This is a genomic window from Mesobacillus sp. (assembly GCF_057785455.1).
Window position 1 is genome coordinate 1 of record NZ_JBYNSB010000024.1, and the last position, 57,671, is coordinate 57,671.

General features: G+C 44.4%; 57 protein-coding genes, 2 tRNA genes and 1 rRNA gene (1 of these 60 running past the window's edge). 57 read left to right on the forward strand and 3 right to left on the reverse strand.

Annotated features, from left to right (window positions below; all coding sequences use genetic code 11):
* Positions 1–23: 23 nt before the first annotated feature.
* The 12 genes from rrf to rsmI all read left to right on the forward strand — a co-directional run bounded on the left by rrf (position 24) and on the right by rsmI (position 8,485).
* Positions 24–139, forward strand: a 5S ribosomal RNA gene (gene rrf / locus AC3EBE_RS09165).
* A gap of 582 nt (positions 140–721) precedes the next feature.
* On the forward strand, positions 722–925 hold the full coding sequence (locus tag AC3EBE_RS09170; RefSeq protein ID WP_488594724.1) for a sigma factor G inhibitor Gin: 204 nt from the start codon (positions 722–724) through the stop codon (positions 923–925).
* An 87-nt stretch (positions 926–1,012) separates the two neighbouring features.
* Positions 1,013–2,446, forward strand: coding sequence for an aminotransferase class I/II-fold pyridoxal phosphate-dependent enzyme (locus AC3EBE_RS09175; RefSeq protein WP_488594725.1), 1,434 nt, complete (start codon positions 1,013–1,015; stop codon positions 2,444–2,446).
* A 1-nt stretch (position 2,447) separates the two neighbouring features.
* Positions 2,448–3,080 (forward strand): dTMP kinase, encoded by a 633-nt coding sequence (gene tmk / locus AC3EBE_RS09180; protein WP_488594726.1) that lies wholly within the window; start codon positions 2,448–2,450, stop codon positions 3,078–3,080.
* A gap of 244 nt (positions 3,081–3,324) precedes the next feature.
* A complete protein-coding gene (locus AC3EBE_RS09185; RefSeq protein ID WP_488594727.1) occupies positions 3,325–3,654 on the forward strand; it encodes a cyclic-di-AMP receptor in 330 nt (109 codons plus the stop codon).
* 27 nt (positions 3,655–3,681) lie between these two features.
* Positions 3,682–4,122 carry a YaaR family protein gene (locus AC3EBE_RS09190; protein WP_488594728.1) on the forward strand — a complete coding sequence of 147 codons (441 nt, stop codon included), beginning with the start codon at positions 3,682–3,684 and terminating at the stop codon, positions 4,120–4,122.
* A gap of 13 nt (positions 4,123–4,135) precedes the next feature.
* Positions 4,136–5,143, forward strand: a complete 1,008-nt coding sequence (holB, locus tag AC3EBE_RS09195; protein WP_488594729.1) for a DNA polymerase III subunit delta' — start codon at positions 4,136–4,138, stop codon at positions 5,141–5,143.
* Positions 5,136–5,948 (forward strand): PSP1 domain-containing protein, encoded by an 813-nt coding sequence (locus AC3EBE_RS09200; protein ID WP_488594730.1) that lies wholly within the window; start codon positions 5,136–5,138, stop codon positions 5,946–5,948. The genes holB and AC3EBE_RS09200 overlap by 8 nt, the downstream gene beginning before the upstream one ends.
* 31 nt (positions 5,949–5,979) lie before the next feature.
* Positions 5,980–6,351, forward strand: a complete 372-nt coding sequence (gene yabA, locus AC3EBE_RS09205) for a DNA replication initiation control protein YabA (RefSeq protein WP_488594771.1) — start codon at positions 5,980–5,982, stop codon at positions 6,349–6,351.
* A 257-nt stretch (positions 6,352–6,608) separates the two neighbouring features.
* Positions 6,609–7,352, forward strand: a complete 744-nt coding sequence (locus AC3EBE_RS09210; protein WP_488594731.1) for a tRNA1(Val) (adenine(37)-N6)-methyltransferase — start codon at positions 6,609–6,611, stop codon at positions 7,350–7,352.
* Positions 7,339–7,626 carry a GIY-YIG nuclease family protein gene (locus AC3EBE_RS09215; RefSeq protein ID WP_488594732.1) on the forward strand — a complete coding sequence of 96 codons (288 nt, stop codon included), beginning with the start codon at positions 7,339–7,341 and terminating at the stop codon, positions 7,624–7,626. Before AC3EBE_RS09210 ends, AC3EBE_RS09215 begins: the two co-directional genes overlap by 14 nt.
* Complete coding sequence (rsmI, locus tag AC3EBE_RS09220; protein WP_488594733.1) at positions 7,604–8,485, forward strand: 16S rRNA (cytidine(1402)-2'-O)-methyltransferase; 882 nt, start codon at positions 7,604–7,606, stop codon at positions 8,483–8,485. Before AC3EBE_RS09215 ends, rsmI begins: the two co-directional genes overlap by 23 nt.
* A gap of 51 nt (positions 8,486–8,536) precedes the next feature.
* Here the strand turns inward: rsmI and abrB are convergent, their stop codons facing one another.
* Entirely contained in the window at positions 8,537–8,824 is a 288-nt protein-coding gene (abrB, locus tag AC3EBE_RS09225; protein WP_079504177.1) for a transition state genes transcriptional regulator AbrB, read from the reverse strand.
* A gap of 902 nt (positions 8,825–9,726) precedes the next feature.
* Here abrB and metG point away from each other — a divergent pair.
* The 26 genes from metG to AC3EBE_RS09355 all read left to right on the forward strand — a co-directional run bounded on the left by metG (position 9,727) and on the right by AC3EBE_RS09355 (position 36,432).
* Positions 9,727–11,685 carry a methionine--tRNA ligase gene (gene metG / locus AC3EBE_RS09230; RefSeq protein ID WP_488594734.1) on the forward strand — a complete coding sequence of 653 codons (1,959 nt, stop codon included), beginning with the start codon at positions 9,727–9,729 and terminating at the stop codon, positions 11,683–11,685.
* Positions 11,686–11,975: 290 nt separating this feature from the next.
* The gene (locus AC3EBE_RS09235) at positions 11,976–12,743 is read left to right on the forward strand and encodes a TatD family hydrolase (protein ID WP_488594735.1); all 768 of its coding nucleotides are present in this window, start codon (positions 11,976–11,978) and stop codon (positions 12,741–12,743) included.
* 237 nt (positions 12,744–12,980) lie between these two features.
* Positions 12,981–14,165, forward strand: a complete 1,185-nt coding sequence (locus AC3EBE_RS09240; protein WP_488594772.1) for a resuscitation-promoting factor — start codon at positions 12,981–12,983, stop codon at positions 14,163–14,165.
* A gap of 250 nt (positions 14,166–14,415) precedes the next feature.
* Positions 14,416–14,976 carry a ribonuclease M5 gene (rnmV, locus tag AC3EBE_RS09245; RefSeq protein WP_488594736.1) on the forward strand — a complete coding sequence of 187 codons (561 nt, stop codon included), beginning with the start codon at positions 14,416–14,418 and terminating at the stop codon, positions 14,974–14,976.
* Positions 14,969–15,847, forward strand: a complete 879-nt coding sequence (gene rsmA, locus AC3EBE_RS09250; RefSeq protein ID WP_488594737.1) for a 16S rRNA (adenine(1518)-N(6)/adenine(1519)-N(6))-dimethyltransferase RsmA — start codon at positions 14,969–14,971, stop codon at positions 15,845–15,847. Before rnmV ends, rsmA begins: the two co-directional genes overlap by 8 nt.
* Positions 15,848–16,040: 193 nt before the next feature.
* On the forward strand, positions 16,041–16,907 hold the full coding sequence (gene yabG / locus AC3EBE_RS09255; RefSeq protein ID WP_488594773.1) for a sporulation peptidase YabG: 867 nt from the start codon (positions 16,041–16,043) through the stop codon (positions 16,905–16,907).
* 208 nt (positions 16,908–17,115) lie between these two features.
* On the forward strand, positions 17,116–17,379 hold the full coding sequence (gene veg, locus AC3EBE_RS09260; protein ID WP_125481632.1) for a biofilm formation stimulator Veg: 264 nt from the start codon (positions 17,116–17,118) through the stop codon (positions 17,377–17,379).
* Positions 17,380–17,527: 148 nt separating this feature from the next.
* Positions 17,528–17,707, forward strand: a complete 180-nt coding sequence (locus AC3EBE_RS09265) for a small, acid-soluble spore protein, alpha/beta type (RefSeq protein ID WP_488594738.1) — start codon at positions 17,528–17,530, stop codon at positions 17,705–17,707.
* A gap of 1,078 nt (positions 17,708–18,785) precedes the next feature.
* Complete coding sequence (ispE, locus tag AC3EBE_RS09270) at positions 18,786–19,655, forward strand: 4-(cytidine 5'-diphospho)-2-C-methyl-D-erythritol kinase (protein ID WP_488594739.1); 870 nt, start codon at positions 18,786–18,788, stop codon at positions 19,653–19,655.
* A 55-nt stretch (positions 19,656–19,710) separates the two neighbouring features.
* On the forward strand, positions 19,711–20,535 hold the full coding sequence (gene purR / locus AC3EBE_RS09275) for a pur operon repressor (protein WP_488594740.1): 825 nt from the start codon (positions 19,711–19,713) through the stop codon (positions 20,533–20,535).
* A 43-nt stretch (positions 20,536–20,578) separates the two neighbouring features.
* Positions 20,579–20,953, forward strand: coding sequence for a RidA family protein (locus tag AC3EBE_RS09280; protein WP_488594741.1), 375 nt, complete (start codon positions 20,579–20,581; stop codon positions 20,951–20,953).
* Positions 20,954–21,316: 363 nt separating this feature from the next.
* Positions 21,317–21,607, forward strand: a complete 291-nt coding sequence (spoVG, locus tag AC3EBE_RS09285; protein ID WP_003347151.1) for a septation regulator SpoVG — start codon at positions 21,317–21,319, stop codon at positions 21,605–21,607.
* Positions 21,608–21,832: 225 nt separating this feature from the next.
* The gene (gene glmU, locus AC3EBE_RS09290) at positions 21,833–23,206 is read left to right on the forward strand and encodes a bifunctional UDP-N-acetylglucosamine diphosphorylase/glucosamine-1-phosphate N-acetyltransferase GlmU (protein ID WP_488594742.1); all 1,374 of its coding nucleotides are present in this window, start codon (positions 21,833–21,835) and stop codon (positions 23,204–23,206) included.
* A 16-nt stretch (positions 23,207–23,222) separates the two neighbouring features.
* Entirely contained in the window at positions 23,223–24,179 is a 957-nt protein-coding gene (locus tag AC3EBE_RS09295) for a ribose-phosphate diphosphokinase (protein ID WP_488594743.1), read from the forward strand.
* Between the two features lie 153 nt (positions 24,180–24,332).
* Positions 24,333–24,971 (forward strand): 50S ribosomal protein L25/general stress protein Ctc, encoded by a 639-nt coding sequence (locus AC3EBE_RS09300; protein WP_488594744.1) that lies wholly within the window; start codon positions 24,333–24,335, stop codon positions 24,969–24,971.
* A 273-nt stretch (positions 24,972–25,244) separates the two neighbouring features.
* Entirely contained in the window at positions 25,245–25,805 is a 561-nt protein-coding gene (gene pth / locus AC3EBE_RS09305) for an aminoacyl-tRNA hydrolase (RefSeq protein ID WP_488594745.1), read from the forward strand.
* Between the two features lie 156 nt (positions 25,806–25,961).
* Positions 25,962–26,192, forward strand: a complete 231-nt coding sequence (gene fin, locus AC3EBE_RS09310) for an anti-sigma-F factor Fin (protein WP_488594746.1) — start codon at positions 25,962–25,964, stop codon at positions 26,190–26,192.
* 108 nt (positions 26,193–26,300) lie between these two features.
* Positions 26,301–29,837 carry a transcription-repair coupling factor gene (mfd, locus tag AC3EBE_RS09315; protein ID WP_488594747.1) on the forward strand — a complete coding sequence of 1,179 codons (3,537 nt, stop codon included), beginning with the start codon at positions 26,301–26,303 and terminating at the stop codon, positions 29,835–29,837.
* Between the two features lie 296 nt (positions 29,838–30,133).
* Entirely contained in the window at positions 30,134–30,670 is a 537-nt protein-coding gene (gene spoVT, locus AC3EBE_RS09320) for a stage V sporulation protein T (protein ID WP_488594748.1), read from the forward strand.
* Between the two features lie 370 nt (positions 30,671–31,040).
* The gene (locus tag AC3EBE_RS09325; RefSeq protein WP_488594749.1) at positions 31,041–32,666 is read left to right on the forward strand and encodes a putative polysaccharide biosynthesis protein; all 1,626 of its coding nucleotides are present in this window, start codon (positions 31,041–31,043) and stop codon (positions 32,664–32,666) included.
* Positions 32,663–34,126: a bifunctional methyltransferase/pyrophosphohydrolase YabN gene (gene yabN, locus AC3EBE_RS09330; RefSeq protein ID WP_488594750.1), complete on the forward strand. Its 1,464-nt coding sequence runs from the start codon at positions 32,663–32,665 to the stop codon at positions 34,124–34,126. Before AC3EBE_RS09325 ends, yabN begins: the two co-directional genes overlap by 4 nt.
* Before the next feature lie 66 nt (positions 34,127–34,192).
* Complete coding sequence (locus AC3EBE_RS09335; protein ID WP_488594751.1) at positions 34,193–34,465, forward strand: RNA-binding S4 domain-containing protein; 273 nt, start codon at positions 34,193–34,195, stop codon at positions 34,463–34,465.
* 89 nt (positions 34,466–34,554) lie between these two features.
* Entirely contained in the window at positions 34,555–34,857 is a 303-nt protein-coding gene (yabP, locus tag AC3EBE_RS09340) for a sporulation protein YabP (RefSeq protein ID WP_488594774.1), read from the forward strand.
* Positions 34,854–35,486 carry a spore cortex biosynthesis protein YabQ gene (yabQ, locus tag AC3EBE_RS09345; RefSeq protein ID WP_488594752.1) on the forward strand — a complete coding sequence of 211 codons (633 nt, stop codon included), beginning with the start codon at positions 34,854–34,856 and terminating at the stop codon, positions 35,484–35,486. Before yabP ends, yabQ begins: the two co-directional genes overlap by 4 nt.
* Before the next feature lie 20 nt (positions 35,487–35,506).
* A complete protein-coding gene (locus tag AC3EBE_RS09350; protein WP_488594753.1) occupies positions 35,507–35,905 on the forward strand; it encodes an FtsB family cell division protein in 399 nt (132 codons plus the stop codon).
* A gap of 74 nt (positions 35,906–35,979) precedes the next feature.
* The gene (locus AC3EBE_RS09355; protein ID WP_488594754.1) at positions 35,980–36,432 is read left to right on the forward strand and encodes a S1 domain-containing RNA-binding protein; all 453 of its coding nucleotides are present in this window, start codon (positions 35,980–35,982) and stop codon (positions 36,430–36,432) included.
* A gap of 1,119 nt (positions 36,433–37,551) precedes the next feature.
* Here AC3EBE_RS09355 and AC3EBE_RS09360 read toward each other — a convergent pair.
* Positions 37,552–37,623, reverse strand: a tRNA-Glu gene (locus AC3EBE_RS09360).
* 257 nt (positions 37,624–37,880) lie between these two features.
* Positions 37,881–37,954 (reverse strand) — tRNA-Met (locus AC3EBE_RS09365).
* 293 nt (positions 37,955–38,247) lie between these two features.
* On the opposite strand from AC3EBE_RS09365, the gene spoIIE reads away from it, so the two are divergent.
* The 19 genes from spoIIE to lysS all read left to right on the forward strand — a co-directional run.
* Positions 38,248–40,722, forward strand: a complete 2,475-nt coding sequence (gene spoIIE / locus AC3EBE_RS09370) for a stage II sporulation protein E (RefSeq protein WP_488594755.1) — start codon at positions 38,248–38,250, stop codon at positions 40,720–40,722.
* Positions 40,723–40,835: 113 nt separating this feature from the next.
* Positions 40,836–41,573 carry a VWA domain-containing protein gene (locus AC3EBE_RS09375; RefSeq protein WP_488594756.1) on the forward strand — a complete coding sequence of 246 codons (738 nt, stop codon included), beginning with the start codon at positions 40,836–40,838 and terminating at the stop codon, positions 41,571–41,573.
* Positions 41,542–42,594, forward strand: coding sequence for a serine/threonine protein kinase (locus AC3EBE_RS09380; RefSeq protein ID WP_488594757.1), 1,053 nt, complete (start codon positions 41,542–41,544; stop codon positions 42,592–42,594). The genes AC3EBE_RS09375 and AC3EBE_RS09380 overlap by 32 nt, the downstream gene beginning before the upstream one ends.
* A gap of 169 nt (positions 42,595–42,763) precedes the next feature.
* Positions 42,764–44,146, forward strand: a complete 1,383-nt coding sequence (tilS, locus tag AC3EBE_RS09385) for a tRNA lysidine(34) synthetase TilS (protein WP_488594758.1) — start codon at positions 42,764–42,766, stop codon at positions 44,144–44,146.
* A gap of 27 nt (positions 44,147–44,173) precedes the next feature.
* A complete protein-coding gene (hpt, locus tag AC3EBE_RS09390; protein WP_488594775.1) occupies positions 44,174–44,713 on the forward strand; it encodes a hypoxanthine phosphoribosyltransferase in 540 nt (179 codons plus the stop codon).
* A 123-nt stretch (positions 44,714–44,836) separates the two neighbouring features.
* On the forward strand, positions 44,837–46,807 hold the full coding sequence (gene ftsH / locus AC3EBE_RS09395; RefSeq protein WP_488594759.1) for an ATP-dependent zinc metalloprotease FtsH: 1,971 nt from the start codon (positions 44,837–44,839) through the stop codon (positions 46,805–46,807).
* Between the two features lie 243 nt (positions 46,808–47,050).
* Complete coding sequence (locus AC3EBE_RS09400) at positions 47,051–47,827, forward strand: type III pantothenate kinase (RefSeq protein ID WP_488594776.1); 777 nt, start codon at positions 47,051–47,053, stop codon at positions 47,825–47,827.
* Positions 47,828–47,857: 30 nt separating this feature from the next.
* The gene (gene hslO, locus AC3EBE_RS09405) at positions 47,858–48,736 is read left to right on the forward strand and encodes an Hsp33 family molecular chaperone HslO (RefSeq protein WP_488594760.1); all 879 of its coding nucleotides are present in this window, start codon (positions 47,858–47,860) and stop codon (positions 48,734–48,736) included.
* Positions 48,737–48,757: 21 nt separating this feature from the next.
* Positions 48,758–49,639, forward strand: coding sequence for a peptidyl-prolyl cis-trans isomerase (locus AC3EBE_RS09410; protein WP_488594761.1), 882 nt, complete (start codon positions 48,758–48,760; stop codon positions 49,637–49,639).
* Positions 49,640–49,968: 329 nt separating this feature from the next.
* Positions 49,969–50,895, forward strand: coding sequence for a cysteine synthase A (gene cysK / locus AC3EBE_RS09415; RefSeq protein ID WP_488594762.1), 927 nt, complete (start codon positions 49,969–49,971; stop codon positions 50,893–50,895).
* A 195-nt stretch (positions 50,896–51,090) separates the two neighbouring features.
* The gene (locus tag AC3EBE_RS09420) at positions 51,091–52,527 is read left to right on the forward strand and encodes an anthranilate synthase component I family protein (protein WP_488594777.1); all 1,437 of its coding nucleotides are present in this window, start codon (positions 51,091–51,093) and stop codon (positions 52,525–52,527) included.
* Complete coding sequence (gene pabA, locus AC3EBE_RS09425; RefSeq protein WP_488594763.1) at positions 52,524–53,117, forward strand: aminodeoxychorismate/anthranilate synthase component II; 594 nt, start codon at positions 52,524–52,526, stop codon at positions 53,115–53,117. Before AC3EBE_RS09420 ends, pabA begins: the two co-directional genes overlap by 4 nt.
* Positions 53,117–53,989 carry an aminodeoxychorismate lyase gene (pabC, locus tag AC3EBE_RS09430; protein WP_488594764.1) on the forward strand — a complete coding sequence of 291 codons (873 nt, stop codon included), beginning with the start codon at positions 53,117–53,119 and terminating at the stop codon, positions 53,987–53,989. The genes pabA and pabC overlap by 1 nt, the downstream gene beginning before the upstream one ends.
* Positions 53,989–54,834: a dihydropteroate synthase gene (folP, locus tag AC3EBE_RS09435; RefSeq protein ID WP_488594765.1), complete on the forward strand. Its 846-nt coding sequence runs from the start codon at positions 53,989–53,991 to the stop codon at positions 54,832–54,834. The genes pabC and folP overlap by 1 nt, the downstream gene beginning before the upstream one ends.
* A complete protein-coding gene (folB, locus tag AC3EBE_RS09440) occupies positions 54,827–55,186 on the forward strand; it encodes a dihydroneopterin aldolase (protein ID WP_488594766.1) in 360 nt (119 codons plus the stop codon). Before folP ends, folB begins: the two co-directional genes overlap by 8 nt.
* Positions 55,187–55,188: 2 nt before the next feature.
* On the forward strand, positions 55,189–55,716 hold the full coding sequence (gene folK / locus AC3EBE_RS09445; protein WP_488594767.1) for a 2-amino-4-hydroxy-6-hydroxymethyldihydropteridine diphosphokinase: 528 nt from the start codon (positions 55,189–55,191) through the stop codon (positions 55,714–55,716).
* Positions 55,668–55,871 (forward strand): helix-turn-helix domain-containing protein, encoded by a 204-nt coding sequence (locus AC3EBE_RS09450; protein ID WP_488594768.1) that lies wholly within the window; start codon positions 55,668–55,670, stop codon positions 55,869–55,871. Before folK ends, AC3EBE_RS09450 begins: the two co-directional genes overlap by 49 nt.
* A 40-nt stretch (positions 55,872–55,911) precedes the next feature.
* Positions 55,912–56,928: a tRNA dihydrouridine synthase DusB gene (gene dusB / locus AC3EBE_RS09455; RefSeq protein WP_488594769.1), complete on the forward strand. Its 1,017-nt coding sequence runs from the start codon at positions 55,912–55,914 to the stop codon at positions 56,926–56,928.
* A gap of 223 nt (positions 56,929–57,151) precedes the next feature.
* Positions 57,152–57,671, forward strand: partial view of a lysine--tRNA ligase gene (gene lysS / locus AC3EBE_RS09460; RefSeq protein WP_488594770.1) — the start only. Its footprint extends 965 nt past the window's final position; only the first 520 of its 1,485 coding nucleotides appear in the window; its start codon is at positions 57,152–57,154; its stop codon lies off the right edge, out of view.

Genomic DNA, 57,671 nt, shown 5'->3' on the forward strand with positions numbered 1-57,671 from the left:
GGTACAAAACCTCAAACAAATAGTCTGGTGGCGATGGCGAGAAGGTCACACCCGTTCCCATACCGAACACGGAAGTTAAGCTTCTCAGCGCCGATGGTAGTTGGGGGTTTCCCCCTGTGAGAGTAGGACGCCGCCGGGCACGCGAAGGAACAGCTGATATGGCTGTTCTTTTTTTGTGTATAGGAAATTATAAAATGTTATTGATATGGATAACTATATGGGTTGTCTTAATCCATCTCCAGCGCCTAGCCTCTCGAGACACTTGTCTAGCTGCGGCTCCTAACTCCTCGAGAGCTTCGGTCCTGACAATGAAGTCAAAGAACGACTTCACTGGCAGACCCTCCGACGGACACGATGTTCTAGTGCCGACGTTGCCACAGGACGTTGCGTTCTTAGTCGGCCAGTGCTTTTCGGAGCTGAATATTATTTTGATTGGAAATTGGATCAGTGCACTAATTTTACCGAATCATTCAATCAGCTTTGTTATTGCATAAGGGCTGTCCCGACTAAAATTACTATTTAAAATCAACCTAAATCACGCATAGTACACTGAATTTGTTGATGAATTGATAATAAACCAACCCTAAATTGTCATAAGACATACAAGGAAATGGAAAGTCAATCATAAAATATAAAACAATTAAACTTTCTAAAATATTATTCGGAAAATTGTATACAAATAGGGGCTCCTGGCAACAATAGGTGTACGGAGGTGGAGAATTTGGGTTCGCTTTTAGCAAGAAAACAAGTTGGGGAAACATGTGTCGTTTGCGAACAGACGAAAGTGGCTGGAATACACCTATATACTTCATTTATTTGCACAGAGTGCGAAAGCATCATGATCAAGACTGATACGAGTGATCCTAAATATAAATATTACGTGGAAAAGCTAAGGAAAGTTACCAATCCTGAGATCTATAGTTAAAAGCTCTTAATTAGAGCTTTTATTTTTTTTGCTGAAAATCAATGTTAGAATAGATAGGTATGAATTTGAATGTAAAAAGGTGAACGTATGGATCAATCTCAAACACCTTTGTTTGATCAATTAGTAAAGCATATAAAAGGAAAGCCAGTCTCTTTTCATGTTCCTGGCCATAAATTTGGGGATGTTTTTTTGAAAAAGGGACAGTCCTTTTTCAGTGATATCTTAAAACTGGATGCGACTGAAATCTCTGGGCTCGATGATTTGCACTCACCGGAGGGCGTTATATTAGAGGCGGAAACGCTGCTGTCGGATTTATTCAGGACAGAAAAAAGTTATTTTTTAATTAATGGGTCGACTGTTGGGAACCTGTCGATGATTATGGCAGCCCTTAAAGAAGATGATGTAGTGCTTGTACAGCGCAATTCACATAAGTCGATCATGAATGCCATTAGAATGGCCAAGGCAAGACCGGTATTTATCAGTCCGGATTATAACAGGGAATATGGTGTGGCAGGTGGATTGGGCCTTTCTGCTGTGAGAGAAGGAATTAAACTATTTCCTGATGCAAAGGCACTTATTTTAACTTATCCCAATTATTATGGATTAACATATGACCTTAAGAGCATTATTGATGAAGCGCATAGGCATGGCATCCCTGTATTGGTGGATGAGGCACATGGGGTTCATTTTACTGCAGGAGATTATTTTCCGGAGTCTGCCGTTTCGCTGGGAGCCGATATTGTAGTGCAATCTGCGCATAAAACCCTGCCGGCGATGACAATGGCGGCCTTCCTTCATTTTCAAACCAATTTGATATCGAAAAGCCGGCTGGAGTTCTACCTGCAGGCACTGCAATCGAGCAGTCCTTCTTATCCGCTGATGGCATCACTGGATATAGCGCGCAGCTATCTGGGAACATACAGCTTTGAGGATCTTCACTATCTTCAAGAGGAGATTGAGAGCTTCAGGAATGTGGTAAATACTTTAGAAAATGTAAAATTGCTACAGTCTAATGACCCTCTAAAAATGACTATTTCTGTTCGAGGCACCATGTCTGGTTTTGAGCTTCAAAGCATTTTAGAATCAAAGGGAATCTTTACTGAATTAGCTGACCCTTACAATGTGCTATTTGTTCTGCCCTTGCTGAAAAAAGGGATGGGCTTCAAGTGGAAGGAGACAGCAGCTAAACTTAAGGAGGCTGTAAGTGATAATCCTATTGGAGATGCCAATAGTGAGCAGCAAGCAACCCACAAAAAAATTGTATCCACACTAGCGGTTAGCTACAAAGAAATGGAAGGCCAGGCAATCGAGGCAGTTGAGCTTGAAACAGCCATCGGGAGAATCTGTGCGGAATCAATTATTCCTTATCCTCCCGGAGTTCCTTATTGTCTGCCGGGAGAAGCTTTAACGGATGAGGATATTCAATATATTACATATCTAAAAAAGGCCGGGGCTAAAATCCAGGGCGGAGAGCAGCTGGAGGCTGGAAAAATAAAAGTGTTTAAGAGTTGGAGGAAATAAAGTGGCAAACGGAATTTTTATTACAATAGAAGGCCCGGATGGTTCAGGAAAAACAACAATTATCAATATGCTCTCTGAAAATCTGGCAGAGCAGGGTTTTGATGTTATGGCAACAAGGGAGCCTGGAGGAATTGAAATCGCTGAGCAGATCCGGAAGGTGATTTTGGATACTAATAACACTGCGATGGACTCACGAACAGAAGCATTACTGTATGCAGCTGCAAGAAGGCAGCATCTAGCTGAGAAGGTGAAGCCGGCACTGGAAGCGGGTAAGATTGTTCTTTGTGACAGATTTGTTGATAGTTCACTTGCTTATCAAGGCCATGCGCGCGGACTGGGAATTGACGAGGTATATTCCATTAATAAATTTGCAATCGAAGATATGATGCCGCAGCTGACTTTATACTTTGATCTTTCACCAGAATTGGGACTTGAACGAATCAATAAAAATAAGGGCCGGGAAGTTAACAGGCTGGATTTGGAGAATCTTGATTTCCATAAAAAAGTGCAGGAAGGCTATATGATTCTTGCAGACAGATTCTCGGACCGGATTGTAAAGATTGATGCATCAAGAAAGCTTGAAGAAGTGTATGAGGAAGCTGAATCGAAAATTAAGGCTCAATTGAATAGATAAAGCATTGCCAGACAAGCCTTAGGTTCTTTTGAGGCTTGTTTTTTACAATTCTTTTTAAATAGATTATTGATTCACTTAGGTTAGCTGTGTTCGGGGATTAAGGCGCTTCCGCTTTACCTATTGGAAGCCTCTGGTATTTTTAGTTTAATTCATGTCTTGTCACGTTAATCCTGTTATAATGAGAATACAAATGTTACGGAATAAAATGTTGAAGGTTTACAAATAGAGCCTAGGAGGAACATGGATGAAATTAATTTTAGCAGTGGTCCAGGACCAGGACAGCAATCGTCTGTCGAATGCATTGGTTGACCATAATTTTCGTGCAACTAAGATGGCAAGTACGGGTGGATTCTTAAAATCGGGAAATACCACGTTTATCATAGGAACAGAAGACATCAGAGTGGAAAAGGCACTGGATGTCATCAGGGATAATTGTAAATCAAGAGACCAGCTGGTGGCACCGGTTTCGCCGATGGGAGGAAATGCTGATTCCTACGTCCCATATCCTGTGGAAGTTGAAGTTGGCGGAGCAACAGTATTCGTATTGCCTGTAGAGCAGTTTCATCAATTTTAATAGGCAGGCGCGGAGGTTTAGCAGCAGATGAAAATTAATCAGGATTTGCGTGTAAATGTTGATAAAGTACGCCAGGAACAGAAGCAGCAGCCAGGTACTGGGGTCAATTTTAATCAGCTTGTACAGAAGCAGGAGCACAAAATGCAGCTTGGACAGCTTCAGCAGCTAATGAAAGAAGTTGATTCAGCTGGTGAGCGGCTTTCAAGATCCCGGACATTTAAGGATTTGGCCAAGTTTAAAACACTTGTAAAACAATTTGTGAAGGAAGCTGTTAACTTTGGGATGGAGCTTAAGCATTCGCATAGCTGGAATCAGTTTGGAGAAGGCCGGGCGTTGAAGCTGGTGGAGACGATTGATGATAAGCTGGTTGACCTGACCGAAGAGCTGATGAATAAGAAAGATGAACAGATTGATATTCTCGGAAGAGTAGGAGAAATCAAAGGTTTATTGATTAATTTATATACGTAAGAGAGTGATCGCATTGGCAAAAACGTGGGACGAGCTGGAGGAATTGCAGCCAAATGTTTTAAAAATGATAAAAAACAGCATCCTGAAAAATCGAATAGCCCATGCGTATTTATTTGAAGGTATGAGAGGGACCGGTAAAAAGGATATCAGCATGCTGCTTGCAAAAAGTATCAATTGCCTGGCTCCAATCGACGGTTATAAGCCTTGTGAGAGCTGTTTGAACTGTAAAAGGATCAATAATGGCAACCACCCCGATATCCATCTTGTTGAGCCTGATGGACTGTCGATCAAGAAGGGGCAGATCCAGCAGCTGCAGGAGGAGTTCTCCAAAACAGGGGTGGAATCCAAAAATAAACTGTACACGATTGTCCATGCCGATCGCATGACGACGAATGCTGCGAACAGCTTGCTGAAATTTCTTGAAGAGCCCCATGCAGGGACAGTCGCAGTGCTGATTACCGAGCAGGCGCAGCAGATGCTTCCGACAATTTTATCCAGATGCCAGCTCATCAATTTCACGCCTTTATCTCCTAAAAATATGGCAGAACAGCTGGTTGCGAATGGGGTTAACCCGAATATGGCTCCCCTGGTGGCGCAGCTGACGAATAATTTGGAAGAAGCTTTGGAAATAAGTCACAATGATTGGTTTGCACAAGCACAAAAAATAGTGTTAAAATTATATGAAGTGCTAAAAAAGAATTCCCTGGAAGCTATGGTCACGCTGCAGGAAAACTGGTTTATGCACTTCAAAGAGAAAGAACAAATCGATCGAGGTTTGGATTTATTACTTCTTATTTTTAAGGATTTACTATACATTCAGCTTGGCAAGAAAGACCAGGCTGTGTATCTAAACGAAAGCTCACGTTTAGAACAGTTTGCATTACAGACATCCGGACGGCGTCTTACCGAACAAATGGCAGCCATTCTGGAGGCGAAGAGGAAGCTGCATGCCAATATGAATCCCCAGCTGCTCATGGAGGAGCTGGTGTTAAAATTGCAGGAGGGATCTACACTTGTATGATGTAGTAGGTGTCCGTTTTAAAAAAGCGGGAAAAATTTATTATTTTGATCCCGGTGATCTCTCAATTCAAAAGGACGAATTCGTTATTGTTGAAACTGTCAGGGGTGTAGAGTTCGGAAGAGTGGTTACTCCCCGTAAACAGGTTGGCGAGAAGGATGTAGTCCTGCCTCTGAAAAAGGTAGTCAGAATTGCGGATCAGAAGGATCGCCTTATTGTCGAAGAAAACAAAACAGCTGCAAAGGAAGCATATGATGTTTGCAGTGATAAAGTGAATGAACATCAGCTGGATATGAAGCTGGTTGATGTTGAATATACATTTGACCGCAATAAAGTCATTTTTTACTTCACGGCTGACGGGCGTGTCGACTTCCGGGAATTGGTCAAGGATTTGGCCTCCATATTCCGGACAAGGATCGAGCTTCGCCAGATTGGCGTCCGCGATGAAGCAAAAATGCTTGGCGGCATTGGCCCTTGCGGCAGAATGCTTTGCTGTTCAACTTTCCTGGGGGACTTTGATCCAGTTTCAATCAAGATGGCCAAGGATCAAAACCTTTCACTGAATCCTACGAAGATTTCCGGGCTATGCGGAAGGCTCATGTGCTGTTTGAAATATGAGAATGATGAGTATGAAACAGCGAAGGAGCAGCTTCCTGACCTGGGTGCTATGATTGTGACACCTAATGGTCCTGGAAAAGTAGTAGGACTTAATATCCTCGAACGGATAATGCAAGTTGATGTAGCCGGCCAGGAAAGAGTGCTGGAGTTCACACTTGAGGAAATACAGGAAGCAGGAGCTGTATCGTAACAATCATCCACAGATTAATGAGGTGGAACAAGTGGATAAAAAAGATATCTTTGACTCAGTAAGCAATATGGAATCACAAATAGGTGATTTATACAGTCAGCTTGGTGAGTTAAAACAGCATTTGGCAGAGATTCTTGAAGAGAATAACTCCTTGAAGCTGGAAAATGAGCATTTAAGACGTCGTCTGGATCAGTCCATTGGCAAAAAGGATCCAAACATTAAGAAAGGCGCTAAAGAGGACAGCAACTCCCTACAGAGCGAAAAAAATCTGGTAGATATCGGCGAGGGCTATGATAACCTTGCACGGCTATACCAGGAAGGCTTCCACATCTGCAATCTGCATTTTGGCAGCCCGCGCAAAGAGGATTGCCTGTTTTGTTTATCATTTCTTAATAAAAAATAATTGGCAGCCTTCCTGCATAGGGAAGGCTATTTTTATAAGGTTTTATTTTTGGCTGTTTTCGTAAAGATTGTTGTTAAAATCAAAAAGCCGATTTTAACGTGATAAAAGCCATTTTGTATGTCGGTACTAAGTTAGCAAGCTCTTTTCTCATAATAAGCGATAAGTTTGGGAAGAAACTTGAGTAATTCAATCCTATTTTGTTGTCAATAGCAACAAAGTTTGAGAAAAGAGCTTTATTTTTAAAGGAGCTTTTTAGTATGGTTAACCTAAAAGAAGATGAAAGACTGGATTATCTATTGGCGGAGGATTTAAGGATCATCCAGAGCCCGAATGTTTTTTCTTTTTCCCTTGATGCGGTGCTGCTCGCAAGATTCGTGTGGGTGCCGATCCAAAAAGGGAAGGTCGTCGACCTGTGCAGCGGCAATGGAGTCATTCCACTTTTCTTGAGCGCACGTACAAAGGGAACGATTATTGGAGTGGAGATACAGGAGCGATTATATGATATGGCTGTCCGCAGCATAGAGTATAACCAGCTTGGAGACAGGCTGCAAATGGTCCACGGTGATATAAAGGAGGCTCCAAAGCAGCTCGGCTTTGAAAAATATGATGTCGTGACATGCAATCCACCCTATTTTCCTACGCCTTCGAGGGAAGAAATCAATGAGAATGAGCATCTGGCAATCGCTAGGCATGAAATCCTTTGCACACTGGAAGACGCAATCAAGGCTTCAAGCCAGCTGGTAAAACAGGGAGGAAAGGTCGCATTCGTCCATCGTCCGGGAAGATTGATTGATATCATCGAGCTGATGAGAAAGTATCGCCTTGAGCCTAAACGGATTCAGTTTGTCTATCCAAAGGCTGGGAAGGAAGCCAATATCTTATTGATTGAAGCCATTAAGGATGGCAGTCCGGACCTTAAGATTCTGGAGCCGCTGATTGTCTATGATGAAAATAATGAATATACTCCTGTTGTGAAAGAGATTTTATATGGAAGCAGCTAATCATTACTTCTATGCATTACTTTGCCAGGATGGCAGCCTTTATGCAGGCTACACGAATAACCTCAGCCGCCGGCTCAAGATGCACAATGAAGGAAAAGGGGCTAAATACACCAGGGGCCGGGGACCAGTCCAGCTTCTGTATTCCAAAGCATTCAATGATAAAAGCGATGCCCTTAAAGCAGAGTATGAATTCAAGCAATGGACACGAAAAAAGAAGGAAGATTTTCTTTTAAAAGAAATGGGTGGATTATATGCAGCAGCAGAAAAGCTTTGAGCGTGAGCATGAAAAAGGAATCCTGTATCTTGTTCCAACCCCGATTGGCAATCTTGAGGATATGACCTTCAGGGCAATCAGGATCATGAAGGAAGCAGATTTGATTGCGGCAGAAGATACAAGGAACACGAAGAAGCTTTGCAATTATTTTGAGATTGAAACTCCGGTTACTAGCTACCACGAGCATAATAAGGAAAGCAGCGGGCATAAGCTGATTGAAAAAATAAAGGATGGCGCCAAGATTGCACTTGTAAGCGATGCGGGCATGCCAACGATTTCCGACCCGGGCACAGAGCTGGTGGCAGAAGCAATTTCAGAGGGCTTAACCGTAGTCCCACTGCCGGGAGCCAATGCGGCATTGACAGCTTTGATTGCCTCAGGAATCCTTCCACAGCCTTTTTATTATTATGGATTTTTACAGAGGGGCAAGAAGGAGAAAAGGAAAGAGCTTGAGGCATTGGCAAAACAGACAGCGACTATTGTCCTATATGAGTCGCCGCACCGGCTGAAGGAAACATTAAGTTTGATGTTTGAGGGACTGGGTGACCGAAGAATCGTTCTCTGCCGTGAACTGACGAAGAAATATGAAGAATTCATAAGAGGGACAATCGCTGAAGCTCTGGAATGGGCTCAGGCAGATGAAGTGCGCGGTGAATTTGTTTTGATCATCGAGGGATCAGCAAATGGTTCGTTGGATGAAGAAGAAACCCAATGGTGGGATGAATTAAGCCTTAATGAGCATGTTGAACATTATATAGAAGAAAAAAATATGAATTCAAAGGATGCCATTAAACAAACAGCTAAAGACAGGGGTATGCAAAAGAGAGATGTGTACCAGGCGTACCATATTCATGGATAAGAAAATATAAAAAAGGCCGTGGGAGGAACCACGGCCTTGTTGTATGATTTATTAAGCTTTTACAGGCTCGAAGCTTCCCTGAATTTCTTTAAGAAGCTGTTCAGCACCTTCACGGCTAAGGATCAGTTTGCCGCCTGCCAATGTGATGTTATTGTCTGAAACTTCACCAGTGATGTGGCAAGTCATGTTAGGCTTATATTTCTTCAGGATGATGCGGTCATCATCTACATAAATTTCAAGAGCATCCTTTTCTGCGATACCCAGAGTTCTTCTTAATTCGATTGGAATAACCACACGGCCAAGCTCATCAACTTTACGTACAATACCAGTAGATTTCATAGTAAAATAGTCTCCTCTCATTTTCCCCTATATAAGTTATCGTCATTTTTCGACATATTTTTTTCTATTGGTTTTATAATACCAGCGATTCCAATTACCGTCAATTAATTTATTTTTCTTTAATTAACAATTTTTAACACAGCCTGCAAACCTTTTTACATCAAGGTTTTACGATGGAAAATCCTTTGAATTAAAGGTTTTCGGCAGAATTATTGGCTGGGAGATCAACAAAAAATGTTTTTGTTATAATAATATTTACTCCGTAATTCGACAAATTTCTACATTTATTTCGACAAAATGTCATGAGTTTGTCATATTTACGTTACATTGCACAATTTCCATGGATTGGGTATATTTTGAGGATAGAAAAGGCAATCATTCTATTAGGCTTTTTATCCTTTTTTTGATTATGATGCACTGCTAAATGAGGCTGTTGATTTTCGTTCCAGGCGCTTCGCTTTCCTCTGAAGAATTATAAAAAAGCCCAACTGCCGGCTTTTTCATGAGCAAATTCTTCTTGGGGTGTTCGGTGAGCCTCCTCGTCGCTTTGCTCCTGCGGGGTCTCACCTGCCCACTACATCCCGAAGGAGTCTACGCGCCTTCCACTACAATCAACAGGATTTAAATTCAACAATGTGATTTAACAGAGTGATAATTAAAATAGCTGAAATTAAGCTGATGATTTTCGTTCCAAGCTTTTTGCTTCATGAAATGTTGTTAAATAACTTTATAGTGCTCTATTCTCCATTGATTTGGAAGCATGCCTTCATTGTTGTTTTGAATCTTTTAAGCTCTTGCCCGCGGGCAGGGGTTTTTTTGCAACAGAGTAGGAAAGCCAATGCATTAGCTGGTATAATAACTACTATTAGAATGAACTAGCAGTTTAGTTAAGGAGGATCTTCATGGAAGAGAAACTGAAAACCTTTTATCTTACAACACCTATTTACTATCCTAGCGGCAACCTGCACATCGGCCATGCTTACACGACGGTAGCTGGTGACGCTATGGCACGATACAAGAGGCTTCGCGGCTTTGATGTCATGTATTTGACAGGAACGGATGAGCACGGGCAGAAAATCCAGCGCAATGCGGAAGCAAAGGGCATTACTCCTCAGCAATATGTAGACGAAATTGTCGAGGGCATCCAGGAGCTTTGGGGAAAGCTTGATATTTCCTATAATGACTTCATCCGCACGACGCAGGATCGCCATAAGCAGATTGTCGAAAAGATTTTTGCCCAGCTTTTGGAGCAGGGGGATATCTACCTTGACCAGTATGAAGGCTGGTACTGTACTCCATGTGAATCCTTCTATACGGACCGGCAGCTTGAGGATGGAAACTGTCCTGACTGCGGGCGTCCCGTTGAAAAGGTCAAGGAAGAATCTTATTTCTTTAAAATGAGCAAGTATGCTGACAGGCTGCTGAAGTATTATGAAGAGAATCCAGAATTCATCCAGCCAGAGTCACGCAAGAATGAAATGATCAACAACTTCATCAAACCAGGACTTGAAGACCTGGCTGTGTCTCGTACGACTTTTGACTGGGGTGTAAAAGTCCCTGGAGATCCAAAGCATGTCATTTATGTATGGATAGATGCATTATCGAACTATATAACTGCGCTTGGCTACGGTACTGAGGATGATTCCAAGTATTTGAACTACTGGCCTGCGGATGTCCACCTGGTTGGTAAGGAGATTGTCCGTTTCCATACGATCTATTGGCCAATCATGCTGATGGCGCTTGATCTTCCGCTTCCTAAAAAGGTTTTCGCCCATGGCTGGCTGCTGATGAAGGATGGAAAGATGTCAAAATCGAAGGGGAATGTAGTGGATCCGGTTACGCTGATTGACCGCTATGGCCTTGATGCGCTCCGCTACTACCTGCTGCGTGAAGTTCCATTTGGTTCCGATGGTGTGTTCACGCCTGAAGGCTTTGTTGAAAGAATCAATTTTGATCTTGCCAATGACCTGGGCAACCTGCTGAACAGAACAGTTGCGATGATCAACAAATATTTCGATGGAGAAGTCCCTGCTTACAAAGGCTCCGAAGGGGAATTTGAAAAGCAGCTGCTGGAAGTAAATAAAGAGACGGTCCAGAAATACGAAGACGCGATGGAGAAAATGGAGTTTTCCGTTGCCTTGACGACTGTATGGCAGCTGGTCAGCCGCTGCAATAAGTTCATCGATGAAACTCAGCCATGGGTGCTTGCGAAGGATGAGGAAAAGAAAGATGAGTTAGCGAGTGTCATGGTCCATCTTGCTGAGTCTTTGAGAAGGGTTGCCGTTCTATTGAAGCCATTCTTAACAAGGACTCCTGATAAGATTTTTGCACAGCTGAATGTTCCGACCGAGTCACTTCAATCATGGGAAAGCCTAGAGAACTTCGGCGAAATTCCAGCAGGCACGAAGGTTGTACAGGGTGAGCCGATTTTCCCTCGTCTTGATTTGAAGGAAGAGGTTGAGTTTATCAAAGAGAAAATGCAGGGATCTGCTCCGGCCGCGGCTGCGCCTGTTGAAGAGGAAAAGCCTGAACAGCAGGAAGAAATCACGATTGATGATTTCATGAAGGTTGAGCTCAGAGTGGCAGAGGTCATTCATGCAGAGCCGGTTAAGAAGGCAGATAAGCTGCTTAAGCTTCAGCTGAACCTTGGATATGAAAAACGCCAGGTGGTTTCAGGGATTGCAAAATATTATAAGCCGGAAGACCTGATTGGCAAAAAGGTTATTTGCGTAACAAATCTTAAGCCGGTTAAACTTCGCGGAGAGCTTTCCGAAGGGATGATTCTTGCAGGTGAAAAGGATGGTGTGATGTCCCTTGCATCTGTAGATGATTCACTTTCAGTAGGCGCAAAAGTGAAGTAAAGAAATATAAGGAAAACCTGGAAATGTTCCATGTGTAACATTTTTCAGGTTTTTTCTTGTTTTTTATGTAAATCCTTACAATGATGTGCTCTATTTTTCGTTCATCATAGCCCGTCAATTGTCGGGTTTTTAAAAATCAGGGACCAATAATTTGACCACTGCTGCTTAAAAAAGTTATGATATCGACAAAACTTTATCACAATTTTTAAAACTTGGCTGCCTGTCCATTTCATATGAAATGCATGGCAGGTAAAATGAAACTGTGAGCAGTGCAGTAAAGGAGTTTGGAAATGCTTTTTGATACACACGTTCACTTAAACGCAGAACAATTCAACGAGGATCTTCAGGAGGTCATTGACAGGGCACTTGCGGATGGTGTAACCAATATGGTCGTTGTCGGATTCGATGAAGAGACGATCAAAAAAGCGATCGAGCTGGCGGAGACGTACGATTTTATCCACGCGAGTGTAGGCTGGCATCCAGTTGATGCGATTGACATGACTCCGGAACACCTCGAATGGCTTAAAGAGCTGTCAAGTCATCCAAAGGTTGTGGCTCTTGGAGAAATGGGGCTCGATTATTACTGGGATAAGTCGCCGAAGGAGATCCAAAAAGAAGTTTTCCGCAAGCAAATCAGGCTGGCGAAAGAAGTTAAGCTTCCAATCATCATACATAATCGAGACGCAACAGCAGACATAGTTGAAATTTTAAAGGAAGAGAATGCAGGGGAAGTCGGCGGAATCATGCATTGCTATAGCGGCAGTGTGGAAACGGCCCTTGAATGCATTGATATGAACTTCTACATTTCGCTCGGCGGACCGGTTACATTCAAGAACGCAAAGAAACCAAAAGAAGTGGCAGAAGCCATTCCATTGGAGCGTCTCCTGGTGGAAACAGATTGTCCGTATTTAACACCGCATCCATATCGCGGGAAGAGAAATGAACCGGCCTATGTAAAATTGGTCGCCGAAGAGATTGCGGGTCTCAAGGGGCTAACTCTTGAAGAGGTTGCAGAGGCAACAGCCCAAAATGCAAAAAAATTATTCGGCATAAAGTGATAGAGAATGTTGTCGATTTATCAGCAAGGTTGTCCAAAGATTTTGTGATTCTAAAAAGTTCTACATGTCTCACTTGGAACATAGGATAACCGTGTCGATAACTCTTGCTTTCCTTTTTATGGAGCTTCTAGCATAATAGGGATTACCTTTGGCAGGGGTGTCTGGGTTGACAAGTCGGCAACAATATCTTTATAATCACTCCGAGAAGAGGAGGCGTTTTTCATCGTGGTTAATAGTATGAAAAACCTGTTTTCCAAGACTTTGAGTAAGAAGAAGCTGGTGATTTTTTCTGCTAGTTTCCTAGTTTTTGCGGCTGCTCTGGGAATCTTCATGTATGAAGGAACCAAGAAGACCGTTGCATTGACCCTGGATGGACAGGAAAAAGTAGTTAAAACACACGCAGATACAATCCAGGAACTATTTAATGATCTCAATATATCATTACGCTCAGAGGACTATTTATCGCTGGCGGCAAACACGAAAGTAGAGCATAATCTAGCCATTGTGTGGAAGCCGGCAAAACAGGTAGAGGTAATACAAGGACAGGAAACGAAAACGTACTGGACATCAGCCGATACCGTCCATGACTTCCTGAAGGAACAGAAGATTGTTTTAAATGAGCACGACAAGTTAAACCTAAACCCAGACGCTAAACTGAAAAAGGATATGAAGATTGCCATTCAAAGAGCTTTCCCGCTGGCGCTTGTAGTAGGCGGAAAGAAGCAAGATGTGTGGTCGACTTCGACTACGGTCGCTGACTTTTTATCACAGCAAGGAATCACACTAAATGAATTAGACCGTGTTGAACCTGAGCTTAATCAGACAGTTACAGAAAATGCCGTGATTAATGTTATTCGAGTTGAAAAAGTCACCGATGTAGTGGAAGAACCAATTAAGTACGCAGTCATCACCAAAAATGATAAGCATCTGGAAAAAGGTAAACAAAAAGTCGTGACAGAGGGCCAGGAAGGATTGCGCTCCAAGCATTATGAAGTGATCCTGGAGAATGGCAAGGAAGTGTCAAGAAAACTGGTCAACGAGAAGACAATGAAGGAAAAACAGGATAAAGTCGTGGCAATGGGAACAAAGGTCATTGTGGCTCAGGTTTCCCGTGGTTCAAGCGAGCCTGAAGGCAAGGAAATTTATGTGTCTTCTACTGCGTATACGGCTAATTGCAATGGCTGTTCTGGTTACACAGCAACTGGACTCAACTTAAGGGCAAATCCAAATGCGAAAGTAATCGCAGTGGATCCGAGGGTTATTCCATTAGGTACAAAAGTATACGTTGAAGGCTATGGGTATGCAATAGCCGCTGATACAGGCTCTGCAATAAAGGGCTTTAAAATTGATGTCTTTTTCCCATCTAAATCGGATGCATTCCGCTGGGGAAATAAACGCGTAAAAATCAAAATCCTGAATTAATACATGGATGCAGGGGAGTTTTCCTCTGCATTTTTGTTTTTTAGCTTAAATCAGTTTAAGGTATAATAAGTAGAGTCTTAATCGATGTTTACCCGCCTGGCTAAAATTTAATCTAAAAAAGATTACACCTATATAGACGATTATATTGCAGAAATGTTTCAACTATTTCACAGAAAAAATAAAAAAATTTTAAATGGCAGCTGATGTTTTTTTTAACTTCTGCCAAGGATAAAAGCTCTATGGAGGAAACATGAAAATAAAAGAAATCATCGTTGTAGAGGGTAAGGATGATACGACTGCGATCCGCAGGGCAGTGGATGCCGATACACTTGAAACGAATGGATCTGCCATCAATGCGGAAACGATTGAAAGAATCCGGAATGCCCATGAAAAGCGCGGTGTCATTGTTTTTACCGATCCGGATTTTCCAGGTGAAAAAATCCGCAACACAATATCCGAAAATGTCCCCGGCTGTAAGCATGCGTTTATACCGCGGGAATTAGCAAAGCCGAAATCGGGCCGCGGGCTTGGAGTAGAGCATGCTTCCCCTGAAGTGATCAGGGAGGCACTGAAGGATGCCCAGGTGATGGATGCGGAAGCGGTCGAAGAAATTACCCATGAGGACTTGCTTGACGCTGGATTGGTTGGCGGCCCCGGTTCAAAAGAAAGACGGGAAAAGCTTGGCAAGCTTTTAAAAATTGGCTATACCAACGGCAAGCAGCTGCACAAGCGTCTGATGATGTTTCAGGTTAATAGACAGGATTTCGCGGATGCACTGGCAGAAATCCTTAAGGAGGAGCAAGATGCATAAAGATATAGCGACACCTGTAAGAACGAAAGAAATTCTTGATAAATACGGCTTTTCGTTTAAAAAGAGCCTTGGCCAGAACTTTTTGATCGATACAAATATCCTGAACCGGATTGTTGACCATGCAGAGTTAACCGAGCATAGCGGGGCAATTGAAATCGGTCCCGGAATTGGAGCACTGACCGAGCAATTGGCAAAAAGGGCTGAAAAAGTTGTGGCCTTCGAAATCGACCAGCGCCTGCTGCCGATCTTGGAAGATACACTTTCTCCCTATCCTAATGTGAAAATCATTCACAGTGATGTACTGAAGGCGGATGTCCGGGCAGTAATTGAAACGGAATTTGCCAGCCAGGAGGATGTAATGGTCGTTGCCAATCTTCCGTATTATGTAACGACACCGATCCTGATGAAGCTGCTTGAAGAAAGACTGCCAATCCGGGGAATTGTCTGCATGCTTCAGAAAGAGGTCGCTGACCGGATTTCGGCCAAGCCTGGTACGAAGGAATACGGCTCCCTATCTATTGCTGTGCAATATTATACAACTGCCGAAACAGTCATGATTGTTCCTAAGACAGTATTCATGCCGCAGCCAAATGTCGATTCAGCCGTCATAAGGCTGAAGCTGCATGATGAACCGCCGGTAAAAGTAAGAGATGAAGATTTCTTCTTCCTCGTGACAAGATCAAGCTTTGCACAGAGAAGGAAAACAATCCTCAATAACCTGACAAGCCAGCTGCCTGATGGGAAACAGAAGAAGGATAGCATTATTGCTGCCCTTCAGCAGGCTGGAATCGTGGAATCACGCCGCGGAGAGACCTTGTCGATTGAAGAATTCGCAAGACTGAGCGAAGCATTGTATCCATTTTTTCATTAAGATTTTTTTGGCCTGGAGAATCCAGGTCTTTTTTTATTGGAGCCTGCCTGCAATTACTTTATAGTTAAAACTCTTCTAGCCCTCATTTCCAAAATCACATGATTATGGGTGACTGCATAATTTATGAAGGAAAACCATTTTAGGCGGCCTGTGTTTGGGGCAATTGGAGTGACGATTAGTGAACATTAACCTCATGGATATCGTCGGCAGGGTTTCGTATCGTTGTGATATTATGTTCCGGGTTATCGATATCAAAGACATAAATGGCAAGAAAATCGCAATTTTATATGGTGAGGATTTCCGGCTGATTGCTGATGCGCCATACGAGGATTTATTGAAAATTGATCCTGGCGTGCGGATGAGGCTGACGCAGGAATTCAGGTCACTTGAAGAACAATCCTATAAGCTCTTTCGGCAGGATGTTGATTTGCTCCAGCAAAAGCAGGAATATGAGTCAACTGAGGGCTACAGCAAATCCTATAATTATTTTCAGATGCCGGGAAAGGTCCTCCATCTGGATGGAGACCCGAATTATCTGAAGAAGTGCCTGACATTATATGAAAAAGTGGGCGTACCGGTCTATGGCATCCACTGCAATGAAAAAGAAATGCCTGATAAGGTGGGTAAGCTGATCGACTATTATCGCCCCGATATTCTGGTGATAACCGGCCATGATGCTTATTCAAAATCCAAAGGGCCAATCGAGGATATAAACGCTTACCGCCATTCCAGGCACTTTGTCCAGACGGTAAGGGAAGCAAGAAGAAAGATTCCTCACCTTGATCAGCTAGTGATATTCGCCGGAGCCTGCCAATCCCATTTCGAATCACTGATCCATGCAGGAGCCAATTTTGCCAGCTCGCCATCACGGGTGAATATCCATGCTTTGGATCCAGTGTACATTGTAGCGAAAATCAGTTTCACACCCTTCATGGAGCGGATCAATGTCTGGGATGTTCTAAGGAATACGCTGACGGGAGACAAGGGACTCGGAGGCATAGAAACAAAGGGTGTACTAAGGACAGGAATGCCGTATAAAAAGAACGCGCCGGAGCTATGACTGAAGGCCCAGTCATAGCCCGGCGTTTTTTTATGGATTTAATGTACATATTTTAATGTGTTAAAGGCTACTCTAAAAATGTTGAAAATTAGAAGAAAAAGAAGATGAAAACATATTGACTTTTATTTTTAACAGCTGTTATAATTTATGTTTTTATTTGACGAAAGTGGTGTCAGCGTGTTATACTTTACACAGTGAGGTGGACCGAATGCCAAAAACATTATCGGATATCAAAAAAGCTCTTGATTCAAACCTAGGAAAAAGACTCTTGCTAAAGGCCAACGGCGGACGCAGAAAGACGATCGAACGTTCTGGTGTATTAGCGGAAACTTATCCTTCTGTTTTCGTTATTGAGCTTGACCAGGATGAAAATGCTTTTGAACGTGTTTCGTACAGCTACGCAGATGTTTTAACAGAAACGGTTGAAATTACCTTCTTTGAGGATACAACAGGATCAATGGCATTGAGCTAATATGGCTCAATGGGGTACAGGCAGTGGACTTTCGGGTTGGCTGCTTTTTATTTTGCCCAAAAATCCTTCTTACATTATTAGGCTCACATGAAAAACTCCTTTTATAAAAATACTAAAAAAGCCGCGATGGTGAAAGGAGATGGTTTTCGTGGGCAGAAGAAGAGGGATTATGTCTTACAGGTTAAAGGAAGAGCTTGCGAAGGAGCTTGGTTTTTATGATGTAGTCCAAAAGGAAGGCTGGGGCGGCATTAAAGCCAAGGACGCAGGCAATATGGTGAAACGGGCAATCGAGCTGGCTGAACAGCAGCTTGTGAACCAGAAGCACTGACCTGAAAAGGAAATTTCCAGGGACACTGCCAAACCGCCTTATTATTAAGGCGGAGAACGTAAAGTAATTTCCGCTTAGCTACCTGGCGGAAAAAGCTAAATACCAAACTAATTCAACTCCATCGTGGTGCCGGGGCAATCTTGCTCCGGCTTTTTTAGTTTTTTGTATAGGTTGCGGGAACGATGAGCTTAGGAGTCCACTCTCAAGATAATTTAAACGGATTTATTGCTTGCGAATTGTTATAGGAGCGGCTTCCAAGACAATTCAAACGGAAACATCGCATCCGAATTGTTATAGGAGCGGTTCCCAAGACAATTTAAATGGAAAAATGGTTTCTGAATTGTCATAAGAGCGGCTTCCAAGACAATTCAAATAGAAAAATGGTTTCTGAATTGTTATAGGAGCGGCTTCCAAGACAATTCAAATGGAAAAATGGCATGCGAATTGTTATAGGAGAGCCTCCCAAGACAATTCAAACGGAAAAATGGCATGCGAATTGTTATAGGAGCGGCTTCCAAGACAATTCAAATGAAAAAATGGCATGCGAATTGTTATAGGAGCGGCTTCCAAGACAATTCAAATAGAAAAATGGTTTCTGAATTGTTATAGGAGAGCCTCCCAAGACAATTCAAATGAAAAAATGGCATGCGAATTGTTATAGGAGCGGCTTCCAAAACAATTCAAACGGATTTATAGCTTGCGAATTGTTATAGTTGCGCTGCTCAAGACAATTCACATGGATAAATGGCTTCTGAATGGTTCTAAGCCAGCCGCTCGATGCAGTTCAAGCAGTTTTTTAGCAAATGAAGTGCACTGAGCCAGTCGCTCAATGCGTTTCAAGCTGAACCTTCGCCAATCAACTGGAATGAGACACCATTTAAATGAAAAATTAAAGGGTCTGCTCCATTCAATAAGCTGCACTAGTACCCCCATTTCCCCCTGATTCTCCATGAAATTACTGTATTCCCCATTATCCAAATGATAAAATAAAGGAATGTTTTGTGGAGATGAGTCTTACTTTTATCGTTTTGTGGTAAAATAGGACAAAATGTGGAATTCGTTAAAGTAGGTGGAAGCAGTGAAGATTTTAGTGAAGGCGCCAGCGAAAATCAATTTGTCGCTTGATGTATTGCATAAGCGTCCGGACGGTTACCATGAAGTGGAAATGGTTATGACGACGATTGATTTGGCTGACCGCATTGAACTTAGTTTACTTGAGGAAGACAGGATCGTGATCCATTCCCATAATAGATTTGTACCTGATGACCAGCGGAACCTTGCATACCAGGCGGCTCATTTGCTGAAGGAAAGATTCCGGGTGAAAAAAGGAGTAGTCATCGGAATTGAAAAGACCATTCCGGTTGCTGCCGGACTTGCAGGGGGCAGCAGTGATGCGGCTGCAACACTCAGAGGGCTTAATGAGCTCTGGAACCTTGGATTGTCGCTGGATGAGCTTGCGGTTCTGGGTTCGGAAATCGGTTCGGATGTTTCCTTCTGTGTATATGGAGGAACAGCGCTTGCAACCGGCCGCGGAGAAGTGATACAACAGCTTCCTGCTCCGCCGACATGCTGGATTGTCCTGGCGAAGCCTTTTATCGGCGTATCCACTGCTGAAGTGTATAGACGCCTGAATGTAGACAGCATTCAGCATCCGCCTACAAAAGAAATGATTTCGGCGATTGAAAATGGTGATTTTAAAGGCGTGTGCAATAGTGTCGGCAACGTTCTGGAAGACGTTACGCTGTCGTTATATCCTGAAGTAGCACAAATCAAGGACCAAATGAAACGGTTTGGGGCAGACGCTGTATTGATGAGCGGAAGCGGTCCTACCGTTTTCAGCCTTGTCGAGCACGATTCAAGAATGCATCGGATTTACAATGGATTAAGAGGCTTCTGTGATCAGGTTTTCGCAGTCAGGATGTTAGGTGAACGTCATAGCCTTGATTAAATCCGTATAATGGTGGTATATTAACCTTAAACATTCGGATTTTGGGGGTTCTTGAATGAAATTTAGACGCAGCGAGCGTTTGATTGATATGACGACATACTTGCTTGAACATCCTCGCCAATTGGTACCGCTGACTTATTTTGCCGAGAAATATGGTTCTGCCAAGTCCTCGATCAGCGAAGATTTGGGAATCATCAAGGAAACTTTTGAACAGCGGGGAATCGGCGTGCTGCAGACTGTACCTGGTGCTGCAGGCGGCGTCAAGTTCCACGTCAACATTCATGATGACAAAGCGAAGGAAATCATAAATGGCTTATGTACGGTAATGGCAAGCCCGGACAGGCTTTTGCCAGGAGGGTATCTCTATATGAATGATATCCTTGGCAATCCGGCTATTGTCCAGGAAGTAGGCAGGCTGCTTGCATCTGCTTTTGCCAAAAAGGATATAGAGGTTGTAATGACTGTAGCGACAAAGGGCATTCCGATTGCTTATGCTGTTGCGAGCTATTTAAATGTGCCTGTTGTGATCGTGAGACGGGACAGCAAGGTAACAGAAGGCTCAACAGTCAGCATTAACTACGTTTCCGGTTCATCGAAAAGAATCCAGACGATGGTGCTTTCAAAGCGCAGTTTAGCGCAAGGTTCCAAGGTATTGATCGTCGATGATTTCATGAAAGCCGGCGGCACAGTTAATGGAATGATCAATCTGCTCGAAGAATTCAATGCGGAGTTAGCTGGAATCGCTGTTCTGGTTGAATCTGAAAATATTGAAGAAAGATTGGTCGATGAGTATCTCTCCTTGGTCCGCCTTTCCGATGTGGATGTAAAAGAACGGAAAATCACAGTCAGTGAAGGAAATTACTTCATGCGGAAAGAATAGTACTAACATAGTGGCTTATTAAAAAAACACATGGGGTGAAAAAATGAATATTGTACAAACTTCAAATGCGCCAGCTGCGATTGGCCCGTATTCACAAGGTGTGGTCGTGAATAATCTATTTTTTAGTTCAGGACAAATTCCTTTGACTGCCGAGGGTGTAATGGTAGAAGGAGATATCCAGGACCAGACACATCAGGTCTTCAAAAACCTGAAGGCAGTGCTGGAAGCTGCCGGGGCTTCTCTGGAAACAGTCGTAAAAGCTACGGTATTCATTAAGAATATGGATGAATTCGCTCAATTGAATGAAGTATACGGAGAATATTTCAATACCCATAAGCCTGCCCGTTCGACAGTGGAAGTAGCTCGACTGCCGAAAGACGCATTGGTAGAAATAGAAGTAGTAGCGCTCGTTAAATAAACGGGCGTTTTTTTATTTTGGCTCTGTTAAACAGGCTGTTAATTTCCGTTCCAGGCGCTTCGCTTTCCTCGGAACAGAGTTTAAAAATCAAATTATTAAGAAAAAATGTCCCAGACTTACAACTTAAAAGTTTTTGACAAAAACCAACAAAATCTCTAAATAACAGACACAATATACGCTTCGTCAATAGTCGAAAAAGCCTAATTTTACTTCGGAACCCCAAATGTTAAGGCTTACAATAAGAAAATATTCATGGATTTGCTCTTTTTCAAAAAAAAATTTTAAAAAGAAAGAAGGAGTTTTGATTTCATTGTGGAATTATTTAACTAGAAATTTTATCTATTTGTAAAGGTGGTGAACAGAATGGAAGTAACTGACGTAAGATTACGCCGCGTTAATACAGATGGACGGATGAGAGCGATCGCTTCCATTACCCTTGACAACGAGTTTGTTGTGCATGATATCAGGGTGATTGATGGAAACAACGGCCTATTTGTTGCAATGCCAAGTAAACGCACTCCTGATGGCGAGTTTCGTGATATCGCGCATCCGATCAATTCGGGTACTCGCGGAAAGATCCAGGAAGCTGTGTTGGCAGAGTACCACCGCTTAGGAGAATTAGAGGTTGAATTCGAAGAAGCTGGCGCTTCCTAGAAATATAGTGCAAGTCACCAAGAGCCTGCTGCATAAGTAAGGCTCTTTTTTATTTCCCCGCATTCAATCATCCCTAAACCCATTTTCCCGCAAATTAAACATTTTTTCAAATAAACGACCCATGGTATTACTGACAAATAATTGTACTTGCTCTTCTATTCTTGAAATGGCCGGCTATTTAAGATATATTCGTAATGGATAAAAAGGTAAATTGGAGGCCTGCTAATGTCTAATCGTTATGCAATCATTTTAGCAGCTGGTCAGGGTACAAGAATGAAGTCCAAGTTGTACAAAGTACTTCACCCTGTATGCGGCAAGCCGATGGTTCAGCATGTTATTGACCAGGTGAAAAGTCTTAATATAAACGACATCGTGACCATTGTTGGCCACGGTGCAGAGAAAGTGAAAGAGCAGCTAGGCAATGACAGCCAGTATGCGCTTCAAGCGGAGCAGCTCGGTACGGCACATGCTGTCCTGCAATCAGAGGAAATGCTGGCTGACAAAGAGGGAGTGACCATCGTCGTTTGCGGAGACACTCCACTGATCAAGGCAGAAACAATGGAAGCTCTTTTTAAGCATCACGAAGAGACTAATGCAAAAGCGACGATCCTGACTGCAAAAGCGGAAGATCCAACTGGATATGGGCGCATTGTCAGGAATGCAGAAGGCTTTGTTGAAAAAATCGTTGAACATAAGGATGCGACAGAGCAGGAAAGAAGCATTAATGAAATTAACACAGGTACTTATTGCTTCGATAACAAGCTGTTATTCGAATCAATCCATAAAGTATCCAATGATAATGTCCAGGGAGAATACTATCTTCCTGACGTGATTGAAATCCTGAAGAACCAGGGTGAAATCGTTTCTGCATATGTTACTGACAGCTTTGCTGAAACGCTTGGCGTTAATGATCGTGTGGCACTTGCAGAAGCAGAGCGCACGATGAAAAAGCGCATCAATGAGACACATATGCGTAACGGTGTAACCATCATTGACCCTGATAATACGTATATTGGACCAGATGCAACAATCGGCCAGGATACAGTTATTTTCCCGGGCACAACGATTTCCGGCCAGACTGTGATCGGTTCTGAATGCCAGATTGGACCTAATAGTGAAATCAGCGATTGTGAAATTGGAAACAATACAGTTATCCGCCAGTCTGCTGCGTTCAGCAGCAAAATTGGTTCAGAGGTCAACATTGGTCCGTTTGCTCACATCAGACCTGATTCTGATATCCATGATGAAGTGAAAATCGGTAATTTCGTTGAGATCAAAAAAGCAGTATTTGGCCGCGGCAGCAAGGCTTCCCACTTAAGCTATATTGGTGATGCTGAGGTTGGCGCCGATGTGAATATCGGGTGCGGCTCCATTACAGTGAACTATGACGGCAAGAACAAGTTTTTAACCAAGATTGAAGATGGCGTATTCATTGGCTGCAATTCAAATCTTGTTGCTCCAGTTACAATTGGCAAGGGAGCTTATGTAGCAGCTGGATCCACGATCACGGAGGATGTACCAGGTGAAGCACTGGCTCTTGCGCGTGCGCGTCAAGTCAACAAAGAAGATTATGTAGGGAAAATGAACGTAAAGAAATAAGTCTTGGAGGTCCACAATGTCAAACCAGTATCTAGACCCAAATTTGAAGGTTTTTTCGCTTAACTCAAACGTTGAACTTGCCCAGGAAATCGCTAATGTCATCGGAGTGGAGCTTGGAAAGTGCTCTGTTTCCCAATTCAGCGATGGAGAAATCCAGATCAATATCGAAGAAAGTATCCGTGGCTGCGATGTGTACGTAATCCAGTCGACAAGCTCACCTGTAAATGAAAACATCATGGAATTGCTGATCATGATCGATGCGCTGAAGCGTGCTTCTGCAAAAACGATCAATATTGTAATGCCTTATTATGGCTATGCCCGCCAGGACCGTAAAGCGCGTGCCCGTGAACCAATCACTGCAAAGCTTGTAGCAAATCTGCTTGAAACAGCAGGTGCTACACGTGTCATCACGCTTGATTTGCATGCGCCGCAGATCCAGGGATTCTTTGATATTCCGATCGATCATTTAATGGGTGTGCCAATTCTGGCTGACCACTTTAAAAACAAAGATCTGGATGGCGATATCGTCATCGTATCTCCTGATCATGGCGGTGTTACTCGCGCAAGAAAAATGGCAGAAAGACTTAAAGCGCCAATCGCAATCATCGATAAGCGCCGTCCAAAGCCAAATGTCGCTGAAGTCATGAATATCGTAGGTAACATCGAAGGCAAGGTTGCAATCCTTATCGATGATATCATCGATACTGCAGGAACCATTACATTGGCAGCAAACGCATTAGTTGAAAACGGTGCGCTTGAAGTATACGCCTGCTGTACGCATCCTGTATTGTCAGGTCCTGCAATTGAGCGTATTGAAAACTCCAAGATTAAAGAACTGGTTGTGACAAATTCGATTGCGCTTGATGAAGAAAAGCGCGTTGACAAGATCCATCAGCTTTCTGTTGCTCCATTAATTGGTGAAGCGATTATCCGCGTTCACGAAGAGCAATCAGTAAGCACGCTTTTTGATTAATTTTTTATATGGACAATAGGCTTGCCCCAGGGCAAGCCTATAACTGTTTCTGCCTATAACCCTCTGGAAACAAAAGTCGAACGTTTAGACCTTCCTGTTTTGGGGCATTTTTTATATAGACAAGAATTTATTGAATAGGAAGGGGACAAAAGCATGAGTGCAACATTAAAAGCAAATGAACGCACCGGTTCTCAACGTTCAGCCTTGAGGCAATTGCGCCAGGAGGGCAATATTCCGGCAGTCGTATACGGAAAAAATACAGAAAGCAAGTCGATCTATATAAACGGCATTGAATTCATCAAAACAATCCGCGAAAATGGACGAAATGGCGTCATCTCGCTGGATGTCAATGGCAGCCAGCACGATGTCATGCTTACGGATTACCATCAGGATCATGTTAAAAATGAAATCCTGCATGCTGACTTCCTTGTAGTAGACAAGAGTTCCAAAGTCAATGCAAGCGTCAGGGTCAATCTGGTGGGCGAAGCAGCGGGAGTTAAGGATGGCGGCGTAATGCAGCAGCCAGTACATGAAGTAAATATCACAGCAACTCCTGGAAGCATTCCGCAATCCATTGATGTGGACGTGACGAATCTGCAGGTTGGCGAAAACCTGACTCTGGCAGATATCAAACAAGGCAACTATGAACTCAATGATGATGAGACAACGGTCATTGTTTCAATCCTTCCTCCTAAGCAGGAAGCGGAGATCAATTCCGGTGAGGAACAGGAGCCAGGAGCGCCTGAGAATGAAGAAGGCAGAGAAACAGCTGCCAGCGGAGAAGGCGAATAATAAGCTGTATTGGACGTAGCCTGAAAGGGTTACGTCTTTTGCGGTTTGATGTAAAATAGAGTTGTACGGCAAAAAACGGTATGATGGTAGAGACTGAAGCATTATTTGCTGCTTTTTTTGAGCTTATGCTTTTTGAAGCCAGTATTGGCTCAGAGCTCGCCGGACTTGCACAGGATGGCGGCCGGCGGCGTCGGCACAGGACGCAGCGAAGTTTGTCGCTGTGCCTTAAAACAAGGCGTTTGCGCTTTTCTTAATAGGGGTGTGGAACAAAGAATGAAATTATTTGTTGGATTAGGGAATCCAGGGAGACAATACGATCTTACAAGGCATAATATAGGGTTTGAAGTGATTGATGAGCTATCGAAGCGCTGGAATATCCCGTTGGATCAGGCAAAGCATAAAGGGCTGTATGGAAAAGGTTTTTTCGGCGGGGAAAAAGTAATTCTTCTGAAGCCGCTGACTTATATGAATCTTTCTGGTGAATCAATCAGGGCTGTCATGGATTTTTATGATATTGATACAGAAGACTTAGTGGTCATTTACGATGATCTTGATATGCCGACTGGAAGGATACGGTTGCGGCAAAAAGGGAGTGCCGGCGGCCATAACGGTATAAAGTCGACGATTGCCCATACGGGAACACAGGAATTCAACCGGATACGCATCGGGATCAGCCGGCCGCAGAATGGAATGGCTGTGACAGATTGGGTGCTCGGGCGTTTTACGGGCGAAGAGCAGGAACAGATGAAGGAAGCGATCGCAAAATCTGCTGATGCCTGCGAGGAATGGACCAAAAAGCCGTTCTTGGAAGTAATGAATACCTATAATCGCTAGGATATTCGTAGGAAATGACGTGAATCGGCAAAGAATGGTATGCGAATCTGCCGTTTTAGTAATATAATCTAAAAAAAGCAACATACAATAGGCTAAGTGCATAAGTTCCTGTCAAAGAGTCAATAATGATAATGACTAAATTTGGGAGGGACGGGCATGGCTATACATTATACTTGCCGCCACTGCGGAACGAATATCGGCTCGCTGGACAGGATGTCTGTCCATAGCGAAAGCCTCGGCTTGCACAAACTGACAGACGATGAACGTCAGGAGATGGTTTCTTACGCAGGAAATGGCGACATCCATATAAAATCGATCTGTGAAGACTGTCAGGAAGCACTGGAGCGAAACCCGGACTTCCATCAGCATGACTATTTAATTCACTGACAAGCTTTGGATTTCTCATCCAAAGCATTTTTCTGTTTAAATATCAGGCAATTATAAACTAGCATTTGTTTTATCAATTTTTTTGGTAAAAGAGAGGGAGAGGTTTGGATGCAGGGGCTGAAAGCTCTATTTAGTCATCAGGATGATGTCCAGTCTGTCATATCCGGAATGGATGCTGGCCTCAGGGAACAGCTCGTCGCCGGCCTGTCCGGTTCGGCGAGGACAGTTTTTCTGTCTGCCATTTATGAAAAGACGAGACGCCCCGTCCTGGTAGTGACACATAACTTATTGCAAGCACAAAAAATATATGACGATCTTGTCAATTTAGTAGGAGAAGAGGAGGTTTATCTCTATCCAGCGAACGAATTGATTGCTGCTGAAATCAGTATATCCAGCCCTGAGCTGAAAGCCCAGCGGATCGAGGCGCTGAATCACTGGAGCAAAAAGAAATCCGGGATGGTCATCGTTCCGATGGCAGGTTTAAGAAAGGTTTTGCCGCCTAAAGACTTGTGGTCTAAATTCCAGATGACATTCACACTTGGGGAAGAGATAGAGCTGGACGAAGTTCTAAACCGCTTTGTAAGCATGGGTTACGCCAGGGCTGGAATGGTATCTGCCCCAGGGGAATTCAGTGTTAGGGGCGGAATCATCGACATCTATCCGCTCACCTCAGCGGACCCGATCAGGATTGAGCTTTTTGATGCAGAAGTAGATTCTATCAGGACATTTTCGCTAGAGGACCAGCGCTCTAAGGAAAAAATGAAGGCTGTTTCGATTGGGCCTGCTACAGAGACTCCGATTGAAAACGAAGAACTTGACCGCCTGATCACCGGGCTGGAAGACGGATTATCCAAAAGCCTTAAGAAACTGAAGGATGACAAAGCGAAATCGCTGATGTCCCAAAACATTGGCTATGAGCTTGAACAGCTGCGCAATGGGCAAAAGCCTGACCAGTTATTCAAGTATCTGTCGATCGCTTATGAGAAGCCTCAAAGTTTAATAGATTACTTGCCCTCGAATGGCTTTTTATTCGTGGATGAAATCAGCAGGGTACAGGAAATGAACGAATCCCTGAACAAAGAGGAAGCGGAGTGGTACACCAGCCTTCTTGGAGAAGGACAGATCATCCATGATCTCCGGATTTCTCACCATCTTCCTGAATTAATGAGCAAAGCAGCGAAACCAATCGTGTATTTATCGTTGTTTTTACGGCATGTGCCCAATACGAGCCCGCAGAATATCATCAATATTTCCTGTAAGCCAATGCAAAACTTCCACGGGCAGATGCATGTGCTGAAAGGTGAAATTGACCGCTGGCGCAAAGGGAACTTTGCTGTTGTCTTCCTTGGTCCTGATGAAGAGAGGGTCAAGAAGCTGGAGCGTGTGCTTGAGGATTATGAAATCGATGCAACCAGGGCAAGCAGCAAGCAGGATTTGCTGCCGGGAAAGGTGCAGATTATCCAGGGCAGCCTGAACACAGGCTTTGAGTTCCCAATCCAGAAAATTGCTGTGATCACGGAAGAGGAGCTCTTCAATAAGAAGACAAAGAAAACACCAAGACGCCAAAAGCTCTCGAATGCGGAACGGATCAAAAGCTATTCTGAGCTTAAGGTTGGCGATTATGTCGTCCATGTAAATCACGGAATCGGGAAATATCTTGGCATTGAAACACTGGTCATCAACGGAGTCCATAAGGATTATCTCCATATCCGCTATCAGGGGACGGATAAGCTCTATGTACCTGTAGAACAAATCGACCTTGTCCAGAAATATGTTGGTTCAGAGGGGAAAGAGCCAAAAGTATACAAACTGGGCGGAAACGACTGGAAACGGGTTAAGAGCAAGGTACAGTCCTCTGTCCAGAATATTGCTGACGACCTGATCAAGCTTTATGCCGAACGTGAAGCAAGCGTTGGCTATGCCTTCTCGCCTGACGGGGAGATGCAGCGTGACTTCGAATCTTCCTTCCCCTACCAGGAGACGGAAGACCAGATGCGCTCCATCCATGAAATCAAGCTTGATATGGAACGGGAACGCCCGATGGACCGGCTGCTCTGCGGTGATGTGGGCTATGGAAAAACGGAGGTCGCAATCCGGGCTGCGTTCAAGGCGATTGCCGATGGCAAGCAGGTTGCCTTCCTGGTGCCGACTACAATCCTGGCTCAGCAGCATTTTGAAACGCTAAGAGAAAGATTCCAGGACTTCCCGATCAATATCGGTCTTTTGAGCAGGTTCAGGACGCGTAAGCAGCAGACCGAAACGATCAAAGGGCTGAAAGCTGGCAGCGTCGACATTGTTGTGGGTACACATCGGCTTTTATCAAAGGAAATTGCCTATAGAGATCTCGGATTGCTGATCATTGATGAAGAGCAGCGATTTGGAGTGACGCATAAGGAAAAAATCAAGCAGCTGAAGACAAATGTGGATGTTCTGACATTGACGGCCACGCCGATCCCGAGAACACTTCATATGTCCATGCTCGGTGTCCGGGATTTGTCTGTCATTGAAACACCGCCTGAAAACCGGTTCCCTGTCCAGACATACGTTATGGAATATAACGGCGGGCTTGTCCGGGAAGCAATTGAACGGGAGCTTGCCAGGGACGGACAAGTATACTTCCTTTATAACCGCGTTGAAGATATCGAGCGCAAAGCGGAAGAAATCTCGATGCTGGTCCCTGATGCAAGGGTGACCTACGCGCACGGGCGAATGAGTGAAAACGAGCTGGAATCGGTGATGTTAGGTTTCCTTGAAGGTGAGTTTGATGTCCTTGTAAGCACGACGATTATCGAAACTGGTGTCGATATCCCGAATGTGAATACGCTGATTGTCTATGATGCCGATAAAATGGGACTGTCCCAGCTCTATCAGCTCAGGGGAAGGGTTGGCCGTTCCAACAGGGTTGCCTACGCCTATTTTACCTATCGAAAAGACAAGGTGCTTACCGAAGTCGCTGAAAAGCGTCTGCAGGCGATTAAGGAGTTCACAGAATTGGGATCAGGTTTTAAAATTGCCATGCGCGACCTTTCCATCCGCGGTGCCGGCAACCTGCTGGGTGCGGAGCAGCACGGCTTTATTGATTCCGTTGGTTTCGACCTTTATTCGCAAATGCTGAAAGAAGCAATCGAAGAGAGAAAGCCGGAGAAGGACCAGGTTCGCAGGCCATCTATCGAAATCGACCTGGAAATCGACGCTTATATTCCTGACAACTATATTTCCGACGGACATCAAAAGATCGAGATGTATAAGCGTTTCCGGGGAATCGATACGCTGAAGGATATTGAAGAACTGAAGGAAGAGATTATAGACCGTTATGGAGATTATCCTGCTGAGGTTGAAGCATTATTCAAGGTGGCTGAACTGAAGGTATTTGCGATTACGGCAGGTGTGGAAACAATCAAACAGGTTAAGCAGGACGTGAATATTTTGCTGTCTGAAGAAGGAAGCGGCAGGATTGACGGACAAAAAGTATTTAAAATCAGCAGCCAGTACAGGAATGTAGTGGGCTTAGGCATGGAAGGCAAGAAGCTGAAGATGGTTGTCCATACGAAGGGGCTGAAAAGCGACCGCTGGTTCGACATCACTTTTGAGATGATTAAGGGATTGCATGATTCCCAAAAAGAACAGGAAAACACGGTATCGTAAACATATGGAAATATTATGTAATATAATTGTAAAATTCCCTCGTGTTTCAAAAAACTGAGACAAGGGTATTTCATAAGGTGTATGAAAATAACAGCTGGAAGGTTTATCCGTTTTTGGCACCTTTATCACTTCAGAGAAAATATTTTTAGAAGTGTATAGAACTTTCCATATGAAAGATACTAAGTTCAAACTTGGTAAGGATGATTAATTAAGGCTGGAATTGTCATTACCAAAAGCTTTTTCATAACGAAAACAGCTTAAATAATAATCATCAGATGAAAGTGAGGCAACGTTGGATGAAAGCAACTGGTATTGTTCGTCGAATCGATGATTTAGGTCGTGTCGTCATTCCTAAAGAAATAAGAAGAACGCTGCGAATTCGCGAAGGTGATCCACTTGAGATTTTCGTGGACCGTGATGGTGAAGTCATCCTTAAGAAGTATTCTCCAATCAGCGAATTAAGCGATTTTGCAAAGGAATACGCAGAAGCGCTATACGACAGCCTGGGAAATCCGGTACTGATCTGTGATCGCGATACTTATATCGCGGTAGCCGGAGGTTCAAAGAAGGACTACTTGAATAAAAACATCAGTGAACTTGTCGAAAAGACGATGGAAGACCGCAGCTCCACTCTTGTAAACCAGCAATCGGCGATTTCGCTTGTGGAAGGAAATGAAGAACCTGCTTCTGCCTATACAATTGGGCCAATCATTGCGAATGGCGATCCGATTGGCGCAGTGATCATCTTCTCTAAGGAAGGGTCACTTGGCGATGTGGAACAAAAAGCGGTTGAAACTGCTGCTGGGTTCCTTGCAAGGCAAATGGAGCAATAATCATTATTCGCAATAAACTTTTTACCCGACATTTTACACTTATTTCATTAAAAAGGGCAGCTGCCGAGGCTGCCCCTTTTTCTTTTTTAAAGGCTCTTTTCTCAAACTTTGTTGCTGTTGACTACGAAATAGAATTGAATTACTCAAGTTTCTTCCCAAACTAACGCTTATTATGAGAAAAGAGCTTGCTAACTTAGTACCTGCATACGAAATGGCTTTTATCACGTTAAAATCGGCTTTTGGATTTTAACAACATTCTTTACGAAGACAGCCTTTTTAAAAACTTATCGCATGCTTTTATGCGTTGATGGAGCCGCCTGCGCCTTATGATATAATACTTTTTGATACTTGAATTGGAAGGAGATGGGCAATGAAGCCCGTTGAAGGTTCGAAGGAATTGATCAGGGGAGCCATGGTCCTGACTCTGGCGGCCCTTGTTACGAAAATATTGAGCGCAGTATATCGCGTTCCATTTCAAAATATTGTCGGGGATGTTGGCTTTTACATATATCAGCAGGTTTATCCTTTCTTTGGGATTGTCATGGTTTTATCTACTTATGGTTTTCCTGTTGTCATATCCAAGCTGTATACAGAACAGCAGGCCGGAGGTAACAGCGGAAGAGCAGACAGGATGCTGGCGATATCCTTCCTGTTCTTGAGCTTCCTGGCAGTTATGCTGTTTTCATTCTTTTATTTCGGTGCTGATTGGATTGCCTGGAAAATTGGCGACTCTGAACTCAGCCTTTTGTTTAAGGTTGTCGCATTTCCGTTTTTGATCTTTCCATTTATCTCTGTGTTCAGGGGATACTTTCAAGGGAAGGGAAATATGGTGCCGACGGCCGTATCGCAGGTGTCCGAGCAATTCATAAGAGTGGCAACCATCCTGGCGCTGTCCGCGTTTTTTGTGAAGCAGGGATATTCCCTATATGTTGCTGGTGCGGGGGCAGTATTTGGTTCGGTAACCGGAGGATTGGTATCGGCTGCGGTATTAAGCTACTTTTACCTGAAAAATAAAACCTCAGGCCTGTTCAAAAATTTTCAGGCCAAGATGCTGTTTGCAGATGCTGGCTGGGTAGTGAAGGCGCTAATTGTCCAAGGGTTCGCGATCAGCATCAGCGGCATGCTGCTAATCATGTTTCAGCTGGCAGATTCACTTAATATGTATACTTTGTTAAGGGAAATGGGGCTGCCTGCAGAGGAGGCAAAGGCTTCGAAAGGGATTTTTGACAGAGGACAGCCCTTAATCCAGCTTGGAACCGTGGTGGCAACATCAATGTCCTTAAGTCTCGTTCCTGCGATCTCTGGGGAACAATCCAGGAACCGGCCGGAAATGATCCTTGCAAAAATCAGGCTGGCACTGCAAGCAAGCCTCCTATTTGGCGCTGCAGCATCAGCAGGATTGTATAGCATCATTATGCCGGTAAATATCATGCTGTTTGAAAATGCAGACGGATCCAATGTTCTCGGATTATTAAGTTTAACGGTTCTGCTAGGATCAGTTATCCTGACGATAACGAGCATCCTCCAGGGCCTGAACAGGACCATTTTCCCGGCTGTAGCTGTCCTGGCAGGCTTTGCGTTAAAATATAGTTTAAATCTGGTCTTCATCCCGGAACAAGGGGCAATGGGAGCAGCGTATGCCACATTGCTGGCTATGGCTGTCGTTCTTGTTGTTCTTATTGCGAGATTGCGGATGGTTCTGGGCAAGCCGGTTCTCTCTGCTGCTTTTATTGTCAAAATCTTATTTTCATCCGGGACTATGAGCCTGTTCTTATATTTTTATCTGAATATCACGGACTTCCTATACCAGTATATAGAACCGGACAGGCTGGCTGCAGTATTGCAGGCTTTAAGCTGCGTGCTGCTTGGTGCATTGGTTTACTTCATTGTTTTGGTAAAAACGAAAGCGTTGAACGAAGAAGAATTACTGGCCCTTCCATTCGGAAGCAGGCTTGTGCAGTTATTTTTCAATAAGACAGGGGGCCGCAGGAAATGACAAAAAAACTGACGATCATCGGGCTTGGTGCGGGGGATTTGGACCAGCTTCCGCTTGGTGTATATCGGAGCTTGAAGCAGGAGCATAACCTTTTTTTACGGACGAAAGAGCATCCGGTTGTAACGGAACTGGAAAAGGAAGGTTTGCAGTTCCAATCTTTTGATGAGGTGTATGAAAAACATGATCAGTTTGAGCAGGTGTATGAGGAAATCACCGAGACACTGCTTGCAAAAGCGCAGGAAAACCATATCACATATGCCGTTCCTGGCCATCCGCTGATTGCTGAGAGAACGGTTCAGCTTTTGCTTGAAAGAGGGCCGGAGCGCGGGATTGAACTGGAGATAGGCGGCGGACAGAGCTTCCTCGACGCAATGTTCCAGGCGCTGAAGATCGATCCAATTGAAGGCTTCCAGCTGCTTGATGGTACGGAGCTTTCCAGGGATTCATTGCTGCTGAAAAACCACACCATCATCGGACAAGTGTATGACTCTTTTGTTGCATCCGAGGTCAAGCTTACCTTGATGGAAAAACTGCCTGATGAATACGATGTCTATATCGTGACCGCAGCCGGGAGCAGGGATGAGGTCATCAAAAAGGTGCCGCTGTATGAATTGGACAGGGAAGTCGAATTGAGCAATTTAACGTCAGTCTATGTCCCGCCGGTAAAAGACGAACAAATTTTATACAAGGACTTTCAGACATTTCGTGGAATTATATCTGAATTAAGGGGACCAAATGGCTGTCCGTGGGATAAAAAGCAGACCCACACATCCTTAAAGAAGTATCTAATCGAAGAAGCATACGAACTGATTGAGGCGATTGATAATGATGACATCGACCATATCGTGGAGGAACTTGGGGATGTCTTGCTGCAGGTGGTTCTCCATGCTCAGATTGGTGAGGATGAAGGTTATTTTTCCATCGATGATGTCATTGAATCAATCTCTGCTAAAATGGTCCGCAGGCATCCGCATGTATTTGGTGATGTAACCGCAGAGAATGAAGAGGATGTCATGAAAAACTGGCAGGCTATCAAGGAGCAGGAAAAGGGCGGCAAGGTGAAATCGCTCCTCGAGGGTGCCGGCAAAGGTCTCCCGAACCTGCTGAAGGCTTACGAATTGCAAAAGGAAGCAGCCAAAGTAGGCTTTGACTGGAAAACGGCAGCACCAATCCTCGATAAGGTGAAGGAAGAAATCGATGAGCTGTCAGTCGAGATCAGCCAAAATGGGCTTCAGGATGATGTCCAACTCGAATATGGAGATTTGCTGTTTGCGCTTGTGAACTTCGCGAGGCATTACCAAATCAATCCGGAAGAGGCATTATACAAGGCGAACCAGAAATTCATGCGCCGTTTTGCTTTTATCGAACAGAAAGCTGCTGAAAATGAAAAACCGGTAGAAAGTTATTCTCTTGAAGAGCTTGATGCTTTTTGGGAAGAAGCAAAGAGACAAGGTTTATAGCTCTGGAAAAACAGGTCATTTCAAGAAGGTAAATCAATCCAATATTGAAAAAGGGGTTTAGATACAATGAGGCTGGATAAATTTTTAAAGGTGTCTAGATTAATTAAAAGAAGAACTTTAGCGAAGGAAGTATCCGATCAAGGAAGGATTTCCGTGAATGGCGTACCCGCAAAAGCGAGCACGAATGTGAAAGAAGGGGATGAGCTGGCGATCCGTTTCGGACAAAAGGTCGTTTCTGTAAGGATTGACCGCATTCAGGAAACATCCCGTAAGGATGAAGCAGCCGAGATGTATACAATGCTTGGTGAAGAGCGCATCCCGGGTGATGACGAAGAGTAAAACCGAAATCAGCTGAAGGCTTGTTCTATTCTCCCTCACATAATCATAAACATGTACAAAAGTGCATTATGCGATTGTGAGGGGTAATGATGAGCCAATATTATGAAACAAATCAAACGAAAAGCAATCTGCCAGATCATGACCTGGTCATGAGGGGCAGGCGTACACTGGAAATCACGGGCGTAAAGCAAGTCGAAAGCTTTGATAACGAAGAATTCCTGCTTGAAACAGTCATGGGATTCCTGGCGATCAAAGGCCAGAACCTCCAGATGATAAACCTGGATGTCGATAAAGGCATTGTGTCGATCAAAGGAAAAATTTTTGACCTGGTCTACTTGGATGACCAGCATGGGGAGAAAGCTAAAGGCTTCTTTAGCAAGTTATTCCGATGACGCTGTCTACCCAATTTTTAACGATGCTCGCGATGATTGGGATGGGAAGTTTGTTCGGAGCATCACTTGATACACATAACCGATTTTTGAAAAGGGCAAAACGAAAGTCGTGGATCGTCTTTATCAATGACATCCTGTTTTGGCTGCTCCAGGGCCTGCTGATTTTCTACGTCTTATTTTCGGTCAATATGGGTGAATTGCGCTTTTATATTTTCCTTGCCTTGCTTTGCGGATTTGCGGCCTACCAGAGCCTGTTCAAGAAAATATACCTCAAGATGCTGGAAAAGACGATTTCGATTACAATCAGTATTTATATATTCTTGGTGAAGACTGTCAGATTGTTGGTCATTAGGCCTGTGCAGTTTTTGGCCGCTACCGTTTTATCATTGTTAATCCTGTCGGGAAGAGGCCTTTATGCTCTTGTTAAATGGCTTCTTGCCGTTTTATTATGGGTACTTAAACTTCTATGGAAGCCAGTCCAGATGCTGTTATTGCTTTTTTGGAAACTTTTGCCGAAAAAGATTAAAAAAAGCGTCGAGAAGTTATATAATAAATTGGCAGGATTTCTAATTATAGTAAAGAATTACTCTTTAGTGCCGATAAAATGGTTGAAGAAATTTAAAAAATAAATATAAGGAGGACTGCGAGGATGGGTGTCATCAGGAAACAGAGCATAGCTAAAATTGAAAATCAGTATGTACAGCAGCGTGAAATAGCAGGGATTGCAGAAAGCAGGAAGCGAAAGCTGTTATTCAGGCGACTCGCAGTCTTTGGACTTTTTGCCGCGGTCATCTCTTATTTGATGATCTCAACCTTCGTTTCACAGACTGCCACCCTTGAAAAAAAGCAGAAAGAAAAAGAAGTACTTGAACAAAAATTGGCAAGTCTGGAAAAGAAACAGGAAATCCTTGATGAAGAAATCGTCAAGCTGAACGACGATGAATACATAGCCAAGCTTGCTCGCAGAGAATACTTCTTGTCGGAAAAGAATGAAATCATCTTTAACCTTCCTAAAGATAAAAAGGAATCCCAAGATTCGGCTTATTGACACGCTTTTTTCGTATTCTGTATAATATAATGTAAGTTTGATTTTTTATATCTTTAAGGAGGCAAAACTTTTTTATGTCAATCGAAGTAGGCAGCAAGTTACAGGGAAAAGTAACAGGCATTACAAATTTCGGGGCGTTTGTGGAACTGCCAGGCGGTTCAACGGGACTTGTCCATATCAGTGAAGTCGCTGACAATTACGTCAAGGACATCAATGACCATCTCAAAGTGGGCGACCAGGTTGAGGTGAAAGTCATCAATGTTGAAAAAGACGGCAAAATTGGTTTATCTATTAAGAAGGCAGTAGACAGGCCTGAGAGACCCGAAAGACCTGCAAGACCGGAAAGATCAGATCGACCGTATTCCCAGCGTCCGCGTGGCGGAAGACCAAACGACAATCGGAATGCCCGTCCTGAAAATTTCGAAACGAAAATGGCGAAATTTTTGAAGGATAGTGAAGACCGTCTGTCCACTCTAAAACGCGCAACAGAATCTAAGCGCGGTGGAAGAGGAGCTAGAAGAGGGTAACTTGCTGCTAAATTAATATAAATAATAGCAGGTATATTGCTATATTAAGACAAGTCTTTGAAAAGGCTTGTCTTTTTTATTGTAGTCGGCGATCATTCGGACAGGAATAAAGGAAACAGGTCCAAAATTGTCCGAAAGACGGTCCCATTCGGACAGAAAAAGAGGAAATAGAGTCAAAACTGTCCGAAAGGCGGTCCCATTCGGACAGAAAAAGAGGAAATAGAGTCAAAACTGTCCAAAAGGCGGTCCCATTCGGACAGGAATAGAGGAAATAGAGTCAAAACTGTCCGAAAGACGGTCTCAATCGGACAGGAATAGAGGAATTGGCTCCAAAACTGTCCGAAAGGCGGTCTCATTCAGACAGGAATAGAGGAATTGGCTCCAAAACTGTCCGAAAGACGGTCCCATTCGGACAAGAAAAGAGGAAAGAGTCCCAAAACTGTCCAAAAGGCGGTCCCATTCGGACAGAAAAAGAGGAAATAGAGTCAAATCTGTCCAAAAGACGGTCCAATTCGGACAGAAAAAGAGGAAAGAGTCCCAAAACTGTCCGAAAGGCGGTCTCAATCGGACAGGATTAGAGGAAATAGAGTCAAAACTGTCCGAAAGACGGTCCCATTCGGACAGGAATAGAGGAATTAGCTCCAAAACTGTCCGAAAGACGGTCCCATTCGGACAGAAAAAGAGGAAATAGAGTCAAAAATGTCCAAAAGGCGGTCTCAATCGGACAGGAAAAGGGGAAATAGCTCCAAAACTGTCCGAAAGACGGTCCCATTCGGACAGAAAAAGAGGAAATAGAGTCAAAACTGTCCAAAAGGCGGTCCCATTCGGACAGAAAAAGAGGAATTGGCTCCAAAACTGTCCGAAAGGCGGTCCCATTCGGACAGGAATAGAGGAATTAGCTCCAAAACTGTCCGAAAGGCGGTCCCATTCGGACAGAAAAAGAGGAAATAACTCCGAACCTGTCCGAAAGTGATCTTAGCCCTCTCGTCTTTGCTCAGCAGGGTAAGTATGTGAATAAAATTATCAAATGAATTATAAGCAAGATTTCCAGAAAATCTGAAAAAACATATAGACAACAAAAAACCCCGCTCCTATTCAAAGGAACGAGGTTTTTAAGTATGACCCCTACGGGATTCGAACCCGTGTTACCGCCGTGAAAGGGCGGTGTCTTAACCGCTTGACCAAGGGGCCGTATAATTCGTTTTTGTCCAGCTGCGGCTCCTAGCTCCTCGAGTCACTTCGGTCCGTCCGATGAAGTCAAAAAGCGACTTCACCTGCCGGCCCTCCAGTGCTGGTCGGAGCTAAGCAGTCGCCTCCGCATTTGGTCTTGTCTAGCTGCAGTGCCTAGCCTCTCGGGTCATAAGCCATCTCCTTTCAGAAATCAGGATTTCCTGCAGGAGCCGTCTTATGCCTGTCGAGGCTGACCAAGGCACTTCCACTTTTCTTAGTAGCGGCGGAGGGGATCGAACCCCCGACCTTACGGGTATGAACCGTACGCTCTAGCCAGCTGAGCTACACCGCCATGATATTGTGTTTTGAGGCACAAGAAATATAATACATAGATATTAAAATAGTGTCAATGGATTTTTAAAAGAAAAGCAGAAATTTTCATCAGGAAAATATTAGGCCGAATTGCTTGTCCGATAGTGAAAAGCAGGCCATTAGCAGGAAGATAACGAGTTAATTCGAGGAATTCTGGGTTTACGGGGAAATCCGTCGAACGAAACTTGGTAGCTTGTCCTTGTTTTTGACAAACTTCTGTATTGCTCCCTCTTATAATAAGCTGCAACGATAAAAAAACGGGGAGTGTATTGAATGCAAAAGGTAGAAAGGAACATGATGGAGCCGATCGGTGAAGTTCAGCTCGAGGAATCACGATTCAGGATTTCAAAAGGCATGGCGAAGCTGCAATCCAAAATCGAGAACCTTTTTCTCAAAAAAGGCTATATATTTCTGTTTATTGGATTCTTGCTTGGCAGGGCCTTGATCCTGGCACAGTTAACCCCTTTTAGCCTTCCGTTTTTTGCGGCCGTTTACCTCATCCGGAAGGATCGAGCCCCGATTGCGCTGTTTGGTCTGGTGGCTGGAGCCGCGACACTGTCGATTGGCGCTTCAGTCTATACCTTCAGCTCGGTATTCTTATTCTTGCTGATTTACCGCATGACCAAAGGCTGGATTAAAAACGATGTAAAGGTGCTGCCATTTTATATATTTTTTAGTATTTTGATAGGGAAAATATTGAAAGCTCTGATTTTGTCGGGGAATATAACCGTCTATGAAGGGATGATGGCTGGTGTCGAAGCAGGGTTAGGCCTTGTGCTGACCTTCATCTTCCTCCAAAGTATCCCGCTTTTGACCTTCAGCAAACGGAAGCAGTCCTTGAAGACGGAAGAAATTGTCTGTCTGATCATCATGCTTGCTTCGGTGATGACTGGTACGATTGGCTGGACTCTCTATGATCTATCAGTCGAGCATGTCATGTCGCGCTACCTCGTGCTGATTTTCTCCTTTGTCGCCGGGGCAACCGTCGGATCAACAGTGGGTGTTGTTACTGGACTGATATTCAGTCTCGCGAATGTCTCTAGCTTCTATCATATGAGTCTGCTGGCGTTTTCGGGCTTGCTGGGCGGCCTCCTGAAAGAAGGAAAGAAACCAGGAGTGGCACTCGGCCTTTTTATCGCAACACTATTGATCGGCATGTATGGCGAGGGTGGGGGGACCCTTAGCAAAACCTTGATGGAATCTGCCGCGGCCGTGCTCTTGTTTTTGCTTACCCCTCAATCAATGACTTCAAGAATCGCAAAATACATTCCCGGGACACCTGAATATTCCGCGGAACAGCAGCAATATATGAGGAAAATGAGGGATGTGACGGCGCAGCGTGTTGTCCAGTTTTCCAATGTGTTTGAGGCGCTTTCTAAAAGCTTCTCTGCCTTGCAGGTTCAGGATGAAACAGTCGAGACAGACCGGGACATGGATTATTTCCTCAGCAATGTCACCGAGAAAACATGCCAGACTTGTTTTAAAAAGGACCATTGCTGGACAAGGAACTTTAATACAACCTATGACTATATGAGTGAGATTATGCAGGAGATGGACCAAAATTCTGGGGCAGTGCCGCAAAAGCTTTCGCGGGATTGGGACAAGCACTGTACCCGTTCGAAAAAGGTAATGGAAATCATGCAGCAGCAGCTGACCTATTATCAGGCGAACAAAAAGCTTAAAAAACAGGTCCAGGAAAGCAGGCGTCTTGTAGCAGACCAGCTGCTCGGGGTATCTGAGGTAATGGGGGACTTCGCTAAGGAAATACAGCGTGAGCGCGAGAACCATTCAAAACAGGAGGAACAGATTCTCGAGGCGCTGCAGGATTTTGGCATCCATATTGAGCATGTTGAAATTTATAGCCTTGAGCAGGGGAATGTTGATATTGATATGACCATTCCGTACTGCCAGGGTCATGGTGAGTGCGAAAAGCTGATTGCCCCAATGCTGTCCGATATTTTAAAAGAAAATATTATCGTTAATTCTGAGGAGTGCTCTACTTTTCCAAACGGCTTTTGCCATGTGACCTTCCGTTCCGCAAAAGCTTATACAGTCTTAACTGGCGTTGCCCATGCAGCTAAGGATGGGGACCTTGTATCCGGGGACAGCTATTCGACGATTGAACTGAGCGGCGGGAAATATGCGATTGCAATCAGCGATGGGATGGGAAATGGCGAAAGAGCGCATTCGGAAAGCAGGGATACGTTATTGCTGCTTCAGCAGATCCTCCAATCAGGAATTGAGGAAAAGGTGGCAATTAAATCGGTCAACTCGATTCTTTCACTAAGGACGAACGATGAAGTATTCTCGACACTCGACCTTGCGATGATCGATTTGCAGAATGCTTCTGCACGATTCCTTAAAATTGGCTCTACGCCCAGCTTCATCAAACGAGGCGGCAAAATCATGAAAGTCCAGGCTAGCAATCTTCCGATGGGCATCCTGCAGGAATTTGAAGTGGATGTTGTAGGGGAACAGCTTAAAGCTGGAGACCTGCTGATCATGATGAGCGATGGTGTCTTTGAAGGCCCTAAGCATGTTGAAAACTACGATCTTTGGATGAAACGAAAAATCAATGAATTACAGACCGACGATCCTCAGGCAATCGCTGATTTGATCATGGAGGAAGTCATCCGTTCACGTGGCGGCTCAATCGAGGACGATATGACCGTTTTGGTGGCGAAGATTGATCATAATATCCCGAAATGGGCTTCCATTCCTGTGTCGAACTATCAAAAAAGAGCATAAAGTTTATTTTTAACATAACCCAAGGCAAATATGTATATTTCCCTCTCTCTTCGTCGAAAATGGTAACAAATTTATTAGGCTGTTTATAAGAGTCTAAGAGAGAGGGGATTATCATGAAAACAGGTACTATCCGTCAAATCTTGCTTATAACAGATGGCTGCTCAAACCAGGGTGAGGATCCGATCGCGATGTCTGCCCTAGCAAAGGAACAGGGAATTACCGTCAATGTTATTGGCGTCATGGAGCAGGATGTCATTGATGACCAGGGAATGAAGGAAATTGAAGGCATTGCCCTTTCCGGAGGCGGAGTCAGCCAGATCGTATATTCGCAGCAACTGTCACAAACTGTTCAGATGGTCACAAGGAAAGCGATGACCCAGACCCTTCAGGGAGTAGTAAATAAGGAGCTTCAGCAGATTTTAGGCGGAGGGAAAACAGTAGAAGACCTGCCGCCTGAACAGCGCGGTGAAGTGATGGAAGTGGTAGACGAGCTGGGAGAGACAGTTGGCCTGGAGGTGTTGATTCTTGTCGACACAAGCGCAAGCATGAAGCATAAGCTGCCAACAGTGAAGGAAGCCTTGCTGGACTTGAGCCTGAGCCTGAATGCAAGGACAGGGGACAATCGTTTTTCGGTGTTTGTATTTCCCGGGAAAAGAAATGATGTCGAAAAATTGCTGGATTGGACACCGAAGCTTGAATCGCTTACAAGCATATTTTCCAAGCTTACAACCGGCGGGATAACGCCAACAGGACCGGCCATTCGCGAAGCATTATCCTATTTCAATAAAAAACGGTCATTAAGGAGCCTTCTGTCACGTGATGATGAATCCTTCTTTGAAGAATCTGTGTAAAGTCATTCCGGGAACAATCATTCAAGGGAAATGGCACGATCATCGGTATACGATTATAAAAGAGCTTGGATATGGAGCAAATGGAATTGTTTATCTCGCGAGGCATAATAGTACTCAAGTAGCGCTGAAAATGAGTGACAACGGAATGTCCATTACATCGGAAGTCAATGTGTTAAAATCTTTTGCCAAGGTCCAGGGATCTGCCCTCGGGCCTTCTTTGCTCGATGTAGATGACTGGGAGCGCCCGGGCAAACGGGTCAGCTTCTATGTGATGGAATTTATCAAGGGGCCTGATTTTCTTGCTTTCCTTCAGCAAAAGGGACAGGATTGGAAGGAAGTCATGATTCTCCAGCTATTGGCCGACCTCCAGGTTTTACATGAAAATGGCTGGGTGTTCGGGGATTTGAAGCCCGACAATTTGATCGTAACAGGTCCGCCTGCAAGAATCCGATGTATTGATGTAGGTGGAACAACAATGCAAGGAAGGGCTATTAAGGAATTCACGGAATTCTTCGATCGGGGCTACTGGGGGCTCGGAAGCAGAAAGGCGGATCCAGGCTATGATCTATTTGCAGTTGCCATGATCATGATCAATACAGCTTATCCAAAAAGGTTCACGAAGAAAGCTGGCGGGATCAATGAAATTATGGATAAGGTGAAGCGCAGTCCCGAACTTAAAATGTATGACCCTATCATCATGAAAGCGTTGACCGGAAAATACCAATCCGCAAGTGAAATGCGAACCGACTTATTGCAGCTTCGTCAGCCTAGTGCGGGTTCCAGAAGTTTTCAACAATCTTCCGGAGCAGCTGCACCGAGCCAAAAACCTCAGCAGCCAATGGGCAATACACAAAAAAGCAGGAGAGCCAATGTTAGCGTATCGCCTGGCAATACAGCGGCAGCCCAGACGAGAAACAGCCTGAAAAAGAAAAAGAAAAAGTCATCCGCTATAGAGACGATGACGATTATCCTCATTATTTCATTGTTATATTTTTTTTATATTTATAGCCAGATTACATAGTTTTTTTGAAACCTTTTGCTGACTTGTTCGTAGTATAGGAATTCCTGCTTCCTTATTGCGCTTCGTTTTTGATTCTGAATGCTTAAAAGTGTTAAGCTGAAATTAGAAGATTAATGGCTTGCCGGCATGGGTATAGACTTAAACCGGCAACACATAAGGAAGAAAAGAAATGATTGAAACAAAGGTAAATGCTTTTCTCGAGAAACACAATTTTCAGCTTCATAATAAAGCAATCGCGGTCGGAGTCTCCGGCGGTCCGGATTCACTAGCCCTTCTTCATTATTTATGGAACGAACGGGAGAAGAAGTCCCTCAGGATTGTCGCTGTCCATGTGGACCATATGTTCCGCGGCCAGGAATCCTATCAGGATGCCCTTCATGTTAAGGGGTATTGTGAACAATTGGGCATTCCTTTCGAAATGAATAGGATGGACGTTCCGGCTTACATGGAAAAGTCAGGCTTGAGCTCCCAGCAGGCTGCCCGCGAATGCCGCTATCAATTTTTCGAGGAAGTGATGTTCAAACACAATCTTCAATTTCTTGCGCTGGGACATCATGGTGATGACCAGGTTGAAACAGTATTGATGAGACTGACCAGGGGAAGCTCTGGCAAAGCACGTGCCGGAATCCCATTTTCCCGGCCATTCGGAGAGATGGTTATTTTCAGGCCGTTCCTCTGCCTGACGAAAGAAGATCTGGAAGAGTACTGTAATATCAATCATCTTGTACCAAGAATCGACCCAAGCAATGAAAAGGAATACTATAGCAGGAACCGCTTCAGAAAAAACATCCTTCCGTTCCTGAAGGAGGAAAATCCCGCTGTCCATGAGCACTTCCAGCGTTTTAGCGAAGAGCTGCAGATGGATGAAGATTATCTTGTTGAATTAACGAGGGAAGAATTGAATAAAGTAATGAAGAAAGAGGACAGCAAAATAACCATTGATATTAGTTCCTTTGGGCGGATGCCAATGCCTTTACAAAGAAGAGGGATTAAACTAATATTAAACTATCTTTACAAAGATCGACCTGCTTCTCTTTCCGCTATACATATTGAAAAAATTTTTTCAATAATTCGCAATCCCCATCCATCAGGAACACTTGATTTCCCCAGCGGTTTAAGAATCATACGATCGTATGGAAAATGCCACTTTCAATTAAATCCGCCCGAGAAGAACAGCTATTGTTTCGAGATAAATGGAACAGCTAGCGTAATGCTTCCTAATGGCGACATGATCGAGGCCCAATTGCTGGACGAAGCTCCTGACACTACTTCCAGGGACCATTTCATCATTGACCTTCAGCATTCCGGCTTGCCTCTGATGGTTCGCACAAGGCAGCAGGGAGACCGGATGACATTGAAAGGGATGAAGGGCTCCAGGAAGTTAAAGGACATTTTTATCGATATGAAAATTCCTTTAGCCGAAAGGGATGAATGGCCGGTTATAACAGACCGCGAAGGCCGGATCCTCTGGCTTCCGGGACTGAAAAAATCGGACCATGAAGCAAGTAAAGATGGAAACAGGTTACTACATTTAATTTATATAAAGCATTGATATCTTCCAGGGGGCACAATGATCATGATGAAAAATGATATCGAAAAAGTATTGTTTACAGAAGAAGAAATTCAGGAAAAAACAAAGCAGCTTGCAGCTGAGCTGACTGAGGAGTACAAAGAACGCTTTCCGCTGGCAATCGGGGTCCTGAAAGGGGCAATGCCTTTCATGGGCGATTTGCTGAAGCGAGTGGATGCGTACCTTGAAATGGACTTCATGGATGTTTCCAGCTACGGCAACTCCACAGTTTCATCAGGTGAAGTCAAAATCCTTAAGGATTTGGATACATCTGTAGAAGGACGGGATATCCTGATCATTGAAGACATCATCGACAGCGGCTTGACGCTTAGCTATCTGGTTGAGCTTTTCCGCTACCGCAAAGCGAAGTCAATCAAGATCGTCACACTTTTGGATAAACCGACAGGAAGGAAAGCAGACATTCAGGCAGACTATGTCGGATTCATCGTCCCTGATGAGTTTGTAGTCGGATACGGCCTTGATTATGCTGAGAAATACCGGAACCTTCCTTATATTGGTATATTGAAGCCGGAGGTTTATACGAAGTAACAAAGTTCTTCAGAAAATCATCAGGGTTGACAACGAAATATTCTGAATGTTAATTTCTTGAATTAGCAAGATTTACTATGATACTATTTAATATAGTTTGTCTACCGTGGGAGGAGGTAAGGGATGAATCGGATCTTCCGTAATACCATCTTTTATTTATTGATATTTTTAGTCATTATTGGGGTAGTTAGCTTCTTTAATGGCAATAACGAGCCGACTGAACAAATCACTTACGATAAATTCATACAGGAGCTCCAGGCAGGAAATGTTGAAGGGAAATTGACGCTTCAGCCTGAACGGGGTGTGTATGAGGTAAGAGGAAAGCTCAAAGGCCAAGAGGAAGGGAAAGGGTTCATTACGTATGTATGGAACAACCCTGATACCCTGAATCGCATTGAAGAAACGGCTGCACAGGCAGACGTTGAAATCCAGCCAGCCAAGGAAACAAGCGGATGGGTGACGTTCTTTACATCAATTATTCCGTTCATTATCATCTTTATCCTGTTCTTCTTCTTATTGAACCAGGCACAGGGCGGCGGAAGCCGTGTCATGAACTTTGGCAAGAGCAAAGCGAAGCTCTACAATGAAGAGAAGAAAAAAGTCCGCTTTAAGGACGTTGCGGGTGCAGATGAAGAGAAGCAAGAGCTTGTCGAGGTTGTTGAGTTCCTTAAGGACCCTCGCAAATTTGCTGAACTCGGTGCGCGCATTCCAAAGGGTGTTCTATTAGTAGGACCTCCAGGTACAGGTAAAACATTGCTTGCACGTGCTGTTGCAGGGGAAGCGGGCGTACCATTCTTCTCAATCAGCGGTTCCGACTTTGTCGAAATGTTCGTCGGTGTCGGTGCATCGCGTGTCCGTGATTTGTTTGAAACAGCGAAAAAGAATGCTCCATGTATCATTTTCATCGATGAAATCGACGCAGTCGGCCGCCAGCGTGGCGCTGGACTTGGCGGAGGCCACGATGAGCGTGAGCAGACGCTGAACCAGCTTCTTGTTGAGATGGACGGCTTCGGCGCGAATGAAGGAATCATCATCGTTGCTGCAACGAACCGACCAGATATCCTTGACCCAGCATTGCTGCGTCCAGGACGTTTTGACCGCCAGATCACAGTTGACCGTCCGGATGTTACCGGCCGTGAAGCAGTTCTGAAGGTACACGCACGAAACAAGCCGCTTGATGAATCTGTAAACCTTAAGAATATTGCTGCCCGTACACCAGGCTTTTCTGGTGCGGACCTTGAAAACCTGCTTAATGAAGCTGCTCTTGTCGCAGCCCGCAGGAATAAAAAGAAAATCGACATGCTTGATCTTGATGAAGCAACGGACCGCGTAATTGCCGGCCCAGCGAAGAAGAGCCGTGTCATTTCACAAAAAGAAAGAAATATCGTCGCATTCCACGAAGCTGGCCATACGGTCATCGGGGTTGTCCTTGATGAAGCCGAAATGGTGCATAAGGTTACGATTGTCCCTCGCGGACAGGCTGGCGGCTATGCTGTCATGCTGCCTAAGGAAGATCGCTACTTCATGACAAAGCCAGAGCTTCTTGATAAAATCACTGGATTGCTAGGCGGCCGGGTTGCTGAAGAAATCGTCTTCGGTGAGGTTAGCACGGGTGCCCATAACGACTTCCAGCGTGCAACAGGCATCGCAAGAAGAATGGTGACCGAATTCGGTATGAGCGATAAGCTTGGACCGCTGCAATTCGGCCAGGCTCAGGGCCAGGTATTCCTTGGACGTGACTTCAACAATGAGCAAAACTACTCAGACAAGATTGCTTATGAAATCGATGTCGAAATCCAAACAATCATTAAAGAATGCTATGCAAGAGCCAAGAACCTTCTTACAGAGCACCGTGAGAAACTTGATTTAATCGCGAATACTTTGTTAGAGGTTGAAACTCTTGATGCTGAACAAATCAAGCATCTGGTTGACCATGGCCGCCTCCCTGACCGCAGTGTCAGCATTGCGAAGGATGACATGAAGGTCACGATCAACACAAAGAAAGATGAATTGCCAGCAATCGAAGAAACGGACAAGAAAATTGATTCTGTTCTTGAAGATCCGCCGGCTATTGATGAAAAACCAAAAGAATAATTTTAAGACGACAGGTGCCTTTCGAAAGGGCACCTGTTTTTTTGAACAATTCTTCAGCTTAGGGCCAGACGGTATGCTATGGGGGGATCCTCCGCCGGATTTTCCGCCAATCTCCGACAAGAAGCCAGGGGCTTCATCAAAAATCATTCTGAGGCGGTTTACTTTTTTTAGTGGTTTTCAGGTGATTATGTTATGATATTTTCAGTGTTGAATCAGAAAAACTCTAATAAGTTGGTGAATACCTTGATTTTTGTTTTTGACGTCGGTAATACAAACATTGTGCTGGGAGTATATGACCGGGAAGAGTTGAAACATCATTGGCGAATTGAGACAAACCGCAACAGAACGGAAGATGAATTCGGCATGATTATTAAAAACCTTTTCGATCATGTCCAGCTTTCATTTTCAGATATAGATGGAATCATCATTTCTTCTGTTGTTCCGCCGATCATGTTTTCGCTTGAGCGGATGTGCCAAAAGTACTTCCATATCAAGCCGCTAGTTGTCGGTCCCGGGATTAAAACTGGCCTTGACATAAAATATGAAAATCCAAGGGAAGTTGGAGCTGACCGGATTGTCAATGCAGTTGCGGCCATCCATGAGTATGGCAGTCCTTTGATCATTGTTGATTTTGGAACCGCAACTACTTATTGCTATGTCAATGAGAGCAGCCAGTACATGGGCGGTGCGATTGCTCCAGGAATCGGGATTTCAACCGAAGCTCTTTACTCGCGGGCGGCGAAGCTTCCAAGGATTGAAATTAGCAGGCCGGACGATGTCATCGGGAAAAATACCGTGTCAGCAATGCAGGCGGGTATTCTGTATGGATATGTTGGACAAGTAGAGGGAATAGTTAAACGGATGATGGATAAAAGCGATGTTCCTGCAAAGGTGATTGCGACGGGCGGCCTGGCGAACCTGATTGCTCAGGAGTCAAAGGTGATCGATGTTGTGGATCCATTTTTAACGTTAAAGGGACTGCAGCTGATTTATAAACGGAATATGGAAAAGAGCAATTAATAGATAACACAGCATGAAGGGAGTACAAAAATGAGCGATTATTTAGTGAAGGCTCTAGCCTTTGATGGGCAAATCAGAGCATATGCGGTGAAAAGTACGGAGACAGTCGGGGAGGCACAGCGCCGGCATTATACATGGCCGGTTGCGTCAGCAGCACTTGGCCGTACAATGACTGCGGGGCTAATGATGGGTGCGATGCTCAAAGGTGAAAATAAATTGACGATTAAGATTGATGGCGGCGGCCCTCTTGGCCCAATCCTTGTTGATAGCAATGCCCGTGGAGAAGTGAGAGGTTACGTAACGAACCCTCATGTCCATTTCGATCTGAATGAGCACGGGAAGCTTGATGTAAGGAGAGGCGTCGGCACAGACGGGACCCTTTCTGTCGTAAAAGATGTCGGGATGCGTGATTATTTTACCGGACAGGTGCCTTTAATATCTGGTGAGCTGGGCGACGACTTCACATATTATTTCGTGACATCCGAACAGGTGCCTTCTTCAGTTGGAGTTGGAGTACTGGTTAATCCTGATAACTCTATAAAGGCTGCTGGAGGCTTCATCATTCAATTGATGCCTGGGACGAGCGATGAAACGATTACTTATATCGAAAACAGACTAAAGGAAATCCCTCCTGTTTCTAAACAGATCGATAAGGGGCTTTCACCGGAAGAATTGCTGGAGGAGCTGCTCGGGAAAGACAATGTCAAGTTCCTCGAAACAATGCCGGTATCATTTGAATGCAATTGTTCCAAGGAACGTTTCCATACTGCATTGGTGAGCCTTGGTTCTAAGGAAATCCGAGAGATGATAGAAGAAGACGGACAGGCAGAAGCACATTGCCACTTCTGCAATGAAAAATATATTTTTACAGAAGCTGAGCTTGAAGAGATAGAGAAAGAAGCGAAATAAGCAGGTAGTGGGGGAAGAGAAGTGGAGAAAAAGCAGCTTGGGTATATCATTGCCGGGTTAGCCATTTTGAATGCCATAACGCTCGTGATGCTGCTGACCCAGCCTGCCATCCTCAGCGGCGAGAAAGAGAACGTGGCTGAGATTGGCAAGGAAAGCATCTCACGCCAGGAGTGGCTTTCTGAGCTTGAAGAACGATATGGGGAAGAGACACTCAGGGACCTGGTGGATCAGGAAGTCGTCAGGCAAATGGCGGATGATTATAAAATCGAGGTTTCTGACAAAGCCGTCGAGCGTGAGCTGAATATATACAAAGCGATGTATTCCTCGCCGGATGAACAAAAAAGCGAGGAAAAGTGGAAACAGCAGATAAAATACAGTCTTCTGCTTGAAGAGCTTTTAACAAAGGATGTCAAAGTATCAGAAGAGGATATGAAAGCTTTCTATGAAGAAAATAAGAGCCTCTTTGATGTACCGGCTGCCTACCATCTTTCCCAGATAGTCGTTGAAACAGAAAAGGAAGCGAAGGAAGCTGCGAAGGAATTGAAGGATGGCTCCAGTTTTGGCGCACTTGCAATGGAGCGCTCCATCGATGAATTTTCTGCAAACCAGGGCGGGGATATCGGCTTTATCAATGAAGAAGATGAGCGAGTTGAACCGCAAGTAGTAGAGGCTGCCAAGCAGCTAAAGCCTGGGCAGTGGACAGGACCTGTCAAACTTGAGAATGGCTATGCCATTGTCTATCTGCATGAAAAACTAGACGGCAAGAAATATGGCTATAAAGAAGTGAAGAGCCAGATCCGCAGGCAGATGGCACTGGAACAAATGGATATTCCAGTTTCAGCCCGTGCATTCTGGGATGAAGCTGATGTCAGCTGGTTTTATGGCGAAAGCGAGAATAAATAACAAGAAAATACCGGTTTATAGCCGGTGTTTTTTTTGCACTTTTTGTGAACCTTGTCGATATCTGATCCCAGGTTTATGGTCCTGCCGAGCCCCCTGAAATCCTATTCTCACGAAGGTATCAAAAGTGGCGGTCCAGTCAGCAGCAAATCCTAATAAAATGCCTGTAAACGCATTGTTTAGTCATTCCCTAAATAGGATAGTTTAAGAAGGATGGGCAGAAGGCTGAACTTTGCCCGTGTCGAAGCAAACTGATTGACATAGGCCATAAGTGCTGGTAAATTTTAATAAATACCAATTAAAATAGTCGGAATAAAAAAGGGGCGAGTAATATGGTACGGATTGCAAATTCAGTTACTGAGCTTGTTGGCCAGACTCCAATCGTAAAATTGAACAGACTGGTGGATGACCAGAGTGCAGATGTTTATTTGAAGCTTGAATACATGAACCCTGGAAGCAGCGTCAAGGACCGTATCGCTTTGGCGATGATCGAAGATGCGGAGGCAAAAGGAGTCCTGAAGTCGGGCGACACTATTATTGAGCCTACCAGCGGAAACACTGGAATCGGGCTTGCGATGGTTGCTGCGGCTAAAGGCTATAAAGCTATTCTTGTCATGCCTGAGACAATGAGTATGGAGCGCCGCAATTTGCTTCGCGCATATGGTGCGGATCTTGTATTGACGCCAGGACCAGAAGGAATGGGCGGAGCAATCCGCAAAGCAGGTGAATTGGCAAAGGAGCATGGCTACTTCATGCCTCAGCAATTCGAGAATTTTGCTAACCCTGCTGTCCATGAAAAAACAACAGGGCCAGAAATTGTTGAACAAATGGGCGACCAGCTTGATGCATTCATCTCGGGTATTGGAACAGGCGGAACAATTACAGGAGCAGGTAAAGTCCTGCGTGAAAAATACAAGGATATCAAAATCATTGCAGTAGAGCCTTCTGACTCACCAGTTTTATCAGGAGGAAAGCCAGGACCACACAAAATCCAGGGAATCGGCGCCGGTTTTGTCCCGGAAGTCCTTGATACAAAGGTGTATGATGAAGTCATCACGGTCGAGAATGACCAGGCGTTTGAATATGCCCGCCGTGCTGCAAAAGAAGAGGGAGTCCTTGGCGGTATTTCTTCCGGCGCTGCGATTTATGCAGCACTTGAAACTGCGAAGAAACTTGGCAAAGGCAAAAAGGTCCTTGCCATCATTCCAAGTAACGGTGAACGCTATTTAAGCACGCCGCTTTACCAATTTGAAGAATAGTGGATGGGAAAAGAGGCAGGCCGCGGGGCTTGTCTCTTTTTTATGCTGTCAGGCGAGGAGGTAGAAACAAACATAAAAGGGAAGGATAAACCTTACTGCAGAAATACAGATTGCAGTACTTCCTGCCAGCAGCCCAATGAAAGAATTTGCTTTTTTCCGATTTTAAAAATGAAAGCGGGCTCTCCATCATGTATGATGGAAAAAGAGAAAAATTTAGGGGTGACGAGCTTGCCGCACTATAACATCCAAAGCATAACGATGCCATACTCAGCAGCACGTTTTTTTCAGCAATATGACCATCTTGCCAAATCATATAATGAACATATCATCCTTGAAAGCGGGAGGGGCGGAAGGTATAGTATCGCAGCCTTTCAGCCGGGGACCGTTTTTTCAGGGAAAAATCATAAATTGACCGTAACGAAGGATGGCGTTTCAACTGAATTTGAGGGAAACCCGCTGGAATTGATGAAAAAGCAAATGGAAGAATACCAGCTTCCTCAAATGGAAGAACTGCCAGACTTTCAGGGTGGAGCAATTGGCTATATCAGCTATGATTATGCGCGATATATCGAGAAGCTGCCCGAACTTGCAAAAGACGATTCCGGGATTCCGGAGGTTTATTTCCAGCTTTTTGATGAATGGTTTGTTTTCGACCATCAGACTGAAATGTTATGGCTGATGGCCCTTGCAGAATTGGGACAGGAAAAACAGGCGGAGGACAGGCTTTCGGAGTGGAAAGAGCGCTGGGAGGCTGATTTGCCGATAACAGCTGAGAAAATAGACAGACCTGCAACTGATGAACTGAAGGTTTCCATGAGTGAGTCAGAGTTCATCGATGCTGTGGAAAGAGTCCAGCAGTATATCTCACAGGGAGATGTATTCCAGGTCAATCTGTCAGTCAGGCAGTCCCAGCCGATTGAAACCGAAGCAATGGAAGTATACAGGCAGCTGCGTGTCCTGAATCCCTCCCCGTACATGGGCTATTTGCACACTGAGGATTTTCAGCTTGTCAGCGGTTCCCCGGAGCTTTTAGCAAAAATAAAAGGCTTAGAGGTCAGCACAAGGCCGATTGCCGGTACGAGATCGAGGGGGAAATCAGACGAAGAGGACCTGGCGCTTGCCAATGAGCTGATCGGCAATGAAAAAGAACGGGCAGAACACGTGATGCTTGTCGACCTTGAGCGGAATGACCTTGGAAGAGTATCCAAATATGGAACAGTAGAAGTCAATGAATTCATGGTGATCGAGAAGTACTCCCATGTCATGCATATCGTTTCAAATGTTAGGGGGGAACTGGCTGAGGGGCAGGACTGGTACAATGTCATCAATGCAGTTTTCCCTGGCGGCACGATCACAGGAGCACCAAAGGTCAGGACGATGGAAATCATCGAGGAGCTCGAGCCGGTAAGACGCGGACCTTATACTGGATCAATGGGATGGATCGGATTCAACGGCAATATGGAGCTTAATATCATCATCCGGACGATGCTGGTCAAGGATGGCATGGCCCATGTCCAGGCTGGAGCGGGTGTTGTTATTGATTCAATCCCGGCAAATGAATACAAGGAATCCTTAAAAAAAGCCATCGCTCTTTGGCGGGCGAAGGAGCTTGCGGAGGGTGAAGCGAAATGATTTTAATGATTGATAATTACGATTCATTCACATATAATCTCGTCCAATACCTCGGTGAAATGGGTGAAGAGCTGAAGGTCATCCGCAATGACCAGACCTCCATAAGAGGAATCGAAGAGCTGAATCCCCAGTTCCTGATGATCTCGCCGGGACCGTGCAGCCCGAATGAAGCCGGCATCAGCCTTGAAGCAATAAAGCAATTCGCCGGGAAAACACCTATTTTTGGTGTCTGTCTTGGCCACCAGTCAATCGCCCAGGTATTCGGAGGCGACGTTGTCCGTGCGGAGCGGCTGATGCACGGAAAAACATCCATGGTGTACCACGACGGCAAAACGATTTTTGCTGGTCTCCAGAATCCATTTCCTGCTGCGCGTTACCATTCGCTGATTGTAAAAAAAGAAACACTGCCTGACTGCCTTGAGATTTCCGCCTGGACAGAGGAGGGCGAAATCATGGCAGTACGCCATAAGACCCTGCCTGTAGAGGGTGTGCAATTCCATCCAGAATCGATTTTGACGACTGAAGGAAAACAGCTGTTAAAGAACTTCATTGCGTTTTATAAAAGTGCTGGATTGGAAGTAAAGCTGTAATGTACGTATATATCAATGGCCGATTTGTAAAAAAAGATGAAGTCGTCATCTCCCCGTTTGACCATGGGTTTTTATATGGATTAGGCGTATTCGAAACCTTCCGCATCTATAATGGACATCCCTTTTTGCTGGATGACCACCTTGAACGGCTGAATGAAGGACTTGAAATGCTGAACATCGATGCTGCTTTTACAAGGCAAGATGTTCTTCCTATATTGAAAAACCTCTTAGATAAAAATGGTTTGAGCGATGCATATATCCGTTTTAATGTTTCCGCAGGCAACGGGGAAATCGGGCTGCAGACGGACAGCTATACAGAACCGAATATGATTATCTTTTCCAAGCCTCTGCCACCTGCTGGCAGGATGGCGGAGAAGCAGGCGGTGCTTCTGGAGCTAAAGCGAAACACTCCTGAAGGAGCGGAGCGTCTTAAGTCACACCATTACTTGAACAATGTGCTCGCCAAGCGGGAAGTTGGCAGTGACCCAAATAAAGAAGGAATCTTCCTAACTGAAGCTGGCTATTTGTCAGAAGGAATCGTTTCAAATATTTTTTGGTACAGAGAGGGAGTCCTCCACACCCCGGATATCAGCACGGGCATTTTGAATGGCATCACCCGCAGGTTTGTCATTGATCTTGCCCGCGCGGCCGGCGTTGAGGTACGTGAAGGATTATACAAACCAGAAGAAGCCGCCGCTGCCCAAGAACTATTTTTAACAAATTCAATTCAGGAAATCGTTCCTGTCTCCGATTTTTCAGGAAAGTCTTATCCGGGAAAACAAGGGGGACTGGTGAAGATTATATATAAATATTACGCAGAGTATCGTGAAACGCTTTGGAGCAGAGCGCAATTGGATGGAGGGTTAGCTTAATGAAAAAAGGACAATCGACGTTGATAAAAGCTGGTCGATATACATTGGATTATGAAAAGAAAACCCTGATAATGGGAATCTTGAATGTCACGCCTGATTCATTTTCGGACGGCGGCAAATACAGCCTGGTGGATAATGCTGTTTCCCACGCAAGGCAAATGATTGAGGAGGGTGCGGATATTCTTGATATCGGCGGCGAGTCCACAAGGCCTGGGTATGAACGGGTTTCGGATGAGGAAGAAATTTCACGTGTGGTGCCTGCTATTGAGGCAATCACTAAAGAGCTCAATATTCCAATTTCCATCGATACATATAAGTCCGAGGTAGCGAAAAAAGCTGTCGAAGCCGGAGCTGTAATCATCAATGATATATGGGGCGCGAAGGCGGATCCGGAAATCGCAGATGTAGCTGCCGAATCAGGAGTACCAATCATCCTGATGCATAACCGGAACGACCGGAACTATTCAAACTTCATCAGGGATGTGCTGAATGATTTATATGAAAGTATCACAATCGCTAAAAAAGCCGGAGTCAGTGATGAGAACATCATTCTGGACCCGGGCATCGGCTTTGCCAAGGACCTTTCGGAAAACCTTGAGATGATGCGCAACTTGGATACGCTTGTATCACTGGGTTATCCTGTATTGCTTGGAACATCGAAGAAATCAATGATTGGCGGTGTCCTCGATTTGCCTGTATCCGAAAGGACGGAAGGTACCGGGGCGACAGTATGCTTTGGAATCCAGCACGGGTGCCAGATCGTTCGGATCCATGATGTGAAGGAAATGTCACGCATGGCAAAAATGATGGATGCGCTAATGGGAAAGGGTGAATATCGTGGATAAAATTCATGTCAATCAAATGGAGTTTTACGGCTACCACGGCGTTTTTGCAGAGGAAACAAAGCTTGGCCAGCGTTTCGGTGTTGATTTGACGGTTGAGATGGATTTGTCGAAGGCAGGGAATAGCGACAATCTCGAGGATTCCGTCAATTATGGAGAGCTTTATCAGGTCTGCAGGGAAATCGTTGAAGGAAAACCATATAAATTGGTAGAGGCAGTAGCGGAAAGAATCGCCAGTGCAATTCTAAAGCAATTTGCATTGGTACAAGCCTGCCATGTAAAAGTCATCAAGCCAGACCCGCCGATTCCAGGTCATTACAAGTCGGTAGCAGTTGAAATCACAAGGAGCAGATAAGCGTGGAGAATTTTGCATATATAGCATTGGGGTCCAATATGGGTGACCGATTTGAATATTTGAAGAAAGCCCTGTTGCTTCTTGAAAACCATGAGGGTATCCAGGTGGTAAATACTTCATCCATTTATGAGACTGATCCGGTCGGGTATACAGACCAGGATCAATTTTTAAATATGGCGGTACAAGTGAAAACCAAGCTGAATCCAGGCGAGCTTTTGGCTGAATGCCTTAATATCGAGGAGAAGCTTGGCAGAAAAAGGGAGATTCGCTGGGGCCCGCGAACTCTGGACCTTGACATTTTGCTCTATAATCATGAAAATATTGAAACAGAGAAGCTTACTATACCGCACCCTCGGATGGGCGAACGTGCGTTTGTCCTTCTTCCGCTTCTGGAAATGGACCCGAATCTCACGCTTTCCACTATGGATAAGCCTCTGAAATCCTGTTTACAAAGTATACCTGATAAAGAAGGAGTACGAATATGGAAGCAGAAAAATGGGGAAGACGTATTCGCGCTTATCGAAAACTAAAGGGTTTTACCCAGGAAGGCTTTGCAAAGGAGCTTGGCGTTTCCGTTTCAATTTTAGGTGAAATTGAACGCGGCAACAGGATGCCAGACGAGAGTCTGATCCTTAAAATATCTGAATTCCTGGACGTAAGCATCGAAGAATTAAGCCCGCAGTGATGTTTTTATAGATTGGTTTAAATTTATAAGGGGGAATACCGTGCTAAAGATTGGCGATATCGAAATGAAAAACCAGGTCGTCCTCGCTCCTATGGCAGGCATCTGCAACTCAGCATTCCGCCTTACAGTCAAAGAATTCGGTGCAGGCTTGGTTTGCGCCGAGATGGTCAGCGACAAAGGAATTGTTCTTCAGAATAACAGGACACTCGACATGTTATATATAGATGAACGCGAAAAGCCGCTTAGCCTTCAGATTTTCGGCGGTGAAAAAGAAACACTCGTACAGGCGGCACAATACGTAGACAAGAACACAAACGCAGATATCATTGATATCAATATGGGCTGCCCGGTTCCAAAAATCACGAAATGTGATGCAGGAGCAAAGTGGCTGCTTGATCCAAATAAAATCTATGAAATGGTGTCGGCTGTAGTGGCTGCGGTTGAGAAGCCGGTAACAGTCAAAATGCGCATGGGGTGGGATGAAGACCATATCTTCGCAATCCAGAATGCCCAGGCAGTGGAACGTGCAGGCGGTAAGGCTGTAGCATTGCATGGCCGCACCCGAGTGCAAATGTATGAAGGAAAAGCAAACTGGGACATCATCCGCGACGTCAAACAGGCAGTCAAAATCCCTGTTATCGGCAACGGAGATGTAGAAACACCACAGGATGCGAAAAGAATGCTTGAAGAGACTGGGGCAGACGGCGTTATGATCGGCCGTGCAGCACTAGGCAACCCGTGGATGATCTACCGTACTGTCAAGTATCTGGAAACAGGAGAACTAATGGGTGAGCCAACTGCTCGTGAGAAAATCGATGTAAGCATCCTTCACCTTGACCGCCTGATCGATTTGAAGAATGAAAAAATAGCTGTGCGCGAAATGCGCAAGCACGCTGCCTGGTACCTAAAAGGGATCCGCGGCAGTGGACCTGTCCGTAATGCAATCAACGAATGTACAACAAGAGATCAGGTTGTCGGCTTATTGAGAAACTTTGCCGATGAGGCAGAAGCAGCTGAAGCTGAAGCGAACGAGACCACAGTTCACCATGTTGGATAAAAATTGACATTCACCATCACATTTCCTATAATACCTGTATTAACGCAACTGCCAGTGGATAGCTGGCAGTTTTTATTCTATTAGCCGATTTTTTTCGAGAAAAGGCTTAATTCAGAGATTTTTAATGTCTGAACACGATAGTTTGTGTAAAATAATAAAAGTATCCATCAAACAAACCAAGGATTACATAATAAATTTTTAAATATATTGGAGTGAAAGCGACATGAGTCATGAAGAATTGAATGACCAGCTCAGAGTCAGAAGAGACAAGATGAATTCATTGCGTGAAAAAGGGCTGGATCCATTCGGCAAACGATTTGAACGCACTCATTTAACGGACCAGCTGATCAGCGAGTACGGAGAATTGGAAAAAGAAGATATCGAAGCAAAGAGTGTTTCGGTAAAAATAGCTGGACGTATCATGACGAAGCGCGGCAAAGGTAAGGCGGGCTTTGCACATATCCAGGACCTTACAGGCCAAATCCAGATTTACGTACGCCAGGATGCAGTGGGCGAAGAACAGTATGAAGTATTTGACTCAGCTGACCTGGGTGATATCGTTGGAATCGAAGGCACTTTATTTAAAACGAAAGTCGGCGAGCTTTCTATTAAAGCTGAAAACTTTGTATTCCTTTCAAAGGCTTTACGTCCGCTTCCGGAAAAATTCCATGGATTAAAGGATGTAGAACAGCGCTACCGCCAGCGTTATCTTGACCTGATCACAAGCAGTGACAGCAAGACAA

Excerpts from the sequence above, each read along its gene's own strand:
- AC3EBE_RS09175 (WP_488594725.1), top strand. The coding sequence starts at position 1,013 with ATGGATCAATCTCAAACACCTTTGTTTGATCAATTAGTAAAGCATATA.
- AC3EBE_RS09185 (WP_488594727.1), top strand. The coding sequence starts at position 3,325 with ATGAAATTAATTTTAGCAGTGGTCCAGGACCAGGACAGCAATCGTCTG.
- AC3EBE_RS09190 (WP_488594728.1), top strand. The coding sequence starts at position 3,682 with ATGAAAATTAATCAGGATTTGCGTGTAAATGTTGATAAAGTACGCCAG.
- AC3EBE_RS09210 (WP_488594731.1), top strand. The coding sequence starts at position 6,609 with ATGGTTAACCTAAAAGAAGATGAAAGACTGGATTATCTATTGGCGGAG.
- AC3EBE_RS09215 (WP_488594732.1), top strand. The coding sequence starts at position 7,339 with ATGGAAGCAGCTAATCATTACTTCTATGCATTACTTTGCCAGGATGGC.
- rsmI (WP_488594733.1), top strand. The coding sequence starts at position 7,604 with ATGCAGCAGCAGAAAAGCTTTGAGCGTGAGCATGAAAAAGGAATCCTG.
- abrB (WP_079504177.1), bottom strand. The coding sequence starts at position 8,824 with ATGAAATCTACTGGTATTGTACGTAAAGTTGATGAGCTTGGCCGTGTG.
- metG (WP_488594734.1), top strand. The coding sequence starts at position 9,727 with ATGGAAGAGAAACTGAAAACCTTTTATCTTACAACACCTATTTACTAT.
- AC3EBE_RS09235 (WP_488594735.1), top strand. The coding sequence starts at position 11,976 with ATGCTTTTTGATACACACGTTCACTTAAACGCAGAACAATTCAACGAG.
- AC3EBE_RS09240 (WP_488594772.1), top strand. The coding sequence starts at position 12,981 with ATGAAAAACCTGTTTTCCAAGACTTTGAGTAAGAAGAAGCTGGTGATT.
- rnmV (WP_488594736.1), top strand. The coding sequence starts at position 14,416 with ATGAAAATAAAAGAAATCATCGTTGTAGAGGGTAAGGATGATACGACT.
- rsmA (WP_488594737.1), top strand. The coding sequence starts at position 14,969 with ATGCATAAAGATATAGCGACACCTGTAAGAACGAAAGAAATTCTTGAT.
- yabG (WP_488594773.1), top strand. The coding sequence starts at position 16,041 with ATGGATATCGTCGGCAGGGTTTCGTATCGTTGTGATATTATGTTCCGG.
- veg (WP_125481632.1), top strand. The coding sequence starts at position 17,116 with ATGCCAAAAACATTATCGGATATCAAAAAAGCTCTTGATTCAAACCTA.
- purR (WP_488594740.1), top strand. The coding sequence starts at position 19,711 with ATGAAATTTAGACGCAGCGAGCGTTTGATTGATATGACGACATACTTG.
- AC3EBE_RS09280 (WP_488594741.1), top strand. The coding sequence starts at position 20,579 with ATGAATATTGTACAAACTTCAAATGCGCCAGCTGCGATTGGCCCGTAT.
- spoVG (WP_003347151.1), top strand. The coding sequence starts at position 21,317 with ATGGAAGTAACTGACGTAAGATTACGCCGCGTTAATACAGATGGACGG.
- glmU (WP_488594742.1), top strand. The coding sequence starts at position 21,833 with ATGTCTAATCGTTATGCAATCATTTTAGCAGCTGGTCAGGGTACAAGA.
- AC3EBE_RS09295 (WP_488594743.1), top strand. The coding sequence starts at position 23,223 with ATGTCAAACCAGTATCTAGACCCAAATTTGAAGGTTTTTTCGCTTAAC.
- AC3EBE_RS09300 (WP_488594744.1), top strand. The coding sequence starts at position 24,333 with ATGAGTGCAACATTAAAAGCAAATGAACGCACCGGTTCTCAACGTTCA.
- pth (WP_488594745.1), top strand. The coding sequence starts at position 25,245 with ATGAAATTATTTGTTGGATTAGGGAATCCAGGGAGACAATACGATCTT.
- fin (WP_488594746.1), top strand. The coding sequence starts at position 25,962 with ATGGCTATACATTATACTTGCCGCCACTGCGGAACGAATATCGGCTCG.
- mfd (WP_488594747.1), top strand. The coding sequence starts at position 26,301 with ATGCAGGGGCTGAAAGCTCTATTTAGTCATCAGGATGATGTCCAGTCT.
- spoVT (WP_488594748.1), top strand. The coding sequence starts at position 30,134 with ATGAAAGCAACTGGTATTGTTCGTCGAATCGATGATTTAGGTCGTGTC.
- AC3EBE_RS09325 (WP_488594749.1), top strand. The coding sequence starts at position 31,041 with ATGAAGCCCGTTGAAGGTTCGAAGGAATTGATCAGGGGAGCCATGGTC.
- yabN (WP_488594750.1), top strand. The coding sequence starts at position 32,663 with ATGACAAAAAAACTGACGATCATCGGGCTTGGTGCGGGGGATTTGGAC.
- AC3EBE_RS09335 (WP_488594751.1), top strand. The coding sequence starts at position 34,193 with ATGAGGCTGGATAAATTTTTAAAGGTGTCTAGATTAATTAAAAGAAGA.
- yabP (WP_488594774.1), top strand. The coding sequence starts at position 34,555 with ATGAGCCAATATTATGAAACAAATCAAACGAAAAGCAATCTGCCAGAT.
- yabQ (WP_488594752.1), top strand. The coding sequence starts at position 34,854 with ATGACGCTGTCTACCCAATTTTTAACGATGCTCGCGATGATTGGGATG.
- AC3EBE_RS09350 (WP_488594753.1), top strand. The coding sequence starts at position 35,507 with ATGGGTGTCATCAGGAAACAGAGCATAGCTAAAATTGAAAATCAGTAT.
- AC3EBE_RS09355 (WP_488594754.1), top strand. The coding sequence starts at position 35,980 with ATGTCAATCGAAGTAGGCAGCAAGTTACAGGGAAAAGTAACAGGCATT.
- spoIIE (WP_488594755.1), top strand. The coding sequence starts at position 38,248 with ATGCAAAAGGTAGAAAGGAACATGATGGAGCCGATCGGTGAAGTTCAG.
- AC3EBE_RS09375 (WP_488594756.1), top strand. The coding sequence starts at position 40,836 with ATGAAAACAGGTACTATCCGTCAAATCTTGCTTATAACAGATGGCTGC.
- AC3EBE_RS09380 (WP_488594757.1), top strand. The coding sequence starts at position 41,542 with ATGATGAATCCTTCTTTGAAGAATCTGTGTAAAGTCATTCCGGGAACA.
- tilS (WP_488594758.1), top strand. The coding sequence starts at position 42,764 with ATGATTGAAACAAAGGTAAATGCTTTTCTCGAGAAACACAATTTTCAG.
- hpt (WP_488594775.1), top strand. The coding sequence starts at position 44,174 with ATGAAAAATGATATCGAAAAAGTATTGTTTACAGAAGAAGAAATTCAG.
- ftsH (WP_488594759.1), top strand. The coding sequence starts at position 44,837 with ATGAATCGGATCTTCCGTAATACCATCTTTTATTTATTGATATTTTTA.
- hslO (WP_488594760.1), top strand. The coding sequence starts at position 47,858 with ATGAGCGATTATTTAGTGAAGGCTCTAGCCTTTGATGGGCAAATCAGA.
- cysK (WP_488594762.1), top strand. The coding sequence starts at position 49,969 with ATGGTACGGATTGCAAATTCAGTTACTGAGCTTGTTGGCCAGACTCCA.
- AC3EBE_RS09420 (WP_488594777.1), top strand. The coding sequence starts at position 51,091 with ATGGAAAAAGAGAAAAATTTAGGGGTGACGAGCTTGCCGCACTATAAC.
- pabA (WP_488594763.1), top strand. The coding sequence starts at position 52,524 with ATGATTTTAATGATTGATAATTACGATTCATTCACATATAATCTCGTC.
- pabC (WP_488594764.1), top strand. The coding sequence starts at position 53,117 with ATGTACGTATATATCAATGGCCGATTTGTAAAAAAAGATGAAGTCGTC.
- folP (WP_488594765.1), top strand. The coding sequence starts at position 53,989 with ATGAAAAAAGGACAATCGACGTTGATAAAAGCTGGTCGATATACATTG.
- AC3EBE_RS09450 (WP_488594768.1), top strand. The coding sequence starts at position 55,668 with ATGGAAGCAGAAAAATGGGGAAGACGTATTCGCGCTTATCGAAAACTA.